We start from the raw sequence: 57,671 nt of genomic DNA, 5'->3' as shown, positions 1-57,671 counted from the left end.
AGGTAACCGGCTCGGCTTCCACCTCGACCTCGAAGGCCTGCGCCAGCGCGGTGTTACCGCGCGCAACGGGTCGCGTCACGCGCATCATGTGCTGCGCGGGCCGTGCCTTGCGCGGCCGCGGCGCTGCCGATGAAGGGCTCTTGGCGCGGCCGGACAGGCCGAGCCGGTGCACCTTGCCGATCACGGCATTGCGGGTCACATTGCCGAGCTCCGCCGCGATCTGGCTGGCCGAAAGTCCGGCCTCCCAGAGCTTCTTCAGCTGCTCGACGCGATCATCGGACCAGGTCAAAACCGTCATTGCACCCTTTCCCTCGCAGCGCGCCTGCCATCCTGGAGCCTTCGCCGCGATTGCCTAAAGCCTTGAAAAACCCGTGCCGCCAGAATCCCTTAAGGCTCGCCGGGCGCGCTCAAGACGCCCGAACGTTTACGCCGGTACATGAGGACTTTTGGGATCAGAACTGCTGCACGAGATGTCGTATCTGACAGTCCAAACGCTACAATATGGCGTGACTCCCGCGCAAGAGTCCGCCGACTCGCTTCCACATGTTCCGTGGCGAAAAACCCGCAAAATCGGCACCGCAAGACTACGGATTCAGCGTTTCGCGAGGCTTTCCGGGCGGCATTGACACCCGTCTTTCCAAGCATAAGATAGTGCCACGTGCCGCCCTTAAAAGGCGGCACGTTTCGTTTTCCGGGGCCGGTCAATGGTGCGTTGCGCAATGCGTGCCTCACACCGTCCGCAACATTCAAGTGACGTCATGACTAACAGCGCCGCGCCGCATTTGCTCCCCGTCTTCGCCAGGGCCGACCTCGGTTTCGAGCGCGGCGAAGGCTGCTGGCTGATCGCGACCAATGGTGATCGCTATCTCGATTTCACCTCGGGCGTGGCGGTGAATGCGCTCGGCCACGTTCATCCCGCGCTGGTCAAGGCGTTGCAGGAGCAGGCGACGAAGCTCTGGCACATGTCGAACCTGTTCCAGAGCCCCGATGGCGAGAAGCTCGCAAGCCGCCTCTGCAATGAGAGCTTCGCGGACTTCGTGTTCTTCTGCAATTCCGGCGCCGAGGCGCTGGAAGGTGTGGTCAAGCTCGTCCGCCATCATCACTTCTCCAAGGGCCATCCGGAGCGTTATCGCATCATCACCTTCGAGGGTGCCTTCCATGGCCGCACGCTGGCGACGCTGGCTGCGACGGGATCTGCGAAATATCTCGAGGGCTTCGGTCCGCCGATGGACGGCTTCGATCAGGTGCCGCACGGTGACCTCGACGCCGTGAAGAAGGCGATCGGCCCGCACACCGCCGGCATTCTGATCGAGCCGATCCAGGGCGAGGGTGGCGTTCGTGCTGCACCTCCCGCCTTCCTGAAGGCGCTGCGCGAGCTCTGCAACGAGCGCGGCCTGTTGCTCGCCTTCGACGAGGTGCAGACCGGCATGGGCCGCACCGGCGAGCTCTTTGCCTACAAGCGCACCGGCGTCACACCGGACGTGATGTCGCTCGCCAAGGCGCTCGGCGGCGGCTTCCCGATCGGCGCGGTGCTGGCGACCGCGGATGCGGCCGCCGGCATGGGGCCCGGCTCGCACGGCTCCACCTTCGGCGGCAATCCGCTCGCGATCTCGGCTGCCAACGCCGTGCTCGACGTCATGCTCAAGCCCGGCTTCTTCGACCACGTGCAGAAGATGTCGCTGCTGCTCAAGCAGAAGCTCGCCTCCGTGATCGATCGTCACCCCGATGTCGTCAGCGAGGTGCGCGGCGAGGGCCTCTTGATCGGCATCAAGGCCGTGGTGCCCTCGGGCGATCTCGTCACGGCGCTGCGCGCCGAAAAGCTGCTCACCGTCGGGGCCGGCGACAATGTCGTGCGCTTCCTGCCGCCCTTGATCGTCACCGAAGCGGAAATCGAGGACAGCGTCGGCCGGCTCGAACGCGCCTGCACGGCGATCTCCTCCAGTCAGACCAAGCGGGCGGCAAGCTGATGAGCACGACGCCCAACAAAGCTCCAAAGCACTTCCTGGACATCAACGAGCTGCCGCTGTCGGAGCTCAAGAGCATGCTCGCCGCCTCTTCCGCCATGAAGGCGAAGCAGAAGGCGCAGCAGCCGGTCAGGCCGCTCGAAGGCAAGACGCTGGCGATGATCTTCGAGCGTCCCTCCACCCGCACCCGCGTCTCGTTCGACGTCGGCATGCGCCAGCTCGGCGGCGAGGCGATCATGCTCACCGGCGCCGAGATGCAGCTCGGCCGCGGCGAGACCATCGCCGACACCGCGCGGGTGCTGTCGCGCTATGTCGACGCCATCATGATCCGCATCCTCAATCACGATGCGCTGCTGGAGCTTGCGGCCAACGCCACGGTGCCCGTCATCAACGGCCTGACCCGGCGTTCGCATCCCTGCCAGGTGATGGCCGACCTCATGACCTATGAGGAGCATCGCGGCCCGATCGAGGGCAAGACGGTGGCCTGGACCGGCGACGACAACAACGTGCTGGCGTCCTGGGCCCATGCCGCCGAGCGCTTCAAATTCCAGCTCAACGTCGCAACGCCGCCGGAGCTCGCACCGAAAAAGGTCATGCGGGACTGGATCAAGGCGACGGGCGCGCCGATCGTGCTCGGTACCGATCCCGAGGCCGCGGTGCGCGGCGCCGATTGCGTCGTCACCGACACCTGGGTGTCGATGGGCGACAAGGAGGGCGAGCACCGTCACAACGTGCTCAAGCCCTACCAGGTCAATGCCAAGCTGATGTCGCTGGCCAAGGCGGATGCATTGTTCATGCACTGCCTTCCGGCCCATCGCGGCGAGGAGGTCACGGATGAAGTGATCGACGGCCCGCAATCGGTCGTGTTCGACGAGGCCGAAAACCGCCTGCATGCGCAGAAGGGCATCTTGGCCTGGTGCTTCGACGCGGTGAAGTGACCTTTCTGAAGCCCGGATGGAGCGCAGCGAAATCCGGGGTTCTCAGCGTGCGGAACGATCTCCCCGGATTACGCTGCGCTCCATCCGGGCTGCGCGGCCCGTCGTTCTGAGGACGACGGAATGCGGCCGTTCCCCTTCCATTTCCGCCCACCGACCCCAGATAATGCGCCATGGTTTTCCAATCTCCTGACATGAATACCGGGCCTGAAGGCCCGGTTCGCGCGCCATCATCGGTTCCGGTCGATGACGCCGTGCTGCCTTACGAGGTCGACGCGCTCGACGTGCGCGGGCGCCTGGTGCGGCTTGGCCCTGCGCTCGACGACATCCTCACCAAGCACGATTATCCCGCGCCGGTCGGCAAGCTGCTCGGCGAGGCCATCGTGCTGGCCACGCTGCTCGGCTCGGCGCTCAAATTCGAGGGCCGCTTCATTCTTCAGGCCCAGACCGATGGCCCGGTGTCGTTCCTGGTGGTCGACTACAAGGCCCCGGACCGTCTGCGCGCCTATGCGCGGTTTGATGCCTCGCGCCTGGGCACGGCAAAAGATTCCGGCACGCTGCTCGGTCGCGGCCATCTCGCCATGACCATCGACCAGGGCCCCGACATGAGCCGCTACCAGGGCCTGGTTGCGCTCGATGGCGGCAGCCTGGAAGATGCTGCTCATGAATATTTCCTGCGCTCCGAGCAGATCCCGACGCGCGTGCGCCTCGCGGTCGGCGAGGAGTGGCGCTCGAGCGACGGCGGCAAGCATCGCTGGCGCGCCGGCGGCATGCTGATGCAGTTTCTGCCGAAGGCGCCGGAGCGCGCGCGGCAGGCGGACTTGCATCCCGGCGATGCTCCCGACGGCACCGAGGTGCACAGCGTCACCGAGGACGATGCCTGGGTCGAGGCGCGCTCGCTGATCGAAACCGTCGAAGACGTCGAGCTGATCGATCCCGAGCTCTCCGGCGAGCGGCTGCTCTACCGCCTCTTCCACGAGCGCGGCGTGCGCGTGTTCAATCCGCAGGTGCTCGAGGCGCGGTGCTCCTGCTCGCGCGATGCGGTCGCCGCGATGCTCAAGAGCTTCTCGCCCGACGACCGCGCCGCCATGGTCAAGGACGACAAGGTCGTCGTCACCTGCGAGTTCTGCTCATCGGTGTACCAGTTCACGCCGCACGAGGCAGGCGCGGAGGACGCGTAGCGTCGCCTTCGTCATTGCGAGCGCAGCGAAGCAATCCAGAGCCTTTCCGCGGTGGCAGTCCGGATTGCTTCGCTGCGCTCGCAATGACGAGGCTGGAGAGGCTATTCGCCAAGCGCTCGGACATCGTAGGGTGGGTTAGCGTAGCGTAACCCACCTCTTCTGGTTCTGCGGATACAAACAATGGTGGGTTACGCCTTCGGCTAACCCACCCTGTACCCTTGTGGGGTTCGTGGCGGCCTTCGGATGTAGACTGGCCGTCCGGGCCGATCCGCCGGGAGCAGCCTTGTCCACCTGTGCCTCGAGCACCGACGTAGGAACCGCGCCCCGGCGGAGCGACCGCGATCGAGATCCGGTAGGAGGTCGCGCCAAGAGCGCCGGTACAGGGACTGATCAGGATCGTGGTGGCCCGCCTTGCGAGCAAGGAGGTCTCAACAATGATCGAAGATGTACGCTGGTTCGTCGGGATCGACTGGGCAACGCGGAGCCATAGCGTTTGCCTGCTGGATGCCGCGGGAAGACAGGTTGCGCAGCACGAGTTCGACCATGGCGGCGCCGGGCTGACGGAGTTGCGTGACTGGCTGCTGGAGAAGACCAAGGCCGCACCGGGACAGATCGCCGTGGCGATCGAGATGCCGCACGGCCCGGTGGTGGAGATGCTGCTCGAGCACGGGTTTGCGGTGTTTGCCATCAATCCCAAGCAACTGGATCGCTTCCGCGATCGCTTCACGGTGGCCGGTGCCAAGGACGACCGCCGCGATGCTCATGTGCTCGGCGCCTCGCTGCGCACTGACCGTGCTGCTTTCCGTCGGCTTGTGGCAGACGATGCGGCGATGATTGAGCTACGGGAGTGGTCGCGCCTGGCGGACGAACTGCAGCAGGAACGCACGCGGCTTGCCAACCGCTTGCGTCAGCAGTTGTGGCGATATTATCCCCAGGCCACCAAGTTGACCGACGATGTCGCCGACGAATGGTTCCTGGCGCTTTGGCAGAAGGTGCCGACCCCCGCCAGTGCGGTCAAGGCCAGCGAGAAGGCCATCGCAGGTGTTCTCAGGGACTATCGTATCCGCCGTCTCAATGCGGCGACGGTGCTCGGGACTTTGCGCGAGGCACCGCTGTTCGTAGCCCCCGGCACGACGGAGGCAGCCTGCGCTCACATCCGCAGCCTGGCGGCACGTCTGCACCTGGTCAATCGGCAGATCAAAGAGGCTCATCAGAACCTGGACCGGCTATGTGCCGAGTTCGAAGGAGAGGAGAAGCCGTCGGGGCAGAGCTCGGAGCAGTGCGACGTGACGATCCTACGCTCCTGGCCAGGAATCGGCAGGATCAATCTCGCCACACTGCTCGCCGAGGCCGCAGAGCCCCTGCGCAGACGAGATTACCATGCTCTGCGCGCCTTGGCAGGGGCTGCGCCGGTGACGCGGCAAAGCGGCAAACAACGCTTCGTGATCCGCCGCCTCGCCTGCAACAGGCGGCTACAGAGCGCCGTCCATCACTGGTCGCGTGTCGCCATCCAACACGACGCTGCCAGCAGGCGACGGTATGATGCCTTGCGCAGAAAAGGACACGGTCACGCGCGGGCTCTGCGCAGCGTGGGAGATCGCTTGCTTTTTGCCCTGTGCACGACGCTCAAGCGACAGACCCCATACGATGCGGACCATAACGGCACAAAGAACTCCGCGAACGGGTGAGCCCCATTCCTTTGTTCGGCCGGGCGACCATTCCTTCGTCCCGACCTGCCGAGCGCCAGAGCGCCGCCCGCAGATGCTGTCCAGGATGCCGAAGGCACCGGCAAAGCCGGCGCGCAGCGTCCTGGACTGCATCGAGCACGGCGCTACCATATTGCCCTATAAGGACGTTCCCCTTGACCAAGGGTAGGAGGTCCTACGGCACCGAAGTCCGCCCCCTAGTTCAACACCCGCTTGTTGTCCGGGCTGTCGAGCGAAAACGTCGGCACGTCGATCTCGAAGCGCTCGCCGGTTTCGCTGACCATCTGGTAGCGGCCGGTCATGAAGCCGGAGGCGGTCGAGAGCGGCACGCCGGAGGTGTATTCGAAGCGCTCGCCGGGGGCCAGGATCGGCTGCTCGCCGACCACGCCCTCGCCCTTCACCTCCTGCTGGCGGCCGGAGGCATCGGTGATGATCCAGTGCCGCGTCTTGAGCTGCACGGTCTCCTCGCCCGAATTGGTGATGACGATGGTGTAGGACCAGAAGTAGCGCGAGCGGTCGGCCGACGATTGCTCCGGAACAAAGTTCGGCTCGACGGTCACTTCGATCTGGCGGGTCACGGCGCGGTACATGGCTGCCATCATAGCGAAATCCGCCCCGGGAACCAAACCCCTACGGGCGGCCTTGGCGACATCGTCCCGCCAGAATTGGAGGAAAAGCACACCACCGAGGGAGACACCCTTATGTGATCCGGGCGCTTTGCGAGACGACAGCCGGACCATTACACTGCTTCAACGTCGCGATTTGCGGAACGGTTTCCAGGCCCCGATGACCATTGCCGACCGAGTGACGGGATCGACCATCGCAGGAACCGCGGGCGCCAAGCCGCGCGCCGCTGCGCCGGCCATCACGCTGCCTGCCATCGGCGAGCGCGAGCTCCGGCTCGATCTGTTCCGCGGACTCGCGCTATGGCTGATCTTCATCGACCATCTGCCGCCCAGTCTGCTGACCTGGTTCACGATCCGCAATTACGGCCTCAGCGACGCCACCGAGATCTTCATCTTCATCTCCGGCTACACCGCTGCCTTCGTCTATGGCCGGGCCATGCTGGAGAGCGGCGTTCTCATCGCCACCGCGCGCATCCTGCGCCGGGTCTGGCAGATCTACGTCGCCCACGTCTTCCTGTTCACGATCTTTCTCGCCGAGATCTCCTATGTGGCGACCAGGTTCGAGAACCCGCTCTACACCGAAGAGATGGGCATCATGGACTTCCTCAAGCAGCCCGACGTCACCATCGTGCAGGCGCTGCTGCTACGCTTCCGTCCCGTCAACATGGACGTGCTGCCGCTCTACATCGTGCTGATGCTGGCGCTGCCTCTGATCCTGTGGTCGATGAAATGGCGGCCGGACGTCACGCTCGGGCTTTCGGTCCTGCTCTACGCGGTGACCTGGGAGTACGATCTCTATCTCTCGGCTTATCCGAACGGGTTCTGGGCCTTCAATCCCTTCGCCTGGCAATTGCTGTTCGTGTTCGGTGCATGGTGCGCGCTCGGAGGTGCGCGTCGCATGTCGCGCATCCTGGCCTCGCCCGTGACGATGTGGATCTCGATCGCCTATCTCGTCGCGGCGTTCTACGTGACGCTGACCTGGTACGTGCCGCAGCTGTCCCAGTTCATGCCGAAGCGGATCGAGCAGTGGATGTATCCGATCGACAAGACCGACCTCGACGTGCTGCGCTTCACGCATTTCCTGGCGCTGGCCGCGCTCACCGTGCGCTTCCTGCCCCGGGATTGGCCGGGCTTGAAATCGCGCTGGCTGCGACCATTGATTCTATGTGGCCAGCATTCGCTCGAGATCTTCTGCCTCGGCGTCTTCCTGGCCTTTGCCGGCCATTTCGTCCTCGCCGAAGTCTCCGGCGGGCCGGCCATGCATGCGTTGATTAGCCTCTCCGGAATCCTGATCATGTGGGGGGTTGCCTGGGTCATTTCGTGGTACAAGCGTGTGGCTGACAAGAGCGGTGCGAAAACCAAAAACGCCGTCGGCAACGCCGATCTGGCGGGAGGGGGCTGATGAAGGCGAAGGTTCTCCTGAGCCTGATCCTGCTATGCGGTAGCCTCGCCGCGCCCACGGCGCGCGCGGGCGATGCCGCGTCTGCCGCGTCCCCTGTGCCTGCGGCCTGCGAATTGCCGTCCTATCTGCTGACCAGCGAAAGCCAGCTGCCCAAGGTCGCCGAGGCGGTCAAGGCCGGCAAGCCGCTCGATATCCTGGTCATCGGCAGCCGCTCGACCACGATTCCCTCCTCGGAGGGCAGCTCCTATCCGGCGCGCATGGAGGCGATCCTCAAGGAGAAGCTGCCGCCGTCCGAGGTCGTGCACGTCTCCGTAGAAATACAGAGCAAGAAAACGGCAGAGGAGACCGCGTCCAGCTTCGTTAAGCTGATGGAAGCAAAAACGCCTACTTTGGTCATCTGGCAGACCGGGACCGTGGATGCTATCCGATCCATCGATCCCGACGAATTTCGTGGCGCGGTGACCGACGGGGTTGTTGCGCTGCAAAAGGCAGGGGCTGACGTCGTCTTGATGAATTTGCAATACAGCCCGCGCACCGAGACCATGATCTCGGCGCAGCCTTTTCTCGACAATATGCGCGTCGTTGCGCAGGAGCACGACATTCCGCTGTTCGATCGTTTCGCGATCATGCGGCAGTGGAATGAGCAGGGCCAGTTCGACCTGTTCAGCCCGTCCCGCGGGCCTGAGCTGGCGAAGCAGGTCCATGATTGCCTGGGCCGGGCGTTGGCACAGTTCGTGATTGACGCTGCTCACCTGGAGCCGGCCCAGCAGCAAAATTGAGGTCTAGCGTTAATGAGTTCTCTCCGCCCTTTTTGCCTGACGTCATGGCTGGCCGTGCCCGCAGCAGCGGCGCTGTTATGGCTGACGCCCGCCTCGCATGCGCAGACGCCCGCGCAACCTGCCCCCGCACCCGCCCAGTCACCTGATCCCGCGCCCGCTGCGCCGTCCCAGACCACCGTCGCGGCGAGGTCGTCCGAGCCGCGCGGCGTCACCTCGCGCGCCATCGACAAGGTGAAGGAGGTCGCGAAGTCCGCCGCCGACATCTTCAGCCGCGTGCCTTGCCTGCCGCCGAAGGGCGGCTCCAAGGCGATGGGCTCGCTGCCGCATGTCGCGAGCAAGCTCGTCGCCGGACAGCCCGTCGTCATCGTCGCGTTCGGTTCGTCGTCGACCGCGGGCTTCGGCGCGAGCTCGCCGGAGTTCAACTACCCCAATCGCCTCGCCGCGCAGCTGCGGCGTCACTATCCGAGCGCCGACATCACGGTCGTCAATGCCGGCGTCGGCGGCGAGGATGCGCCCGAGATGATGAAGCGCCTGCAGACGCAGGTGATCGACGTGCATCCGGATCTCGTGATCTGGCAGGTCGGCACCAACGCCGTGCTGCGCAACCTCGATCCCGCCGATACGGCCAAGCTGGTCGAGGACGGCATCAGCCGCATTCAGGCCGCCGGCGGCACCGACATCGTGCTGGTCGACCCGCAATATTCGCCGGCCGTCAACCAGCGCAAGGAGAGCGCCGGCAAGATGATCAAGCTGCTCGGCAACGTCGCCGAGCTGCGCAAGGTCGGCATCTTCCCGCGCTTCGAGGTGATGCGCGACTGGCACGAGAACCAGTCGATCCCGGTCGAGAGCTTCGTCATCGCCGATGGCCTGCACATGAACGATTGGGGCTATGCCTGCTTCGCCCAGCTGCTCGGCGACGACATCATCCGCTCCGTCGGCCAGATCAAGCTCGGGGTGAACGTGCCGGCGGATGTGAGAACATATCGGCCGATGTGAGAGGTTATCGCCGTAGGGTGGGCAAAGGCGCGCAGCGCCGTGCCCACCATCTCGTCATTGTAGTCGAGAATGGTGGGCACGCTTCGCTTTGCCCACCCTACGAAGCTTTCCTCACGCCTTCTCCAGCGCCGCGGTGAGATCCTCGATCAGGTCATCGGCGTGCTCGAGCCCCGCCGAGAAGCGAATGAAACCCTCGCTGATGCCGAGCGCGGCGCGGTCTTCCGGCTTCAGGCGCTGATGCGTCGTGGTCGCCGGATGCGTGACGAGGCTCTTGGCGTCGCCGAGATTGTTCGAGATCTTGGCAAGCTTCAATTCGTTGAGCACGCGGAACGCCGCCGCCTTGCCGCCCTTCACCTCGAAGCCGACCAGCGTCGAGCCGCCGCGCATCTGCTTCTTCACCAGCGCCGCCTGCGGATGATCGGCGCGGCCGGGATAGACCAGCCGCGAGATCTTGGGATGGCTCGCCAGCACCTCGGCGATGCGCGCGGCCGTGTCGGTCTGCGCGCGCACGCGCACGCCGAGCGTCTCCAGGCCCTTGAGCAGGACCCAGGCATTGAACGGCGAGATCGACGGGCCGGTCTGGCGCATGAAATTGTGGATGTGCTCGGCGATGAAGGCTTCCGAGGACAGGATGATGCCGCCGAGACAGCGGCCCTGGCCGTCGATGTGCTTGGTCGCGGAGTAGACGACGACGTCGGCGCCGAGCGCGAGCGGGCTCTGCCAGATCGGCGTCGCAAACACGTTGTCGACGACGAGCCGCGCGCCGCCCTTGTGCGCGATCTCGGCGATCGAGGGAATGTCGAGCACATCGAGCGTCGGGTTGGTCGGGCTCTCCAGGAAGAACGTCTTGGTGTTGCGCTTCACCGCGCGCTGCCATTCATCGAGATTGGCACCGTCGACCAGCGTGGTCTCGATGCCATAGCGCGGCAGCAGGTCCTGGACGACGTAGAGGCACGAGCCGAACAGCGCGCGGGAGGCGACGACGTGATCGCCGGCCTTGAGCGGTGCCAGGATCGCGGTCGTCACCGCCGCCATGCCGGTTGCCGCCGAGCGCGCGGCCTCGGCGCCTTCGAGCTCGATCATGCGGCGCTCGAACATCGCAATGGTCGGGTTGGAATAGCGCGAATAGATGAAGCCGGGATCCTCGCCCTTGAACCGCGCCTCGCACTCCTCCGCGCTGGCGTAGACATAGCCTTGCGTCAGGAACAGCGCCTCCGACGTCTCGCCATATTGCGAGCGAAGGGTGCCGGAATGGACCAGGCGGGTTTCGGGGCGGTAAGTGGCAGACGACTTCGACATAGGACCCTCTCCGACATGACCGTCGAGGCGAAAACGGTCACAAAAAAACCGGCCTGGATATCTCCACGGGCCGGGATCACAGAGGTCCCCGGCCTGTTTAGCGACTTATTTAACGTGGCTGCAAGCCGGCCGGCTCAAATCACCACGGGATAAGTGATGCTCATATTCCGCAATGCCCTTTCCGTCAAGGCGTCCATCGGATAGCCGTAAAAGACTTGTATTTCCGGCATGTCCGGATGCGTTTGACCCTTGATGAGGACCCCCGGTTGACGTTCACGGTCGCCGCCGACGCCAATGGTATCCTGCCCGACCGCATGATCGCGGCGATGGCGGAAGAAGGTCTCATCCTGCCCGCCTACGACTTCGTCGAGAGCCAGATCCAGCCGGCGAGCCTCGATCTGCGTCTTGGCGACATCGCCTATCGCGTCCGTGCCAGCTTCCTCCCCGGGCCCGGCGCCACGGTGGCCGAGCGCATCGACGAGTTGAAGCTGCACGAGTTCAGCCTCGCCGACGGCGCGGTGCTCGAGACCAATTGCGTCTACATCGTGCCGCTGCTCGAAAGCCTCGCGCTGCCGCCGGAGATCGTCGCTGCCGCCAATCCGAAGAGCTCGACCGGCCGGCTCGACGTCTTCACCCGCGTGATCGCCGACGGCACCCGCCGCTTCGACATGATCGGCGCCGGTTATCACGGCCCGCTCTATGCCGAGATCAGTCCGAAGACGTTTCCGGTCTTGGTGCGCGAGGGCTCGCGCCTCAGCCAGGTGCGCTTTCGCACCGGCGATGCCATCCTCAATCCCGACGAGCTCGATGCGCTGCATGCTAGCGAGCGCCTCGTCGACATCGACGATGCGGACCTGTCCGGCGGCGTTGCCGTCTCGGTCGATCTGTCGGGCGAGAAGGCGAGCGGCTTCGTCGGCTACCGCGCCAAGCGCCACACCGGCGTCGTCGACGTCGACCGCCGCGCCGGCTACGCGGTGGAGGATTTCTGGGAGCCGATCTCGGCGCGCCCCGACGGCAGCCTGATCCTCGACCCCGGCGAGTTCTACATCCTCGCCTCCAAGGAAGCGGTGCAGGTGCCGCCCGACTACGCCGCGGAGATGGTGCCGTTCGATCCCCTGGTCGGCGAATTCCGCGTGCACTATGCCGGCTTCTTCGATCCCGGCTTCGGCTATGCCGGCGCTGGCGGGCAGGGCGCCCGCGCGGTGCTCGAAGTGCGCTCGCGCGAGGTGCCGTTTATCCTCGAGCACGGCCAGATCGTCGGCCGCCTCGTCTACGAGAAGATGCTGGCCCGCCCCGACGCCATGTACGGCCAGCGCATCGGTTCCAACTACCAGGCGCAAGGCCTCAAACTATCGAAGCATTTTCGGGTGTAGCTGCACACTCTACTGTCATGCCCCGGCTTGCCGACTTCGCTGAAGCTTCGCCGGCCGAGCACCCTCTGGCCCGGCGTAGCCTAGCGGAGCCGGGACCGGGGCATCCAGTACGCCGCGGCCTATCGCTCTATGACGGACGCCTCTGGGATACTGGATCGCCCGATCAAGTCGGGCGATGACACCGAATGTGTGTCACGATGCGCAAGACCAGCTACATGCGAGGTGGCGACATGACCGATCAGTTCCAACTCGATGCAAGCATCATCAACGACGCCGCGGACGCGCTGATCTATTCCGATCGCTCCGGCACGATCACGCGCTGGAATCGCGCATCGACCGCGCTGTTCGGCTTCTCCGCCGACGAAGCGCTCGGCCAGAATCTCGATCTGATCATTCCCGAACATCTGCGCGCCGCGCACTGGAAAGCCTTCGACGCCGCGCTCGCCAGCGGCACCATGAAGCTTGCGGGCAGGCCGACGCTGACCCGCGCGCTGCACAAGAGCGGGCGCAAGCTCTACATCGAGATGACCTTCGCGCTGGTGCGGGACAGAGATGGTGCCGTGCAGGGATCGGTGGCGATGGCGCGCGACGTCACGGAGCGCGTCGAGCGCGAACGGGCGGCCAAGGCGGCGCAAAATTCGTGATGCGGAATTGACGGAACGCCGTGCAGGGAGGCCTGCACGCGGGTCATGTTGCCTGTCACCGGCCGCGGTGACACACTCGATCAAAACCATGATCGGGGAGCGAACATGACGGCCGCACCAGACCTCGCGCAGGAAGCGCAATGGAAGCGCTGGCGCGCAGTCGCAGATCTCTACCACGCCTATTTCACCGGCCTCATCCTCACCGTCGTCACGCGCCGCGGCACGGCGGATGCCGCCGAGTTCGTCTTCCGCGTGTTCCGCCGCCAGCAGCAGGAGCGCTTCCTGCCGGGGCTCAAAAAGCTCGGGATCGACCATCTGCCGCCGGCGGTCGCGGCCGCGCAATACCACTATCTCTCCAACTGGATCGGCGGCGTGCATGTCGAATACATGTATGAGAGCGACAGCAAGGCCTGGATCCGCTATCCGCCGCCGCGCTGGATCTGGAAGGGCACCGCGATCTGCGGCGTGCCGGGCGAAGTCTCCCGCGCAATGCTGCGCGGCTGGCACGCCAACAACGGCGTTGCGCTCGGCGATCTCAGGCTCGGCTTCGTCTGCACCAAGCAGAGCGTCGACGGCCAGGACGGGCTCGAAGGCTATTATCATCTCTACGACCATCCGCTCGAGCTCGACCAGCGCCTGGTGTTCGCGCGGCACCTGGAAGCGCCGCTGTTCGATGCGAAGACGGCGCCGGCATTGCCGATCGCGAGCTGGCCAAGACCGCGGTTGGAAAAGGCCTATCGCAATTACGCGATGGAATATGTCCGCACCGCCGCGCCCGTGATGGTGCAACTGTTCGGCCCCGAGGATGCCGGCTATCTGCTGCACCTCACCGGCAAGCTGATCGGCATGCAATATTTCGACGAGGTTGCCACGGAGCTGGCGATGACCCGCGGCGGCGCGCGAGAGTTCGCATCCTTCCTGGGTGCGCTGCTCGCCACGCAGGATGATGCAGCCGAGATGACACGATCGGAAGGCACCTTTGAGATCCGGCAGCAAAGCTGGAAGCTGATGGACGACGTCGCCGACACTCACCGCGCCTGCGCCAAGGTGCTGGAAGGATTGTTCGAGGGTCTCGCTGCAGGCTGCGGCCGGCATATCGGCGTGCAGATGCGCACCGCTGCAGGCGGCCGTCCGCCATTGGTCTGGACGATTGAGTGAGCGACAGTGTCGCCGCGCTTCGCCTCTCCCCGCGTGCGGGGAGAGGCCGGAATTTGCGACAGCAAATTCCGGGTGAGGGGGAGTCTCCGCGAGTCCGGCTGTCACCGTTGTTGCGGAAGCGGCCCCTCACCCCAACCCTCTCAGCGCGAGCGAAGCTCGTCGCGGCCCCGTAAGAACGGGGAGAGGGAGAAGAACGAATTCCACCGCTTGAAATGCGCTGCCGCAGGGCACGCCTGCATCAGGCGCAGGCGGAATCGGGGCTCGCCGTGCTAACAAGCCTCAGCCGCGCCTTTCGCGCGAACGAAGTCATTTGGCACACCAAGTAATTTGCCGCGCCGCAAACGGCGGCTGCGCCCGGGAGAGGACATGTCCGACATCGCCGAAATCCCGGTCGATGAGCAAGAGCGCCCGCTGCCGCCGCCTCCACCGCCGATCAGAAGCGCGCTGACCGACGGGCCGATCCTGCGCACGCTGCTCTCGCTCGCCTGGCCGAACGTGATCGGCCTGTCGGCCGGCATCTGTGTCGTTATCGCCGAGACCTCCTATGTCGGCCGGCTCGGCGTCGAGGCGCTGGCGGCGATGGCGCTGGTGTTTCCGACGATCATTCTGACCATGACGATGTCCGGCGGCGCCATGGGCGGCGCGGTGGCGTCGGCCATCGCGCGTGCGCTCGGTGCCGGCAACCGCGAGCGCGCCGGTATCCTCGCCGTGCACGCGATGCTGATCGGCATCGGCTTCGGCCTCGTCTTCATGCTGGGCATGCTGGTCTTCGGGCCAAAACTGCTCGAGATGCTCGGCGGCCGCGGCGATGTGCTGACGCATGCGATCGCCTACACGCAGGTGTTCTTCGGCGGCGCCGTGCTGCCCTGGCTGCTCAACACCATGGCGGGGATCCTGCGCGGCACCGGCAACATGAAGCTGCCGTCGTTCCTGATCCTCAACTCCGCGGCCTGGCAGATCGTGCTCGGCGGCACGCTCGGCCTCGGGCTCGGGCCGGTGCCGCAGTTCGGCATGCGCGGCGTCGCCGCCGGCGCGCTGATCGCCTACACCATGAATATCGGCATCATGAGCTGGTACCTGTTCTCCGGCCGCGCGCGGATCACGTTGAAGCTGCGCGGCCTGCGCATCCAATGGGCGATGTTCTTCGACATCCTGAAGGTCGGCGCCATCGCCTGCTTCTCGCCGCTGCAATCAGTGCTGACGATCTCGATCTTCACCCACATGCTGGCGCAGTTCGGCACCGCGATCCTCGCCGGCTACGGCGTCGGCGCGCGGCTCGAATTCCTGCTGACCTCGATCGCGTTCTCGTTCGGCATTGCCTGCGTGCCGATGGTCGGGATGGCAATCGGCGCAGGCCGCATCGCGCGGGCCCGGCGCATCGCCTGGACCGCCAGTGTTGCCGCTTTCGTGGCGGTCGGCGCGCCGGCGTGTCTCGTTGCGATCTTTCCCGATCTCTGGGTCAACATGTTCACCGACAGCGCGGCCGTGCGCGCGGCGAGCCACCAATATCTCTCGACGGTCGGGCCGTTCTACGCTTTCTTCGGCCTTGCAACGACGATGTATTTCTCCTCGCAAGGCGCGGCCAAGGTGATCGGGCCGGTGCTGGCGCAGACGGCGCGGCTGATCTACATCGCAGGAATCGGCTGGTGGCTGTCGACGCACGGCGCCAGCGCGCAGAGCTTCTTCTGGCTCGCCGCGAGCTCGATGGTCGTGCTCGGCCTGCTGTCATGCTCCAGCGTGGTGCTGACCCGCTGGGGACCGCGCGAGGCGAAGCCCGCGATCACGCCGGCGCTTTCGATTGGTGACTAGCGGCGTTTGTGGCGGCGATGGCCGCCGCCGCCGGTATTGGCGAGCCGCATCAATTGCGGGATCATCGCCATCATGTCGCCGCCGCCCATGCCGCCGATCCCGACCGGCATCGTGCCGCCGCCCATCGGCGTGTAGCCATAGTTCGGTGCACCGAATCCGCCGCCGAAACTGCCGCCGCCCATCATGCCGCCGAGCCCGCCGCCGCCGTTCTCCATCATGCGGCTCATCATCGGGCCCATGGTCTGCATCAGCATGGCGAAGCGGCGCTTGCCCATCTTCGCCTTCATCATCTCCAGCATCGGCGCCATCTGCGTCATCATGTCCTCGCCGCCGGCACCGCCGCCGCCGAGGAATTGAGCCTTTGCCGGCACGCTCGAGATCGAAAACAGCAGCAGCACCGCGGCCGCCTGACAGATCACCTTGTCCGCACCTCTCATGGCATGCTCCTCGCGTGCGTGGCGCCGCCGGGAGAGCAGAGCCGACCGGACGCACGCGGGCATGGTTACGGCTGGTGAGGACGGGCTTCTGTGAGAAAACTCACAGTGAATGATCAGGCCGCCGCCGGCGGAAACGCCTTGTGCATGGCGGTCACCGCCTCCTTGGTTTGCCCCTGTACGTAAGGCGCGAGCTCGTTCGGCAGCATGTCGATGATCCAGACGAGACGGCAGCTCGTCTCGCCCTCGGCAATGACCTGCACCGAGGCGCTGTAATGCTTCAGCCGCTCGTTGTTGATGGCATAGACGAGGCGCCGCCGCGCATCGTCGCAATCGACCAGCACCTCGCGCGCGACGGAGCCGTTGGCGAAGGTGACGATGCGCGCATCGCCGTCGAGCGTGCACGCGGTGACGAAGCCCGGCACCAGCCGCCGATGCAGCGCACCGAAATCGCGCACCGCGTCCCAGACGTCATGTGCGGGGACGGGGAGGGAGATGTCGTTGTGGATGGAGGCCATGGTCTCTCCTATCAGGTGGAATTCGTAGGGTGGGCAAAGGCGCGCTCTTCGCGCGCCGTGCCCACCATTCATCGGCGTTGTCGCGAGGAGTTGGTGGGCACGCTACGCTTTGCCCACCCTACGAGATCTCGTTTGTAGCTAACGCTCACACGCAAACCGCCTCGACATTGTTGCCATCGGGGTCGATCAGGAACGCGGCATAATAAGTCGGGCTGTAATCCCTGCGCGGCCCGGCGCCGCCATTGTCGCGGCCGCCGCTTCGCAGGCCTTCGCTGTGAAACGCCTTGACCGCATCATGATCCCCGGCGCGGAAGGCGATGTGGACGCCGTCGGCCTTGCGGCCCTCGTGCAGGTGCAGCCACAGCGCCGGCTCGCCCTTCGGCCCGAAGCCGGCGTAGCCGTCGCCGCTCGAGCACAGGACAAAGCCGAGTGGCGCCAGCACCGCGGTGTAAAAGCGCGTGGCGGCGTCGAGGTCGGCAACGCGCAATCCGATGTGGTCGTACATGTTCGTCTCCATTGCGAAAAAGCGTGCCGCGAATGGCACGCGCCGGAGACGACCCTAGTCAGTTGAGGGCAAGCTGCTCTTGGAGAATCTTGCGCTCCCCCTTCGACGCCTGGCGGAACTTGGTCGGTGACATTCCGGCGGCGCGATGGAAGGTGCGGACGAAATTGGAGAGATCGCCGAAGCCGACGTCATAGGCGATGTCGGTGACGGCGATGTCCTCGTCGGCGAGTCTGCGCGCGGCGTGCCGCAGCCGCGAGCGCACCAGATATTGATGCGGCGTGACGCCGAGCACGGCCGAGAACAGCCGCAGGAAATGAAACGGGCTGAGGCCCGTCTGCCTGGCTGCCTGCTCGAGGTCGAGCTCGGCATGCGAGTTGTCGTCGATCCACAGCGCGGCCTCCACGGCGCGGCGGCGATCACGTGCGGTCGGGGTGGCCGGCTTGCGCGCCTTGCCCGAGACGGCGTCGACGAAACGGCCGGCCAGGATCTGGCCGATCTCATCGAGGCCGAGATCGCTGTTGCCATCTGCTGCCGTCTGGGCCAGCTCGCCCAGCACCATCAGCTCGGGCAGCGGCGGCGTTGCGCCGATCTGCCAGATCTCGCGCCGCCCCCCGAGGGCGTCGACCAGATCCGCGCTGAAGAAGAAGCCGAGGCAGACGTCGCCGGACACGTGCTCATGCGTGCAGGTGTATTCCTCGCCGGGGGCGCCGATCAGCATCGAGCCCGCCACCAGCTCGAAGAAGCCGGCGCGGCAATGACAGCCGAAGCTGCCGGAGCGGACATAGGCGATGGAATGGCCGGTGCGGCATTCCGCAAACGGCGTATCATCCGGTCCCGCATCGCAGCGAAACTCGGAAACACTTATCGAGGGCGTCGTCAGCAGCGTATTGGCGTGCATGCCGCCTTATCTAGGTGGAGGGTCTCGGCGGGGCAACGGGCAGCAGCACTTCGAACAATGTCTTGCTGGCGATGGGATGAGCGCCCTCCAGCGCCAGCAACCGCCGCTTGGAGATCACGCCGCCATAGGGCGAGAGCCGGTCGGTGTAATTGCCGGCCTCCAGCACCCGGTGGCAGGGCACGATCAGCATGAAGGGATTCTTCGCGATCGCCTGCGCCACCGAATAGGCTGCGCCGGAGGCGCCGAGCGCCCGGGCCACCTCGTGATAGGTGCGCGTCTCCCCCCGCGGGATGCTGCAGGCGTACTCGTAGACGCGCCGGTCGAAGCCGGGCACGTCGCCGGCATCCAGGCTGACCTCGGAAAAATCGGGATCGTGACCTTGCAGCAGGCCCTTGATGCCCTCGATCGCAAGCTCGGCGTTCTCGGATGGGCGCTGCTCCCGCGCCTCGGGATGGACCTGGAAAATCCGGCGGCGGGTGTCGATCTCCCGCGCCTCCGGCAATTGCACGGCGATCACGCCGGTGCCGCTCCAGATGATGCCGCAACGGCCGATGGCCGTGTCGAATATCGCGTAAGCCCGCCCCACCATGCACACGCCCCACTCAGTGCACGTTTCTCCCCGGAGCAGCGATCATAACACCGCCACAATCCGGCGCACCTGGAATCTTATCAGGACGTTAACAAGCGTCCGGCCGGTCGCGCCAAACCGCTTGGCGGCAGGCGCCGTCTCGGCTAATCAGGAGGGGCGCGGAGCGCACTCTCGCGGGCGTAGTTCAATGGTAGAACGGCAGCTTCCCAAGCTGCATACGAGGGTTCGATTCCCTTCGCCCGCTCCAATTCAATTAAGCTCGCGAAATTAGGCACTTCTGTGCGTTTCTAACGCCGCTTATCCTGCTGCGCCCAGCTGCCCTGTACAACGTCTGTACAAATCTGGACTGCAGCGGAAGATTAGGATGCGGGCGGGTACGGGCGCGGTCGCGTTAGCGGCAGGTGGCTGAAGATCTGATTGGGGAGCGCCCACAAAACACACGTGAGAATTCCTCCCTCTGCGCCACCTGACCGCGACGTGCGAAATCCCGAGTAAAACAAGGGGCGCCTAGGCCCCCGGATTCGATGGGGAGAACCGCGGTGGAGAACCGCCGATCGTTCAATCTGGCTCAATCTGCCACTATTGCGCACCTGGCGGAAGCCTAATCCTCTAAGCGGCGGGAAGTGCATCGCAATCCGCAACCAGCCTTCAATGGAGATTGGACTCGGCGTCCCCAACGACTCAGCTTAAAAATTGCACCCGGGACTTGTGCACTTATTGGGGGGTGGGTCTTGCCGTCACCTGTCTTTGGTCTAGCGGGAATGAAGCTTGAGGGTGGTTGGACTGTAGACAGTCCTTTTGGCTGGTCATTCGACGAAGCAGGGCTCCCGAGGAGACCTCCGGATGACAAAGGGTCAGGGGGAAACTTTTCAGTCGGTTATGTCGTCAAGCGCGGGGATCAGACCGCGTTCCTAAAAGCCATCGACTTGAGCGTTGCCCTTCGGGCCGCCTCAGGAGATATCCTGAATCGCCTGAAGCGGATCATCGACACAGCAACATTTGAACAGTCGCTTTGCGCTATGTGCGGCGAACGCCGGATGGATCGGGTGGTGCTGGCTCTGGCGGCCGGCGAACTCGTCGTCGGCCCAAACCTGCAGGACCGCGTTCCGTACATTATTTTTGAGCTGGCCGACGGCGACGTCCGTCGACAGATCCGGCTGGTGAACGAGCACGTTCGCGCTGAATGGATATTCAAAGCGCTACAGAACGCTGCGGTCGGGTTGAGGCAGTTGCATGGCGCCAAGGTTGCGCACCAGGACATGAAGCCATCCAACTTGTTGCATTTTTCTAAGCAGAGCGCATTTAAGGTCGGTGACGTCGGCCGTGCAATTCAAGAGGGCGTTGCGGTGCCTCATGCCGAATACGGAATAGCTGGCGATCCCGCCTACGCTCCTCCTGAGCTGCTCTACGGGCATTATCTTGCCGACTGGAATACTCGCCGCCTTGGTTGCGATCTCTACATGTTTGGCAGCCTTATCGCGTTCTTCTTTTTGGGGCAGGGCATCACTGCCATGCTGATGAATCGCATTGATCAGCCCCATCTTCCTCCCCGCCGTGGTGGGGGGTGGACCGGAACGTATGTTGAGGTTCTACCCATTGTTCAGCGAGCATTCTCGTCAGTTCTCGAGGAACTCCAGCTGGTGGTTCCAGCCAAGTTCAAAGATGAGGTCGTTGCAAGCGTCCGAGAGCTTTGCGAACCAGACCCAACGCTGCGCGGTCACCCGAAGAGTCGCAAACAAAACCAATTCGACTTGTCCCGCTACGCGACGAAGTTCGATCTCCTTTCGAAGCACGCTGCAATCGCGAGCAGAAGCGCTTGATACCGTCAGATGACGACATCAAGCGGCAGGTTATTCCGCGCTGGCGAACGATCCGCGCCACGACCGAGGCTGGAGAGCTCGGGTCTTCGGAACGGCAAACGCCGTCCGAAGCGCTAACTGCACTGTCGTCGCGTCTGGTGCAGGAGCTTCATCTTCGGGTCAGGGAGTGGCGCGAAGAGAAGGACCTTGCCGCGGCCGAGGAATTGCTCGCTGCAGCAATCGTTGCGGGCGATGACGAATTCAAGGCAGAAATTGCGGCTGCCTCCCAATTGGTTCTCGCAGATCCGGCATCTCTCCCTGGATCTATCGAGTTGGCGCGGTCTTTCGCTCAAGACGCTGCCGTTGCCGAAGAACCCCTCCCGACAGAAACCAAGAAAATGTACTCGGAGATCGCACGCCGTAAGCGGCTCCTGCGCGTATATCCAAGGGATCCGCTACTCTTCACCGAAACAGCTCTGCTATATACAAATTTGGGTCTGAATAATTCTGCAAAACAACTCCTCAGAGCGGCGGCCGCACTCGCGCCTAACAACCGATACGTCCTGCGATCGCTAACGAGGTTCTGGGTTCATCAAGCTGAGCCAGATCGCGCGCTCCACTTCTTATCGAGGTCCGCAGCAACAAAATATGATCCTTGGCTACTTGCAGCCCAAGTCGCGACCGAAGACGTAGCGCAGAAGAAGTCTATCAATTGGCGTGAAGCTAAGCGCGTGCTTGATGATGACAGATTTTCGGATTTCGAACTGACCGAACTCGCTGCGGCCCTCGCGACTCTCCAACTCCAGGCAGGCAGCCATAAGCTTGCGCGTAAGATGTTTCGGAAGAGCTTGGCTAAGCCGACCGAAAACTCAGTGGCGCAGGTTCAATGGGCGAGCCGACGGGACCCGACGATCAGCGTCTCTCATGATTTGACAGCAAATGCCTCAGAAGCGCTTGCTTGGGAGCAGCTGTCCGCCCATCAGTGGAACGAAGTGATCGGAGCAACAACGCGCTGGCAGGAGATAGAACCGTTCAGTGTCCGCCCCGCCGTGATGGGCTCATTCGTCGGTGTAGGACATCTCGGTGACGGACGCGTCGGCGAACAGTTTGCAAGGCGCGGCCTGGTAGCCAACAAGGGTTCGCAGGTTTTGCATAACAACCTCGCCGTTTCTCTCGCACTGCAGGGTCGCGTGCCCGAGGCGCGGGCAGAGCTCGAAAACGTAAAGCCAGCTCCAGGAACAAGCGAGGAGATCGTCAATCTCGCAACCCGTGGCTTGATCGAGATGCGTGCGGGAGATGTTGCAGGCGGCGCAGATCTCTATAGACGCTCGATTGAACTTGCTGTGACTTTGCGGAGTGCGGCGCTTTGGTGCAGAGCCTACGCCCATTTCGCTGTCGAAGTCGCGCGCTTCGACAAGAGTGCTCTTCCGGAGGTGACCACGGCAATTATGAAGGTGTACGATAAGCTGCCGGACCAGGCGAAGCTCATCCTAAACGATGTTCCTGCCATGCTGGAGCGCGCCGCGCGATTGCAAACGGTGGCCGATGTGCTGGCCTCTCTGGAGAATTTCAGAGAGCGTTTCATCCCCACATATCCATCTGATGGTGAGGCGCAGTAATGATCGACCGTACGTTTATCGGCATTAGCCTGCGTCAAAGATGCTGCGCGGAAATTCGGATTGAAGATCAGGTGGAGTAAGACACGCGCTCATTGGACCAAAGAGGGAGACCCTTTTGCTTGCGAGCCGGTTGTCCGCGAGGCAATATGCAAGCGAAATCAAGGGGGCATAGCTTGTTTTGAGGGGCCGGGCGTCGGCAGATTCAGGAAGAACGAGACGGCATGCCTGGCGACTCAGTTCAGGGGGCAGTTCCGGCTCATGACGACGTTCGGTCAAACTAATGGCGACAACTCTTCTCGCTCGACCAGTTCCAGTGATAGTATCTCCGGCATCGCCGAGTTGGTGCGAGAAGGCGTCCGCAAAGCCCGAGATAAGCTGATCGACCTCAGCATGCGCAATGCCATGCTGAACTTTCGTCATGCGGAGACATCGGCAAAGCACGTCCGCATCGTCGATGAGGATTTGGCGCTTCTGATCGGAGCCTTGGCCTCGGGCAAATCTCTCGATGTCATTCCGATTCCGCCGGTCGAGCAGGCCCCTCGGGACGAGGAGACGGACGAATTCCGAGCCGCCCTGAAGACGGCTAAGGAAACTGATCCAGACTGGCTGGCCGCTGAAGATGCGCGTCGTGCTGCGGGTAACCGCCGTCGCACGAAGGATAAGGTCGCTGAAAGGGCGCTACGCGATCGCGTGAGGGCTAAGCTCGGGATGCCGGAATGGCGGGTCGCTACCGATGTTCGAGCGAGAGCCCGGGAACTCGGGATAGATCCATCGTACGATCTGCCGCCGTCCAAACGCTCCACGCAAAGGCACCATGCAGACAACACTCTACAGACACTCTTTTTCCCGGATCGCCTGGAGCCGAAACTGGCCAGCATCCACAGTGCCGCGCGAGCACTCCAGGAGGATGCCGGCCTCAGCGCACTATACTTCGCGGTCGGGTTCCTCGAATGGTACGAGCAGGACGATTTGACCGATCCGGCGTACGCGCCCCTCGTTCTGTTGCCCGTCAACATGGAGAAGCGCATCGCGAGCGGCGAGTACGTCTACGCCATCGCGGGGCGGGACGACGACGAAGCGAGCAACGTCGCGCTTCGAGAGAAGCTGAAGCGCTTCGCCATAGATCTGCCCGAATACGATCCAGAGGCCGGGATTGAAGCCTATCTTTCCGGAGTAGCCGCCTGCCTCACCAACAAACCTCGATGGAAGGTTCGGCGCTTCGCGACCGTCGGCCTCTTTTCGTTCGCCAGGCAGGCGATGTGGAGCGATCTGGACTCAGCTCGATGGCCGGCCGACTCCCGTCCAGAGGCTCACGAATTGCTGGGGCAAGTCTACGGCGATGTCACTGGCGAGCACGGCGACAACGTCGCTGCGGTCTATGACGTCGACCATCCAGAGCTCGAGTCACAAGCCCCCGCATTGGTCATCGAGGCCGACGCCTCGCAGCTCAGCGCCGTGATCGACGCCACAAGCGGGAAGAATCTCGTCATCCAGGGCCCGCCGGGCACGGGCAAGTCGCAGGCGATCACCAACATCATCGCCAACGCTCTTTGGCACGGCAAGACGGTCCTGTTCGTCTCCGAAAAGATGGCCGCGCTGAAGGTGGTCAAGGATCGGCTCGATCATATGGGCCTCGGCCTCTATTGCCTTGAGGTGCACTCGGCAAAGGCTTCGAAGGCGTCGGTCCTGAAATCGATACGCGAGCGTATGGAAACGCCGCGTAGCGCCGCGAACGTCCAGGAGGTCGAGAGCGCCCGGGAAGCTCTTCGCCAGGCGCGACAGCGTCTGACAGAATATGCGAGTCTGATCAACAGCCCGGCCGGCACTACCGGCCTCAGCGTTCATCAGGTCCTTTGGGGTGACTTCACCAGGGCCGGTCAAGAGCCAGCCCCTCCAAGATCGACGACAGAGTTCCGCCTCCCCGAGCCATTAGGCATCGACCGTTTCAAGCTCGCCGAACTGATTGGACTCGGCAAAGCCTTGGACGATTGGGCGATGGCGATGGGGGCAGCCGCCGAACCGCAGCATCAGCCTTGGCGCGGCGTCGGCAACCTCAACCTGAACCGCTTCGACCGCGATAGGGCCGTTGAAGTCGTGGCGGGTTGGGGCGCCGCTCTGGGGCAGCTTCTGCGGCACGTCGAGATACTCGCCGGCGCGACGTCGTGGGACGGACTAGAGTCGCCGGCGGACGCCTCCGCGGCAGCGACGGTCGTTTCCGATCTACCCGTACCGGCAGTCGACGTCGAGGAGAAGTTGCTCACCCTTGCGTCCGGCGAATCGGCCCGAAAGTCGCTCGACGATTGGGTCGATCGCTGCGTCCGAGCCCACGATCTTGAGCTGCAGGTTGACGGAATCTGCTCCAAGCAGGCGCTCGAAACCAACGGAGAAGCCGTCGGGCCGCTGCTCGAGAGGGCGACGGCTCTCGAGGTAGCCAATCTGTCGGTCGATGCGATATCGACGAATCTCGAAGCGGCGAGACAGTCCGCAGCCAGACTTGGTTCCTTAGTCCGACTGATGGCGGACCTGCTCAGTGCGGCGAGCCGTGATCCGAATGCGCCATCCGACGTCAAGTCAGAGGCGATGGCCGCGGGCTACCTTCTCGTCATTCCTAAGATCCGGCAGGACAATCTTCGCTATCGCTCGCAGGCACTCACGGCGGAAGCGGCGATCGACGATCTGGGTGCCGCCCACGAGCTTGCTGGCGAGGTCAAATCCGCGGCGGCCGAAGCAAGCTTTTCGGAGCAGGCTACGACGAGGCTTGCTGACTCGATTCCATCCGTGGCCGAACTGCGTCGAGCCGCAGGAACGTTTCGTTCTACCGGATTCCTCGGCAAAATCTTCGGACGAGAATGGCGGGTTGCGCGCGCCGTCTGCCGCCAAACCTTTCCGGAGGAGCCCAAGCTTTCTCCGCTCGACGCCGCAAAACGGCTAATTGCCGCGGCTCAGTGGAAGGATCGGCTGCAGCGGTTGGAGGAATGCGCCGAAGCAAAAGCCGCTGCCGGTCGACACTGGAAAGGGGCGGAAACCGCGTTCGATCGCCTCATTGAAGTGTCGGAATGGATGCGGTCGATCCAAAAAGTGACGCCTTCCGGCGAGTCAGGTGCAACAGAATTGCGGCGACTGGCGTTCGAAGGCGGGCCCGACGAATTCGCGATGCTGGTCCGCTTCGCGGAAGCCGCCGCCAGCTTGAATCTCGTCGATGCATTCCAGATAGCGTTCGCTGCGCGATCCACGATCCATGCGGAAGCTGATCGCCACGGAGCTCGCGCGTCAGCCCTCGCTTTAATCGTTACGACCAGTCAGCAGTTTGGTATTCAGCCTAGCCAACCGGTGGCCTCTCTTTCGAAGGCCTTGCAGATACAAACGGAGGCCAAAGCCCTTCGGCAGCAAATGGCCGCAGATGTAATGGCGACGAACGCTTGCGCCTTGGTAGCTGCTGGATCTGAACTGGAGCGGGCTGGGCGTATTCGAGCGACGACTCGCTTCGCCGAACGTGTGCAGTCGATGCAACTCCCGCCTTCCGTCGCACGCTATCTCCTACAAGAAGGCTTCGGCGACCGATCGTCCAGCCTGAGGGGCACCGCAGAGGATCTAAAGGCCGCGGTCGCCGACGTCGACCGAGCTGCCGGGGAGGCGGATCAACTCCTCAAGCTTCGACCCGAGGAATGGTGCGGCGGCCCCTGGAGAACCGCGCCGATCCGGACGCTATTGCAGAAGTGCGAACGAGCGTCTCAGGCTCCCGATGCTCTCGAAAAGCAGATCGCATTGCTGTCGACGGAGCTGGAAGCCGCAAGCCTTGGTTTGAGTGATCTTATCCGTTGCTGGCCGACGGAAGGGCTACGCTACTCTGGCGTCGCCCTCGCCATCGAAGCTGCATTCTATCGCTCGGCTGCGGAGAAGCTCATGAGGGAGCATCCTGTCTTGACGCGGCATGCCGGGAACACCCACGAACAGGTGCGCAAGCGGTTCCAGGACTTAGATCGCGAGATACTTCAACTGAATCGCAAGATGGTCGCGGCCCAGCTTCGCGCTCGGTCGATTCCTCCCGGTCGCCGCGCGGGCTCGACGCGCGACTACACCGACAATGAGATGTTGACGCACCAAACCGGTCTTCAGCAGCCGCGGATCGCACTGCGGCGACTGTTCTCAAATGCAGGAAACGCTATTCGTGCGTACACGCCCTGCGTGATGATGAGTCCCATGTCTGTAGCGCAGTACCTCGAACCTGGCCGACACAGCTTCGATCTACTCGTGATTGACGAGGCTTCACAGATGCGCCCCGAGGACGCGCTGGGCGCGATGCTGCGTTGCCGGCAGGCCGTCATCGTGGGGGATCCCGAACAATTGCCGCCGACGGACTTCTTCAGCGCGTCGGATGACCCGGGCGACGAAGAGGTCGAAGATGCTCCCGAAGAATCGATCCTAGAGCTCGGTCGTCGCTGCTGGCACCCGATGCGGATGCTGGAAGTTCACTACCGCTCGCGGCACCAAAGCCTGATCGCATATTCGAACCGCGAGTTTTATGGTGAGCGACTTCTGGTCTACCCCAGCCCGGTGCTCGATGATCCGGACTACGGAGTGTCGTGCCGAAAGATAGACGGCGACTACGAGATCGGCCAGGGAAGAAATCCCAAGGAAGCCCAAGCGATCGTGGAGGAAGCGGCGGAGCTGATGCGAACACGGGCCGATCGTTCGATCGGCATCGTCGCGATGAACCAAGCGCAGCGGGATCTCATCGAGACCTTGATGGACGAGCGGGCTACTTCGGATCCCGACGTCCAGGCATACCGAGAGAAGTGGGCCGACAGCCTGGAAGACTTTTTCGTCAAGAACCTAGAGAACGTGCAAGGCGACGAACGCGACGTCATATTGATTTCGACGGTCTACGGACCCACGGCCGAGGGCGTTTTTCGGCAGAACTTCGGCCCTTTGAACCGTGCGTATGGTCATCGGAGACTCAACGTGCTGTTCACTCGAGCGAAGCGCAAACTCACGGTATTCACTTCGCTGGACCCCGGTCGCATCGTGGCCGACGGAAATCGCCGCGGAGTTCGAGTTCTGAAGGAGTTCCTCGAATATGCGGATCGCGGCACTTTTACGCCGGGGCGCGGCACCGGAGAGGAGCCCGGAAGTGATTTCGAGCGATGGTTCCTGTCGCGCCTGAAGTCCGCGAGCTATGAAGCTCATCCTCAGGTCGGCGTCGCGGGGTATAGGATCGACATCGGCGTCGTGCACCCCGATAAACCGGGTAGCTACATCATGGGTGTCGAGTGCGATGGAGCAACCTACCATTCCTCGAAGTCGGCGCGGGACCGCGACCGCTTACGACAGGATGTTCTAGAAGGCCTCAACTGGCGGATTTATCGGGTCTGGTCGACCGATTGGTATCGCGATCCCGAAAGAGAATTCGACAGGCTGGTACAACAAATTGAGCGGGTCCGAGCTTCGGACTCGGGCCGACCCCTCAGTTCTTCTATAGGATCTTGAATCCTTGTACTGAACCCGGTCGGAAATCCATCTTCCCTCGTTTTCTAATCCAGGATTCCACGTCGCCTTTCGGGATTTACTGCCGGCGATTGCCTGTCGGTACCACACCAATCAGGTACGCCTGTAGAAATCCATAGTTCCTACGCTCTCCACTCACCTACGATCCTGGAGCCGAGATCCAATCGACGTAACCTGACGTCATGTAGACAATGGCACCTCGTTGTGCGCCGAGCACGTGCAGGTACTGACCTAACTGCCCCCTATACGCCGCCCTGTCAGCGTCGCTCGGCGCGACGTCGCTCTTCCAATCGAACACGATCCTGCCCCCGTCGTCGTCCTGCGCGACCGCGTCGGCCCGCCCACCGATCAACCGTTCTGCACTCGCCGGAGCCGATCCGAAAATCGGCACTTCCGCGGTGAGCGTTCGCCGGAACGGCTTGATTTCCGAAAGGCGGATCGTCCGCAGGGCCGTGTCCGCGAGTTCCTCCGTGTCGACTGGATTGCTGAGAGAGGCTTGCGCGACCAACTGCTCCACGAGTTGCTTGGCCCTCAACGCGATCAAATTGCGGGTCTCATCCAGTTCGCCGGTCACAAGCTCTTCCATCAGCTTGTGGAGCAGGACGCCACGCATCCGGCCTCCCTCGATCGAAGTCGAAGGTTGAAGCGGCTCGTCTTCGACGGAGGCGTTCAATATCTGGATCGGGATTACATCCGGATCGCCATCGCTCGGCCTAATCCATCGAATGGTCGTGGAAGCCTGTTCCAGCCTCGATTGCTCGGCGGCAAAGACCTCGGCTGTCTGCTTGTTTTCCGTCGAACTCGGGGGGACAATCTTCGCCAGCGGTAGGTGACCGAGTTTCAGTTCGGGTACATCGCCCAACTTCAAATCCAGCAGCTTGGCCCAGGACGCATCATTGCTCCAGCTGAACTCCGGAACGATGAGCATCTCCATTGCGCGGGTGCAGGCTACGTACAGCAACCGCAGGTTCTCGTTCTGCTTTTCGACGTTCTCGGCCCGGAGGGCGTCTTCCAGTGTCGGTGGGACCACTTGGCCGAGCGCCCAGTGCAGACTTTCGTCCTTGCGCCGATAGACGAAGGTTTCGGCGCGGCGCGGCATGGAAGCCCGGTTGATCGGGATGACGACCGGCCATTCGAGACCCTTCGACGAATGCACGGTGACGATTTCGATCGAGTGGCCATCAGCCTCTACCATGCCTTCCGGATGGCCCGACCCATTGGACCATTCGTCATCGATGTCCGCGGCGAATTGTGCCAAACCGCGCACGCCGTAGCTGCGCGCGCGCTCGAGGAGTCCATCGATGTTCGCGAGGGAGCGCACGGCTTGATCGACGCTGCGTGCGGCCACGATCGCGCGCGCACGAAGGCGTTCGACGGCTTCCATAAGAAGGAGTGCAGGTGCCGTCCTGTACACGCGGCGTCGCAGGTCCTGCAAGATCGTCAGCACCTCGCGTGCCAGCTCGTTCTGTACGAGAGCGGGATCGGTACGCAACGAAAGCCTCGGAGGGTGATCCTCGCGATCCTGCGACGGCAGACTGTGGGTGATGTCCAACAACTCATGCTCAGTAAGGCCGACCAGAGGCCCGCGAAGCAGCGCGCCCAGAGCCAAGGTATCGCGCGGATCGGCCAACGAGCGCACCAGAGCGACGAAATCCTGGGCTTCCTGTCTTCTGAACAGGTTCTTGCCCGCTTGGGACGCGAACGGCAGGCCCGCTTCTTCGAGCGCCCTCTCGTAGCGCCACAGATCCGTCGAAACCGGCGCCAGCAGCGCTATGTCCCCCGGCGCCAGCCTGCGGCTCTCCCCGTTGTTCAGCTTCAGCTCGACATTCCCGATCAGACGCGCGCAGACCTCGGCGACAACCGAGGCTTCTTCGTCTCTCGAACTGTCGACTCGCGTCTCGGGCGGAAGCTGGATGGATACCTTCGCAACGCACGGAAAACCATGCTGGGCCTCGCCACGCGTGCTTCGCAGGGCCACATAGCCTGCTTCCTGCGCGGAAAGTCTCTCCTCGAAACAGCGGTTGACGTGCTGCAGGATCTGACCGCGGGACCGGAAGTTCGATGTGACCTGCAATATGCTGTCCGAAAATTGCTCCTCGATGGCCCGGCGAACGGTAAGATAGGTCGCAAGATCGGCGCCCCGGAAACGGTATATGCCTTGTTTGGGGTCGCCGACGAGGAAAAGCTGGCCCGGATTCAGTCGCCGCGTGTACCAAGGATCGGTACCCTCTCCGGAACCACATAGCAGAAACAAAATCTCTGCTTGCAGCGGGTCCGTGTCCTGAAATTCGTCCACCAGTATGCGGGCAAACTGTTCACCGGCGGCCTTGCGGACCCGCGGGTTGGCGCGAAGGACGTCGCGGCAAGTAAACAGAAGATCGTCGAAATCGAGCACGGCCGCCCGCTTCTTGAACGCCTCATAGTCCGCGAGGATGCCGTCCAGTTCAGCCGAGAAAGTGCAAATGAGGGCTGTCGCAATCCGCCCCATCAACGCGCCATAGGCAGCGCGACAGCGGGCATAGTGCTCTTCGGCCTGATCCGCGAGGCGATCGCCCGCCTCCCTGCCCATGGCTTTTCGCCACATCGAGCGACGCCGATAGTCGCGCAGCTCGAACGAGTCCTTGCGCATGATCGGCAGCGGAGCCGGGTGCGCCAGGGCCCACAGCTCCTCGAAGCCTGGTAGCGGGTCGAAGCGCCGCTCAAAGTGCGAAGCCAGCGCCTCGAGCGCCGCCACCTCCGGATCGGCCTCGCGGGGCGCGCCGACGTGGTCGCACCACCGCCTGAACTCGCGAACGCTCTCGCTGAAGTCGATGTCGGCGTTCCCGTCGAGATCCGGCCGCAGGGGGCGTGCCGCGCGATAGCGTCTACGGAAGTTCGCGAAATTCCGCAGAAGCGCCTCGGCGCCCCTCGGATCCCTGCGCGCCACGGAGGCGATCGGATCATCGTTCTGGCAAGGCCCATCGAGCCGGTTGCGCCACCATTGATCGAAGATGGCGTCAAAGGCGAAGTCGGCCTGGTCGCCATCAAGGATTTCCGCGCCCGGGTCGATTCCTGCGTCGATCGAATACGTCGCCAGAAGGTCGTGACAGAATCCGTGGATGGTCGAGCAAACCAGCTCATCGAAATTTGCCGCCGCCACGCGCAGAGCCGTCCTTTGCGCCGCGCTTGGTCCGTTCGGCAGGCAAACCCTAAGCTCCTCCGGGACTCGCCCGTCGATCAAGGACTCCAGATATTGCGCAATGCGCTGGCATAGTTCTCCGGCTGCAAGCTCTGTAAACGTGATCGCCGCGATCGACCGCGGCTCGACACCGCAGGCCAGAAGCATGACGACGCGCCCTGCCAGCAGAGACGTCTTGCCCGTACCGGCGGCGGCCTCGACGATCTGCGTCGAATCGATCTCCGTCAGCGCCCTGAATCGCTCGCGACTGTCGGCGATCTGCGTCATGACGCGCTCCAAAACCGGGATATTCCGGCGCCGACCTTGCCGAAAGCGATGCGTTTGCGTCGCTCGTATCCGGGCGAGGCCGGTAGCGCCAAGCGGAGGTCGTTCGAACGATCGAACGCGAGGCGTCCGGGGACGGCAGTGCCTTGCCTGAGCAGGGTAATAGCTTCGTTCATGAACGCCCCGATCAGATCGATCGCGCCGTCGAGATCATGGAGCTTCAGGGCAAGCGGTTCGCCCCCCAGGTAGAGCAGCCGCGCGACGATCTGCGGTTCGCCTTCCAGCAATTGGCGGCAGGCGAGGCCGTAGAGCGCTCGCTGCAATTCGGATCCTCCGCCGATGACGATCCGCCCCGCGTTCTTGGGCGGCGAACCAGTCTTGTAGTCCGTAACCCGTGCCGCGGCGAGATCGCGCCGCAGGTCCAAGCGATCGATCGTGCCCCGCAACTTTATGGACGTGTTCGGGACGATGACGGATCTCGTCGGATCCCAAGGCAATTGACGCGTTGCGACGAATCCGTCGGGCTGTCCAAACGGCACCTCGGTCCAGCTACGCGTCGCTGCTTCGTTAATATCCTTGCGCAACAGAGCTACCAGCGCCAAGGAAGCGGCAAGATCGACGGTGTTGGCCCAGAGCATTGTTGGAGGGACAGGCCTTTGGAGTGGCCAGGTCTCGCGGACAAACCGGACGGCAGCCGCGAGCGCCTCTTCGGTCTCGCCTTCGGATGCCTTCGCATAGCCCGGGTCCGGTTCAAGCGTGTCCACGGCTCGCCGCAACAGCTCGTGAACCAGCTTGCCAAAATCCAGAGCGGAGATCGAAAGCGGCTGCTCCCGAACTTCGGGGGCGTCCCAGCCTAGTCCGTACCGCCAGACAAAGCCCAACGGGTCCTGCAGCAGCCGGCGAAGCGAAGTCGCCGATTGAACGCGTTCGATGGCCGCCACGACGAGAGGATGATCCGTGCCGAATTGCCCGTCGTGGGGTGTCAGAGGTTCGACGTGCCAGTTGCGCCAGCACGACTCCGCTGCGCGGATCCTGTCCACCCCCGCCGCATCGGCTGGCCGCGCCATCAATCGGTCCGCCTCGCTGAACGCGTGTTCCGGGATGCGGGCGTGCGACAGGGAGGTCTCCGGCCGACCTTGCAGAAGTGGGCTTCGGCCCACTCGGCTGCCTTGGCTGCTGCGACGGCTGCGAGACAATACAGCGCTGCCCGTCGCGGCTCGGAGTATCACATTGAAAGCCCTGCGGTCCGCCCGACCGACGGGATCGGCATCGAACTCGTCCGTCGGAAGAACGTGTCCGGGCAGGACCGGATCCTCGCCGGTGTTTCTCGGCCAGCTTCTGTTGGTGAGACCTAACAGCCGTACATGCGCTCTGGGTGCGGCCGCCAGGTCACGCGCGGGACACCAGACGATCGAATCGGCAGCATCGGTGTCCGACGTAAGCCGGATGTTGCGAAGCGAAAGTTCGAGCGCATCCGGTGGCGCCGAGCGGGTCGCAGCTTCCCAGATCTGAAGGGATCGCCCGCGCAGAAACATCTCGGCCGCAGGGCCGGAAGCCGCCGGGCCTCCCGCCAGCGTCTCGAGAACGGGCAGGACCTCTCGTGCCGAATCGAGCGAACTGTCCTTTAGGATCGCGTCGGCAACTGCGCGCTGCCAATCCTGCACGGTGGACAGGGCCGCGCCTCGCGGAAGTGCCGCGAGCCACCCCTCAGGCAGTCGATCCAGTCCTAGCCCTTGGCCTCGCGTCAGCGACACGAGCCGACGGACGCGCTTCTGGCTCAAGCCGCGCATCAGCAGATCGGCGAGCGCGGCGCAGCGCTGGCCGTCGGCGGTGGCAAGCGCCGGAACGCCGTGCGCAAAGTGCACCCGCAGACCCGCCTCGGCCGCCAGCGCAATGAAGTGATCGTCCCAAGGAGCGGTACTGGTCGACGCAATCGCGATTTCGGAGGGTTTCGCGGCTCCCGATGTGATCAGACGCCGTGCCCAGCGCAGGCTTTCGACCACCTCATGGCGAGGATCTGCGCAGGAGACCACGATCGGCTCCGCCGAGCGCGTGGGCGCCGCGATGGGGATGACGTTTCCGGAAAACCAGTCGGTTTCGGCATCACGAGGAGCGAACCAATCGATCTCGACGACCATCGCGAGGGCTTCGATCAGGGGGCGCCAGAGCGGTTGAACGAAGGAAAGCCCCTGCAGATGGACGGCTCCGACGAGCTTCGGCGCGTACTGGATCCGTTGGAGCGCAGCGTCGCGCAGGTCGCGGGTGGTCAGCACCGCGTTCGGCATCAGCCGTCTGACCCGTTCCTCGACCAGCATCAGTTCGCGGAGCCGGGTACTATCGGCTCTGCGACGAAGGTCGAGATCGGCTTCCCAGAGCTTGCGTAACGCGCGGGCGACCGCCCTAGCCGTTCCGGGGAGCCGCCGAACGGGCTCGAGTTCGACGAAGCCGCCTTCGTCGAGCGCGTGCCGGACGGCCGGGTCCAACACCTCCTTCGTCGCGGGAATGGTGAAACCGCCGGCGAGTCTCGCCGCAAGCTGGGGCAGGCTCAGAATCTGGAGCCCGCATTCGTTCGCGCGCGCGGCATCGGCGCGGCGCATCTGGGGCGCGATCGAGCCCTCCACCACGACGGTTCGCAACTCGATTCCGCTCGTTCCGGTCACGGCGCCATCCTCCACCAGCAACGAGATTCAAGGATTCGAGGCCAAAGGCAAGCTTTCGAGGCATTGAGAGGCGCGGATCCGCCGGGCGACCAGACCGCTCCCGAGGGGTCGAACTCCTCCGCCGCTACCCGGAGCAGATTTGCGCCCGGGCCGCCGCCACGCGTCGATCCCGGGCTCATCCCTTTCGTCGAGGCCAATCGAATCCTTGATTTCGACACCGCCCGGTAGCCGGCACCGTCGAGACGTGGCAGATAGACCACCGCGGGCCTTCCAGCACCCGGCCGTTCGGGGTGTGAGGGATTCGCGGGGGGCTCGTGGCAAGATTCGAATCCTTTGAAAGAGTACAGGCGCGCGTCAGGACCACGCTTGGCCGCAACGTCCGAGAGCTGCGGCTCGCTCTGGGACTGTCCCAGGGCGAACTCGCCGATCGAGCCGGCACCCGTCGGGCGTTCATCAGCGACATCGAGCGCGGCGAGACCAACGCGACGCTCGATTCGATCGTGCGGATCGCCCTGGCGCTGCGGGTCGAGACCCACGAACTGCTGAAGCGTCCGAACACCAAGCTTGCCGAATAGACCCGGCCTTCCGCCAGAGATCGCTAGACGTACATCGAAAGATACCTACCGATGACGTTGACTCGAGTTCAGTACGCTATAGCGTACACAACATCTCGATGCAGGCGGCACCAATTCGATCACGGCGCCAACGAGAAAAGGAGGCTGCCGAGAGGAAACGAAAGTCCAAAGGCCCCAATTCGAACCATCAGCAGGAGGGGAGCATGCGCACCCACAGATTCCGTCACCAGGCCGCTCGTACGTTCTTCATCAATCCCAAATGCGACATGGCTATAGCGGTGAATCATCCGCTTCTGCTCCATGCCTTGCAGCAGGCCGCACTCGATCGATCCGTGCGGGCGATCCATCAGCAAGCCGGTCCCGAGATCGATTGTCCACAAGTCTCGCTGGCCGGCGTGGTGCTGGACCGCGTGGACGGGAGTTTCCTTCTCGGGGTGCACGAGATCCGACCCGAGCGCAGCGTCGAGGAGGCGGCCACGCTCGAATTCGTCCTCAAGCGCCACGGGCTTCGCCTGCTCGAACGCGACGCCACGGACGTCCGGCAGGAACCCCTGTTCTCGAACGCGCGCCTCGCATGGTCGTTCGCGCGCTATCATGTGCCGATCACCGACAGGTTGAGGATAGCTCTGGCCTTGGAAGACGGCGGTCCTCAGTCGGTCCTCGAGCTGGAGGAGCGCGCTCGGCCGACGTGCGACACTTTGGCCGCGGTCTGTGCCCTAGCGTGCCAAGATCTGGTCGGGATCAACATCAGCCGCGATCCGCTGGGACCCAGAACGATCGTATTTGCTCGGTAGCGGGCTTCGCGGAATCAAAAGCAACGCTCGGGCCTGGAGAGAGATATGCACAGCGGCGCCCTCAATTGCGTAGTGTCCAATGGAGGCACGAAGCGCAGCGATGTGTCCCGTAGCGAGAGACATGGATCGGCAACTCGGGCAATAGGAGCTGTCGCATGCTCTTGGTGACGATCGAAGTGGTACCCGGGGGTTTTGAACCTATGAGCCGGAAGATCGCATCTATGCGGATCTCAAACCTGTCGAACCTCCACCAAATTTCGGATTATCAAGTCGAGGCGACGGAGAACGCGAATCCCTTGGCGGGCACGCCGCTTCGGACGACGGAATGCATGGTGAGAGACCACAACCGCCGTCAAAGCGTCTGGGCTCTGCTGAAGCGTGCTTGCGAGGAGATTTTGAAGGAAGACGACTAGTTCGTCGTCGGATCGCAGTGGTTTCGGGCGGCGGCCAGAGGATCACGGTCCGCATACGGAACGATAACAGACGGCGATACGCATCTTTCGCTGGGCGGTAAGATGTCCGTATCCATGTCGTTCGAAAGTGGAGTGAAAGAAGAATCGTTCGTAGAATGCCAACAGGGCATTTACCGGTTCCGTGCGATCGGTCCCACCCGCTCTAGTTGAGTTTCGCCCTTTCGTGCACTTTATCCATTTACACCAAGGAAACCATGCCGCACGGCATTCTTCCCGAATTCCGGGCCAAGACCGTCCGATTCGAAAGCGGCGAGCGATTTCCCGTGGTCGTCGACCGGTCAGGCATGCCTCTGTGGGACTCCGTCGCCTATCTATGGAGGCGGCGCATGAGGGGGCGTGCGGTGAACACGCTGGACGGCAACGCACGTACGCTCGCGCTGGTGCACAATTTCCTTCGTACGCGCGACATCGATTTCCGTGTCCGGGTGCGGAAGGGGCGCGTTCTCGACGGGGCGGAGGCCCTTGAACTCTCCGAATATCTGAGGACCATCGGACCGCGCACCGCGGCCATAATCGAGCGAGCAAAGGAGAAGAATCCGAATATTTCGGCGCCCGATACGGTCGAAGGGCAGGAATGGTACCGTCGGTGCCGATGCGCCGCCAGTTACATCAAGCAGCTCGCAGGCGAGGCCAGAGACCAAGCCGATCTTACCGCTATCGAACGCACGAGCGTGACGGAAGAGATCGAGAACGCAACGCTGCTGATAGTGGATGGCGTCGTGGCACGGAAAAGCGGTCCTCAACCTGCCCTCACGCGGGAGCAGAGGTTAGTTCTACTAGAAGCGATGCTGCCAGGTTCGGCGACCAATCCCTTTCAAGCGGCGTATCAGTTCCGCAACTTCGCATTGATCAGCACCTACTGGGAAAACGGGCTCCGCAGGTCGGAGCCGCTCGGATTGATGGGGAAGCATCTTTCGCCCGGGGGTGGGCCACCGATCTTGACGCTGGAGCGTCGACCCCACGAGCGCCAAGACATCCGCGCGCGGGCGCCGTCCGTCAAAACGATGCCGCGTCTCCTGCCGATCACCACGCTGCTGCACAATGTGCTGTGGGAATACATCACCGACCATCGTCGAAAGCTGGTCGCCGAACAGGGCGGCGCGGCCGCACTGCGACGGTTGAAGTCGCACGAGTACATCTTCGTCAGCTCGCAAGGTGGACCGCTTTCGCTTTCGGCGGTCTACAAGATCTTCGATGCGCTTCGGATGCGTACCGAGGGGTTGCCTCTGGGCCTGACGCCGCATGCGTTGCGCAGAACCTGGAACGACATGTTCACCGAACTGGGACAGGAGAGGCTCGGGCCCAGGGAAACGGAAATTCGGGAGTACCTGATGGGGTGGGCTCGCGGCAGCCGACAGCCCGCGCACTACGCGCGGCTTTCCGCCGAACGCGAGGCGGCGCGGGTCATCGTTGAGATGCAACGGGAGTGGATGGCGCGACGAAGGGAGATGGAGCAATGCAAAAAGACATAGTCCGAGACATCGCCAATCGTCCGGTCGACTGCTCGATCGACGAATGGAAACTGAACACTCCGGGCCACGCGCTCACGCTCGACTGGACGAAATTGGAGCGCCTGCCGCCTCCGATACTGAAGGCGGCGCGAGAATATGCGCGAAGCCGGATCCGGGTCTGGGCCCCTCCCACCGTCCGCGGGCTGTTCTACATGTACGAGCTCCTCGCCAAGTGCCCCGGTTTCGAACAATTCGACGGCACGATGAGGTTCAGCGCCTTCGAGGAGCTGCGGCAAGACAGGCGGGCAGGGAGCGCCGAACTGACGCGCTTTCGGAACTGGTACCGATGGTCGGCGGCCTCCAAATACCCCGGCTTCGATAACGTAGAGGCGGGGCTTCTCAAGAGGATCAAGATCCGCGCCAATCCGCATGGACGGACCGCGCGCAAGAAGGACCCCAACCAGGGACCACTCACCGATCGGGAGCGCCAGGATCTTTTCGACAAGGCCCTCGGAGCGTCGGACGAAGATCTCGATCTCGACGAGCGCGTCGCGATCCTGCTCGGAATGTCGCTCGGTACGAACTCGGGTCCGCTGTCGCTGCTCCAGGTTCAGGACTATTGCATGGAGACCGCGGGCGCGACGACGTACCACATCCTCATGGTGCCGCGACACAAGAAGCGCCTTCCGAAGGAGCGGATGGAGTTTCGTCCTCGCCAGATCGACGGCGACTGGGCGCCGTATCTCCAGCGACTGATCGACCGCAATCGAGCCATGGCCGACGGTCAGTATCGCGCGTGGTACGGCCGTGACCGCCCGGCGGAGGTGGCCATTCCGATCTTCATGCGGGACGAGAAACGGGAGGACCTGACGCCCTCGATGTCGGAGTACGCGCTGCATCTTACGCCCCTCGAATTCTCCCAACTGCTGCAACGCGCGTCCGATCGCCTCGACGCGCACTCGCGCGACGGCAACCCGCTTCGTCTCAATCAGCGCCGGTTCCGCAGCACTTTCGTAACGAACCTGATCGCCAGCGGCAAATCGGCACGAGCTGTGGCCGACGCGCTCGATCACCTGTCCACCGGTGCGATCAAGCACTACGAATACGCCAACCATCGCATCGTCGAGAAGCTCGATGTCGCGGTCGGCGATGCCATGAAGCTCGTCGCGGGAACTTTTCTGGGCAATTTGGTCGAGAAATCCAGCGAAGCCGATCGGCACCGGCCGGCATCCAGCCGCATACCCTATTTCGACCGCGAGAACGATCGCGGCGAGGACCTCGGCAATTGCGGCAGCAGCGGCGGGTGCGGCCGTGCCATGCCCTACGCCTGCTACGTCTGTCCGCAGTTCGAACCATGGATCGGCGCGCCTCACGAACGGTTGCTTGCGCAGCTCGAAGCCGACCGCGACCGCCGAAAGCATAGCAAGATGGACCCGCGCATGGTCGCCATTCAGGACGCCACGATGGATGGCGTGCGCGCGGTCATCGCCGACATCAAAAAACTCAATTCAGGAGCCGAATGAATGGCCAGAGATGTCGTCATCGCGCTGGACCCCGGGTCGACCCGCGGCGATCCGAAAGTCAACCTTGCGCGGCTCGAGGAAGCGGCGCGCCTGAGCGGAGCGTTCGGAGCGGATCTGCAATTCGACAAGAAGCGCTGGGAAATCAAGGCCGCTTCCGCGGGGCGGAGGCGGGTCAACCTGTGGTTCACGGTCCACAGGAACGGCGAGGCTGCGAAGATGGCCGCCTCGCGTCGCAAGCTGCAGGAGCCTTTCGCAACGCTATTGAAGTCCATCATTCGTCTGTCCGAAGCGGCGGATCCGAACGGCGGTCCCGAGAGACACCTGGCCTTGCTGCGGGCAGGCCGCTACTTGCACGACCAGCTCGAGGATCTGGCCTACGATCCCGTCCGGTTGACTACCGACCACTTCGTTCAGGCCGAGCTGGCCGCCGTACGCCGCGAGGACAAGGAGTGGTCGCATGTGGCGATCGCGGAGAACCTCTTGAAACTCGCATCGCTCGCCCGCGAGTACCGGTTCACGCTGGCGGACATCGACTACGTTCCCGAGACGCGCCCACCCGATCAGGAGCATGAGGGTCCCCGCAATCCAAGGGATCCGGATGCTCTGCCCAGCGCCGCTGCTCTGGAGGCTTTGCCCAAGATCGCGCAGATGGTGAAGGATCCGGCGGACGTCTGCATGATGCGCACCATCGAGCTGCTGCACTGCGCACCCTGGCGGATCGGCGAGGTTCTGTCGCTCCCGGCCGACTGCGAAGTGGTGATGTCACCAGAGGGGCGGCTGCTCACGACCGATGACCTGGATTCGGGCGAGACGGTCCGATACGGCCTACGCTACAAGCCCGAAAAGAATCCCGATCACTCGTCGGACATCAAATGGATTCCCTCGGCCGCCGTGCCCTTGGCGCGGCGGGCCCTACTGGACATCAGGAAGCACTCGGCCTCGTCCCGGGAGATCGCGGCCTACATGGAAAACAATCCCAAGAGGGCCTGGCTACCCGCAAAATTCCGGGTTCGGAAGCGGCTGTCGATCGATGACGTCGCCGCGATTCTCGAAAGATCGCGGAACGCCGCCTACGAATGGCTGCACGCGAACGGGATATCGATCCGCGGGGCGAACGTGAGTCCGGACGAACTCGCGCGGCGGATGTCCAAATCGCCGAGCCACAAGGCGAAGGAAAGGGCCTTGAACCAGCGCGTCCGCACGCTGTTGGGAGAGCATCCCGTCGACGAACCGATGGAAGTTTCCAATCTGAAGAAGGTGGTCGGACGCGAAGTCCATCGCTGGCTCAGAAACAAGCATGTCACGGTGTACGAGGAAAGCGTTTGCCGCGAAGACGTCGAAAAGCGGATCCGGGAGATGAATTGCCTGACCACCGATTTCGAGTGGAAGCTGTCGGAATGCCTCTTCCTGTTTCCGAAGCTGTTCTTCTGGAGGGAGCGGCCCTTCCGGTCCACTGTCGCGCTTATGAACAACGACCAGCTCCGCTTCTTCATGACGGGCGAGAAAGAGAAGGATGCGAAGGGCGGGCGCAAATACGGCATCTTCAAACGGATGGGGTTCACCGAACCGGACGGAAAGGACATCCACCTCACGAGCCACATGTTCCGCCGCTGGCTCGCGACGCTCGCGCTCAGCCGCGAAATGTCGGCCGAGCAGGTGCAGAACTGGCTCGGACACGTCACCGGCCGGCCGCTGCGGGCGTACGACCACCGGACGCCCGACGCCCTCGCGGAGAACGCGAGAAAGGAGCTGGGCCAAGGCAGGGGGATCGGGGCGATGGCCGACATCGCCCGCTCCAAGACGCCGCGCGACCGGGACACGTTCCTCGAGGCGGTCCTGGCGACCGCGCACATCACGCCGTACGGCATGTGCGCGCGAGATTGGATATCGAGTCCGTGCCCCCGTCACGGCGCCTGCGCGGCCTGCGACAAGCACACCATCCTGAAGGGCGACCCGGAGCACCGCGAGGAGATCGTCCGCAGCCTGCGCGAAAACCGTATCCTGCTGGCGCGGGCCAAGGCCGAGCAGGAGGACGGCCAGGCCGGCGCCGGCAACTACGTCCGGCATCTCGAAAGGGAGATCGCCGCCCTCGAAGCCGCCCTGGCAAAGCACGACGATGCCTCCATCCCGGAGGGGACCCTCGTGCAGCTCGATCTGCCGGCGATCCTGGCCGGCGAGGAGGCCACTCGATGAGGTCCGCCCGCGAGGCTTCCGTCGGCGGCTCCGGACACCGGCTGAAGGGCAAGATCCCGCGGATCGTGACCCTGTTGGAGAACTGGAGGAGGCCGAAGATCACCTGGCGCGCCGTGGTGGAGCACGTCGAGACGGAGCTCGGATTCCGGTTCAGCCGCCAAGCGCTGGAGGCTCAGGAGGACATCCTGGACGCCTATCACGCGGCGAAAGACCGGCTGCGCAAGGGGGGGCCGCCGCCGGCCAGGCGGAGGAGCGAGGCGGAGCGGATCGCGGCGTTGGAAGCCCAGAACCGCAGCCTCCGCGAGGAGAACGACCAGTTGATCGAGAAGTTCGTCAGGTGGGAGAGGAACGCCAGCAAGCATGGGTTGCGCGAGGATCAGCTCGAAAAACCCCTGCCCGTCGGCCGCTTGTCGAGCGACTACCGGGCGGAGCGCCGCAAGCAGAAGGAGGCCGAGAAGGCGAAGCAACTGGTGAAGAGGCAGGCGCTCGTGCGGGCCGTCTAGCGAGCGACTTGGGGACGCAGAAATGCCCCGGAGCCGGCCGGCTCCGGGGCATTTCTGCGTCCTGAGAACGCGACGCGGTGCTTTACAAATCCGCGTAAACCACCACGGTGAGCACTACATGCGTAGTGCTCACCAATTTTGTCAAGAAAGGCAGCGCAGTCCGATTTTCCCGGTATTGTAAAACTGCTCCGCGAAAATCTGTAAGCTTTCATTTTGTAAGTTTGCAGTCGGTGACGAGTGCGGGCGGACGGCTTTGCTTCTATACGTCTCGCCTCGCGACGATTTCAGGCAGGCACCGGCTGGGTCAGACAACGGATGCCGCCGCCTCCGCGTAGGATAGTTCCGATTTCGAGCATCCTGATCTCGCGGCTGAGGAAGCGTGCGGCGAGGTCCGGGCGTGCGGCGTAGTCGCCGGCGGGATCCACAAAGCCGGCGGTGATCACCCCGCCACGTGACGAAGAAGGTGAGATAGGTGGCGGCGCCGCCGTCGGGTTCGTCGGCAAGACGGCTGCGTCCGGCGCGACGACCCGCCGGACGGCAAAAAGATGGCCATCGGTGGGCGACGAGATCGCGTTCGCGTTTCCGGCTTCCGCGACCGCGTCCGATTGCCTCGGCCAAAAGGGTGCCGTCGGGGCGAAGGAGAGATACCCGTCCGTCCCGAGGTGATCGGCTCGCCCTGGTCGCCTTCGAGCCAGATCGTCGTATGCATGCCGAGGGCGCGGACGGTCGCCGAGATGCCGGCCTCGGAAAGATGGGGGTTGCGCGCGAGCAGGCAGGTGCGGGTCGCGACCGCGAGCCCGCGCCCTTCGAAGGCGCCGCCCTCGCCGACGAAGGGCACGCCGATCACTGGCATGCCGAAGTCGAAGGTCCGTTCCAAGCGGTCGCCGGGAACGGGAGAGGCGGCGGTGCGAGTTATGCCAGCCCTTGAAGAGGTCGATCGCGATGGTCTGTCGCCCGCGCTTGGCGAACACCGGGGCGATGTCGCATCCAGACATCCTCGACCGGCGTCGGCAGGATCTCTACCTCGGCGCCCTCGAAGCGGACCCGGGGGCGCCGAGGAGGGCCGGCGGCGCGAGCAGCGTCACCGGCTCGTCCTCGGCGATGGTCCTGATCACGGTCTCGAGCTCGCTCGACGCCATCGCGGTCGCCTGCCCATTCGCGGTGGACCGCCCGAGCCATCACCGTGCGCGCGTGCGGCTCGAAATCGGCCAGAATGCGGACCCGGTCAGTCATTTTCCTTGCTTGAACTTGTCCTTCAGCCAGACTTGGTGGTCGGCGTGGCCCCAGCGTCCGGCGCGACTCGGCCAGAGTGCAGGGCGAGTAGCAGAGCAGCTTCTCGTAGCCCGGTTTGCGTTCCTTGATCTTGGCTTCGGCGCCATCCGGCGCGTCCCGGGCGACGCGCAAGTCCACGCCGGAAAGGAAGCAGGCCGCGCATACGCAAACTTCTCTGGGGACAATTCCCGATTGGCGCATCTTGAGAGCTTAGCTTCCCACTGCGGTTTGCCCGCCGCTTTTCATCCAGCCATGCTGATGATCAGCCGCTGATCAGATAAAGCCGGCGGTCCTAAAGCTGGAGTGCTCGCGAGCAAAGTGCTCCGCGAACGAAGGAGCGACGTCATGATCGGCCGCAAGTACATGATCCTGGATACGCGTGCGAAGGCGCTCGCGCTGGATGAGCACAGGGACCCGCTAAGGTTCGTCTCGCTCGATGAGGCGCTGACGAAAGCCATCGAACTGCGCGGCCGCAAGTCGGCCGAGGCCTTCGCCGTCGTCGACGACCTTGGCACCAAGTGGATGTGGTCGGCGAAGAAGGTGCTTCGGGTCGCGTTGTCGTACGATACGAAGCACGTAATCGACGAAGCGATCGACGTCGACTGGAAGAAGATCAGCAGCATCCGGCAGATCCGGTGCAGGCCGGACGGCATGGTGGAGACGTCCCACAACATCCGACTGCCTGACGGGCCGCCGATTCCCGTCATGCTTCACGGGCGCTCCATGGGAACGACCACGACGCAGCGCTGGACGGACAAGCCCCAGTGGATCGAGCGGGGCGCCCTGAGCTCTTATGTCGATGCCCTGCCGACCCGGGTTCACAAGCTGGAGCAGCGCGCCATCAACGAGAAGGCACGAGCCGAGCGCGTCGAGCAGAAGGCCCGGCTGCAGCTTGCCGCGTATGAAGCCGGCGAGGAGATGACGTGCCAGCTCTGCGGTCGCCGCATCTGCGCCAAGTTCGGCGCGATCGCGCACCACGGCTACACCCGCCCGGGCGATGGCTACCAGACCGCATCGTGCGCCGGCACGCACCACAGCCCCCTCGAGGTCACGAACGATGTGCTGCTGAAATACATCCGCAAGTACGAAGCGCGTTGCGAGGAAACGAAGCGCCTGATCGCCGACGTCAGTGCCAATCGTGCCGAGGTCGTAGCCACGATCTCGCCGCACTGGGGCGAGCGTCGGAACTATCCGCACATGTTCCGCTTCACCGCGGACAGCTATGGGCAGGTGGCGGCGGCGAGTGAGGGCAAGCTGTCGGAGCACGTGTCTTTCTCCGATCGCAAGAAATACTATGTGGCCGAGCTCGAGGGCCGCCTGCGCGACCAGAAGGCCGTTTTGGCTGAACTCCGCGAGCGCAACGCCAATTGGAAACAAGACGCGCGTCTTCGTCGACGGCGAATTCAGGCCATACGCCTGCGAAAAGGTGGCTTGAGAAAGTCCGGTCCCTCATCGCCGAGAACAGAGAAGCCACGCAAAGCCCAATTGCGGGAACGATCACTCGAGGAGTTCGACAGCATGAAAGCAATCTTGATCGATCCCAATATGAAATCGGTCGCCAGAATCGACATCAGCAAGGATGCGCGGCTGAGCGACTATTTCGGAGAGAAGCCGCGGGTGGCCATGAAATTTCCGAAGGGCGACGTCTTGTTTGCCGGAGTCGAAGAGCGCGCACAGGCGTTCATCATCGGAGGATCTCGGCCGATCGCTGGACCTGGTCTGATCGTGGGCCGCTCCATCGGACCGGGGGAGCGGAGTTCAGCGCACGTGCGCTTGGACGACGTGGTCACGATGGTTCGTTGGACTGCCATCGAGGTGCGTCCCAGGGCCCCCGCCGCGGTGCGGGCGATCATGATTGATCCGGAGCAGGGTCTCGTCGAGGAGGTCATGATTCCAGCGCATAAGTAGAGCTTCGGAAAAATCTGGAACTTACCAACGAACAGGCGAAGTCGAAACTGATCGAAGGAATGGCGAGCCGAGGTCACAAGACCGACGCCGCATCGCTCTCCGCCAGCGTAAGTTTCATCATCGCAAACAAGGGCGCCGAGAACGGGTACGTCATGAGTCCTTCCCAGCCCAGTGAGGTGGTACACTGGTGGTCGCGAACCTACCGCCGGCCTTTGCGGGAATGCTCTATTTTGCGGGGTTTTTGGAGAATCCGCGGTCATCGGTCGAGAATCCCTCCCTCTCCGCCACACTTTTGGCGAGCGTAGAAGTTGCGGCAGAGGTCGCGCAACGGCTGATCGTTCAGCTTGCCAAAGCTTCCAACGCGTCGAGATCTTCCGAGGCCATGTCGTTCGGCCAGGTCGGATCGGTGCGCTGAGATGCATCGAACGACATGAAGTCCTCCCGAATCCGATTCATTTCCCAGTGATCGATACTGGTGAGCCGCGGGACGAACGCCCTGAGCAGTTCGAGGCGTCGGTGCGAAAGGCTGTAGTCCCGACGCTGTCGTCGCCGCCCTATCCGGAATACATCGCCGCCATTCGCGAAGGCGGCATCAAGGCGGTCGAGACTGCGGGCCGCAGCCCGGAAGCCTACATGCCGGCGCTGAACGCGGCCGGCATCAAGGTGATCCACAAATGCACTTCGGTACGGCATTCGCTCAAGGCCGAGAAGATCGGCTGCGACGCTGTCAGTGTCGACGGTTTCGAATGCGGCGGTCATCCCGGCGAGGACGACATCCCGAACATGATCCTGCTGCCGCGGGCGGCGGACGAACTGAAGATCCCGTTCGTGGCCTCCGGCGGCATGGCGGATGGACGCAGTCTTGTCGGCGCGCTCGCGATGGGTGCGGCCGGCATGAACATGGGCACGCGCTTCGTCGCGACCAAGGAAGCGCCGGTCCATGACAACGTGAAGCAGGCGCTGGTCAAGGCGACCGAGCTCGACACGGTCCTGGTGATGCGCGCGCTCCGCAACACCGAGCGCGTGCTGAAGAACAAGGGCGTCAGCGAATTGCTCGAGATCGAGCGCGAAAAGGGCGCAAGCCTGAAGATCGACGACATCCTCGACCAGGTGGCCGGCGTCTATCCGAAAGTGATGGTCGATGGAGAGATGGATGCCGGGGCCTGGAGCTGCGGCATGGTGGTCGGGCTGATCCACGATATCCCAACGGTCAAGGAACTGATCGATCGCATCATGGCGGAGGCGGAATCGATCATCCGCCAGCGGTTGACCGGCTTCCTCGACGGCAAGGTCGAGACGCAGCGGGCGCGCGCGGTCGCCTGACGAAGGGTGAGTTGGGAGCACAAGCCGGACGGCGTCGTGACCTGACGCCGCAGCGGTGCGGAGAAAAGTACACAAGGGAGAAAGAGCATGCCTGTCGTCGGTAGCCATCAATATCCCAGCATGGAATCCGTGATCTACGGCAAGCCTGCGCCGGAGGCGCTGCGGGAGGAGGCCGAGCGCCTGGGCGCCAAGCGCGCCTATCTGATCGCAAGCCGCACCCTCAACACCACGACCGACGAGATCGAGAAGATTCGGTCGGCGCTCGGCGCACGCCATGCCGCGACCTTTGATGGGGTGCCGCAGCACACGACGCGGGACGTGGTCACGCAGATTGCCCGGCAGGCCAAGGACGCCCAGGCCGATCTCGTCGTCGCGATCGGCGGCGGTTCGGTGGTCGACGCGGCAAAAATCGTGCTGATGTGCATGGAGCACGAGATCTTTGAGCCAATGGGGCTCGATGGCTTCGAGACCACGCCGGACCGCCGCTTCGGGCCGTTCCGAACCCCGAAGGTGCGGATGATCGCGATTCCGAGCACGCTCTCGGGCGGCGAATACAATTCGGGTGCGCTGGTCACCGATACCAGCCGCAAGCTTAAGCAGATATTCAATCATCCGATGATGATGCCGCGAAGCATCATCCTCGATCCGGCGATCACGAAATACACTCCCGAGAAACTGTGGTTGGGATCCGGCACGCGTGCGATGGATCACGGCATCGAGGCGATCTGCTCCAGCCGTCCCAATGTGCTCGTCGACGCCGTGTGCCAGCAGGGCTTGCGCTATCTGCACGACGGGCTCCGGCGCACCAGGGACAATCCGAACGACGAGGCGGCGCGGCTGAGCTGCCAGTTGGGGTCCTGGATGTCAGCCTTTGGATTGCAGTCGCGCGTTCCGATGGGTGCCAGTCATGCCATCGGCCATGTCCTCGGTGGGACCTGCGACGTGCCGCATTATTTCTGCACGGCCGTGATGATGCCGAGCGTGCTGCGCTACAATCTGCCGGCCACGCAGGTGGCTCAGCGATCCGTCGCCGCCGCGCTCGGCGCGCCCGGCCGTGATGCCGGCGAGGCCTTCGCAGCCTTCATCGCGGAGCTCGGCCTGCCGCGGCGGCTCGCCGACGTCGGCGTGGCTGAGGACCGCTTCGAGCTGATCGGCAAGAACGCCATGCTATCGATCTTCACGCGGGCCAATCCGCAACCGATCCGTGAGCCCGGCGACGTCGTCAAGATTCTCAAATTGGCCGCCTGAAGTAGCGCCAAGTTTTCATGGCCGACCGGACGGAAGGCCGCGCTCAAAAAGCAACCTTGGAGGAATACGCGATGTTTAGAGGCATCCGACTCGTTTGTGCACTCCTGATTGCGACATCCGCGCCCTGCTGGGCAGCCGATCCGGTCGGTGTCACCGCGACAAGCATCAAGATCGGCGGCATCTTTCCGCTCAGCGGGCCTGCTTCTTCGATCGGCCAGGTCGGGCATGGCGTGCTGGCGTATATGCGGTCGGTCAACGATCGCGGCGGCATCAATGGACGCAAGATCGACTATCTGATGCTGGATGACGCCTACAGCCCACCGAAGTCGGTGGAGCATGCACGGAAACTCGTCGAAGGCGACGATGTCGCGTTCATGTTCAGCCAGCTCGGTACCGCAGGCAACACTGCCGTGGCAAAATATCTTGCTGCCAAGCGCGTGCCGACGATCGCAATCGTCACAGGCGCAAGCAAGTTCACCAGCGTCAAGGACTATCCGCTGACCACCACCGGCCTCGTCAGCTATGACACCGAAGGAAAGATCTACGCCAAATATCTGACGCGCGCGTTGCCCTCGGCGAAATACGCCATTCTCTACCAGAATGACGATCTCGGCCGCGACTATGTCAACGCGTTCAAGGCCGTTCTCGGCCCCGAGTTCGACAAGCGCGTAGTCACCGCCAGCTACGAAGTCACCGAGCCGACGATCGACTCGCAGGTCGTGGCGCTGAAGAGCTCGGGTGCGCAGGCGCTGTTCATCGCAGGCACGCCCAAGTTCGCCGCGCAGGCGATCCGCCGCGCGGCCGAGACGGCGTGGAAGCCCACGATCCTGATCAATTTCCCGTCGTCGTCGATCGCCGGAACGATCAAACCGGCAGGGCTCGAGAATTCCGTGGGCGTCATCGTCGGCACCTTCAACAAGGATCCCAACGACGAGAGCTGGAAGGACGACGAGGCAATCAAGGCCTATCGCGCCTTCTTCGATCGGTATCTGGCAGGCTCCGATATCACCAATACGAGTTATCTGACCGGCTATCAGCAGGGCATGCTGCTGGAGCAGATCCTCAAGCAATGCGGCGACGACCTCTCGCGCGAGAACGTCATCAAGCAGGCGAAGTCGCTGAAGAACTTCACGTTGTCGACGGCACTGCCGGGCATTCGGATCAACACCAGCGAAGCCAACAACATGGTCTGGACGCAGCTGCAACTTCAGCGATGGACCGGAAGCCGGTGGGAGCCGTTCGGCGGGATTCTTGACGCAAGCTCGGAGTAACCCATTCCCCGCGTGACTTCTCGGCCTCGAGGCGAGGACCGGCGAGGGCGGAGACGATCAGGAGGACGCCATCATGGCCGACTTGCGGATATTCTCCTACTTGCCGAACCCCCGGGTCTGGAAGGCAACCATCGCAGCGCGGTTCTGCGGTGTGGAGGTCGAGGTCAGGGGAGCTCCGCCCAAGGAGCTCCGGGACTGGTTGTGGGACTATGACGCCCATCCTTTGGCGGAGCATGAACGCGCCTCGCTATCTTCGCTGGCGCGAACCGGTCGCGTTGGGCTGACCGGTTCGCAACTCTTCAAGACCCATGCGTTCATGGCAGCGCAGCCGTTCGGCAACGTGCCCGCCGCTTTCGGGCCTGACGGGACAACAGGGATATTCGAATCGAACAGCATCATGCGGGCGGTGGCACGGCTCGGCGCGGCGAAGTTCGCGCTCTACGGGCGTGACGCCTATGAGGCGTCGAGGATCGACAGCTTTCTCGATGTCAGCCTGGTCTTCGCCAGGGATTCGCAGATTTACCTCCTGGCACTATCGAGCGGCACGGTCGATGCCGCCGTCCATGCGCGAGCCCAGGAGGCGTTTGCGATCTATGCTTCGGGCATCGAGCAGGCGCTATCGCAGCAGCGCGAGGCGCTGGTGGGCACGGGGTTATCGCTGGCCGACATCTGCTTCGCCGCGGAGCTTGCGCTTTTCATGAACGAGCATGCGCGGGCCAATCAGTTGCGCAAGCTTGGGCTGGAGAGGATCCTCTATCCGGCGGTCCAAGATGACTATCCGCTGACTTTTGCTCATTTCTCCCGTCTCGTCGAGCACGTGCATTTCCGGCCTGATCTAAAGCCATACGTCGAAAAGCTGTTGTCGAAGGCCGCTGCCTGAGCAGCCGGCCGAGCGAGGAGGACTGATCGCATGACCGCGCCTGTCTGCCTGATATCCGGTGTCGGCCCCGGCACAGGTTCCGCTCTCGCAAGGCGATTTGCCGAGAGCGGCTATCGCGTCGCCTTGCTCGCCAGGAACGAGGAACGTCTCGCCACCCTGGAGAAGGAACTGCCGGGCGCCAAAGGATTCCGCTGCGATGTTTCCGATCCCGACCAAGTCGAAGCGATCGGAGCCGCCGTGGAGCGTGATCTCGGCCATCCCACGGTCGTCATCCACAACGCCGTCGGCGGTGCGTTCGGCACCTTTCGGGAGATCGATCCGGCCATCCTCAACCGCAATTTTCAGGTCAACACGATGGGGCTGTTGTATCTGGCTCGGCGATTGACCCCGGCGATGATCGCGGCCGGTGCGGGCGCCATCATTGCCACCGGCAATACCTCGGCGTTGCGTGGCAAGGCTGGCTTTGCCGGTTTCGCGCCGACCAAAGCGGCGCAGCGGATCCTGGCGGAGTCCATGGCCCGCGATCTGGGGCCGCAAGGAATCCACGTCGCCTATGTCGTGATCGATGCCGTGATCGACCTCGAATGGACGCGAAAGCGGTGGCCGGAGCGGCCGGATGATTTCTTCATCAAGCCGCAGGCGATCGCGAGCGAGATTTGGCATGTCGCCCACCAGGACCACAGCGCTTGGTCGTTCAATGTTGAACTCCGACCGTTCGGAGAAAGTTGGTAGTCGAGGAGTGTCGCCGCCTGACTGCAGGTTGTGAGGTGCCTCGTGAGCTCGAATGTCCTGCGCAACATATCTGCAACACGGAGCGGCTAAGTCATTGGCGTTCCAGTCTGCTAATCGGTTTCCTAAACCGTAGGTCGCATGTTCGAGTCATGCCGGGATCGCCAGCTTTTCCTACGCTAGAAGCCCAATAGAATAAGCCATTTCCTCATTGTACGCGCTTCGTTCTGTCGCTGATTCCAGCGCCAAGAGGCGATTCCGTATGCTCCGTCCGGTTCGTGGAATTACAAGGGGTTACGCGGCAGGACATCGGCTCCGTGCAACACGGATGCAACACGAGACTGGCGGCATGTTCGTCCTTCGTCCTGTTACTGCTGCGCGCCATAGAGCCGGATTTCTCGCGCGAGCAGCAAAGCGTCGTCGAGGGAGTCCGCACCTTGAGGGCGAGCTGCAGATTCCATGTCCCATTGCTTGACGTGTCACCGGGGCCAACAAGGCAGTCGCGCCGCGGTTTCCCGAACTCTCCGTTCTGCTGTTGCCGACGCGATTAGACTGCTGGGATCGCTCAACAGCCATGCCTAAACGCGCTTTCGACGCGTTCATCGTCAACGGCGAAGGCGACAAGGCCCAGTGGACAAAGGTTGGCGCCGCTTGGGGCCATGAAGACCGACAGGGATTCAACTTGGTAGTGACACCTGGACTTTCGGTGTCGGGAAAAGTGGTGCTGCAAACGCCGGGCCCTACCGCCCGTCCAGCGGGCAATTAGTCCGTTCGGACGAGGTTTCCGGTGCAGACCCCGGCCGAGCACTTGAAACGAGCTTTAATGCGTTCCTAGACGCTCTCTCCGCAGCCGGTCTGCCTGCATGGCAGGTGGAGAGGATCGCCAATGGACTAGATTGCCTGATCTGCGCGGCGGGCAGCGACCTGAAGGCGCTCCAGGCTGCTTTGGTGGACCCTGGCCGCCGGCAAGGGGTCCAAGCCGCTCTTCTTTTGCTTTCACGAATTTAGAGGTCCCCCGGTTCGGGGGCCTCTTCATTCGGCGCGTGCAATCGAAGGGCGATCCCGCCTTGACGATACAACCGCCCGTCTTTAGGCTTTTAAGTCTCGCGGGGGTGAGGGCATGAAGTGGATGGGGTGTCTGGGCCTTATAGGCTTGGCGGGCTGCACAGCATTTCCGAGTTCGCCTGAGGAGGGCAAGGTGGAGATCCGCAAGATTGTGGATTCCATCGAGTGCGAGCTGGCTGCGGTAGCAACTAGCGACGACCCCGACATCCGCGAGCGCGACATCATGAACTGGGTCGCGGCGACGGACCTTGATCTCACGTTGGTCCGCTCGGTCGGAGCGGACGGAAACGTCAAGGTGAGTGCGCCCGCGGGCCTCGCAGTCCTCTCAGCCACCCCCAAGGTCGGCATCAGCGATACGGACACCAGAATCAACCACATCAAATTCGCCAACTCCTTTCATAAGGCAAAGCGCCGCTATCCTGAGAACTGCAAGGGAGATGATCCGTCCGGCACGCATATGGGCCTGGCGTATTGGCTAATCGGGAGCATCAAGGCCATCGACAAGGAAGACCTGGTCGGCGTGAGCTTCACCAAGCAATTTGAAATCGTGGCGAGTGCCAGCTCGCGATTTGGATACACGCTCGAGCCCGTAACCAATCCCGTTACGGCGGACGCCGGGTTCGGGGGATCACACGATTTGACCAACCGCTTCACGATCGCACTGACGCCGCCGCCGCCGCCGCCGGTGCCGACGAAGCCCGTGCGAGTGGTGGTGACCAATTGGCCAAAGCAACCGGCGCCGCCGCCTCCGGTTCAACCTAAGAACCCGCCGGATGAAAAGAAGACCGGGGAAGGGGAATTCAAGACTCTGCGCGTCCCCGGGGAGACCGACACTAAAGATGGCGCAAAACCTCCGAGGCCTCCGGCACGCAGACCGCAAGCTGTTCAGCCCCAGCAACTCTCGCCTCGACAGCGTGTTTTGCAGGACCCGGAGCTTAACCAAATGCTGCAACGCAAATCGCCTGTCATTCTATCCCCTGAATCCCTCCGGTAGTCCGGCAACACTGGACGACATCACTCGGCGGCCGACGGACTTTCGTGGCCACCAGCGCTCAGCAGACCCGGCCTATCCTTGATCCGCAATTTAGACGCGTGCAAAAGTCTGCCTCTACTAACCAATCTTTTTAAAGACAACAGCTTGGGAAGAAACAAAATGCCAGACCAGATTGAAGAACAGTCGTGGGAGTCATTGTCGGCCGAGTATCTGAAGTCGATCGAGAGTTACGTCGAGAGCGAAGATGGTCTGAAAATCTATGTCGACCCTGTCACCACAGGTATTCTCTTGCTGAATGCGGTTGGAGGCCTGGTCTCGATCATCCGCACCTTTTCCAAAGTGAAGCTTTCCGATGACGTTCTGGAAAACCTCTCTTCAATCATCCGCAGCGTCGACACCATTTTGAAGGAAATCGAGGCGCTGCGCGCCTATATTCCGGTCGCACTCGACGATGCCTTTCGAAAGCGACTCACAATCGACGTGCAGACACAGATCGACCGCTTTTCTATCGAAATAGCGGATCTTTCAGATTCCGACATCAACAAGCTCAGCAAGGCATCCCCTCATTTTCACAAGATCGAGCAGATTGCCGAAGATCAACTCCAGAACGCACTCAACTTGAGAGGTTATGGATATCCGGGATATTTTGCAGTCGCCACGGCCGCAATATCCTACCTGTCCATTGCGGCCGCTCTGAAGATATCCGCGGCCAAAGCGAAAGCATTCAACACCCAGATCGGGACCTGGTTCGCACAGTGCATCGATCCCAATCTCGCCGGCTCGGCCGCAGACGTTCGAAACCGACTCACGAACGATGCCAACAACTGCAAGAATATGGTTGATGGCCAGCCCAGGTCGGTTTGGCTGGGCTACTATACCCGATCCGAATTAGTGATCGCCCGTGGCGGCGAACTCGGCCCGCCGGACAGACCAGATCGACCGGAGCGCCGCACACGCTTTGTGAATTGGTACGCCACCCAGTCGGGCAGTTTCGACGCAGGACTGAAGTGGGATCCTCAGCAGGAAGTCAGCGATCGTCCCAATCCACGCGGCTGGCCCCTCATCCCGACCGAAAGCAGCACAGATCTCCACAACGGCGATAACTCAGCTTACGCGCGCTGCGTCAACAACATTGAGGGCATCAACGGCGTAGGCGGCTTTCGTCGCTATGTTGACCAAGGCAAGGATCTTTTTGAGAAGGCCAAACAGACGGAGGCAACGATCGCGACCATTAAGGAGCTTGCCATGCGCGTCGACAAGGCGACCTCTTCTTTCAAGTGAAGCGAAACACCCAACTACGGGCCTCCGCGAGTTCATGCTTGCGGAGTCCCAGCTGGTTGGCGGCGGCTGCCGATGTTGGAGTTTAGAGATTGTGAGGCGCCATTTAACATAACGAAGATTATGCGAGGCAACTTATTGATCTAAAACGATTGTGACTATTCTATACGGCGAGGTGCGAGTATCGCACATTGTTGGCTGGTGAAAAATGACTGTGATTTTAGCCTCTGAGCTGAGACCCGGTGACGGATGTCTTCCGATCGACGCCGACTGGCAAGAATTACAGCCGTTACGCTGCGCCGACTATTCTAGCGACGAGGTGAGACTCCACTCAACTCGAACCCTGCAGGAGTTTATTCTACCGCGCAACACGCGTGTGTACAGAACGCCGTTTAGTCTAGCATCATTGGAGACCGCCAACAGCGAAGAACGTGAGCTGGCGTCAAAGACGCGTCACATAAGCCGCAATTTCATTGCTAAGCACGGCAAGTCAGTTTCCCTCGACGACATGCTCGCGGAGTTACAAAAACACTTCTCGCAGGAGCAGATGGAAGAGGTCGTGGGATGCATAAAGTGGAGTGTTGCTATCGGCAGCTACGAGGTGGCCGCCAAAGGAAAACGCGATAAGCTAATCATCAAAATGTCCGAGGAAAATTACGCTCGAGAACGCGAGGCGCAATATTCCTCCGGTTTTGCCGATGAGTTGGAAACCAGTGCTGCTCGTGTAGAAGGGCTAGTTCGGCATTGGCCCACTGTGGGATCATTTAGAGAGGAACTGCTTAGGACCCTGCTGCAGAACGCGGTACCTGATCGTTATCACGTCGCAACCGGTTTTTTATATGGGTGCGACAGTCAGTTTGATATCATCATCTACGATAGAATTGAATACGCTCCAAGATTTCGTGCGGGGGATCTAGTGGTGATCGACCGTCAGGCAGTCAAAGCCATCTTCGAAGTAAAAAGCACGCTAACTGCAGCCGTATTGCGTGAAGCCCTCGATCACCTGGATGCTGCGGACCCGTCGATGGATATCGATGCGCCACCAATTTTCAGAGGGGTGTTTGCCTATAAGAGCACGATTCGTACAAAGAAGATCCTGAGTGTCATGAAAGAGGTTTATGGTCCGGAAGGCTTCAACGGGGTAATGCTATCGACACTCCGGCAGATAGTGACCACTGTATGTGTACAGAAAGCAACGCTTGTACTGTCAGGAGTCATGCATAGCAACAATAAGCGGCTTGTCCCGTCACTGAGGGTTGTCGAAAGCAGTCTCGGCAGAACGCCTCAGGTTGCATTGATGTTCGACGTGCTTCGCAGCTACCTGCGCGGACCTGGACCAGCGATTACAGACACTCTTCCACTTAGCTGGCCGCTATTCCCCGAGCTGACCTATTCGGTAGAACCCGTGTTTGACGGTGTGTGGGGGCCGTACTTCCTTGAGGACGACCAGCCCGAAGGCATTGCAGACCTCTATGCCGAAGCGGATGCGCTGCGTCGATGGAGCGATGGCGAAGCCTGGCGACTAGGGGAGTTGAGAGATCTCCATCGGTCTAAACGCAGGGCTATCTGAGCCTTGCGAGCATTTGCGTGTCGAGCATCAATCTGACTACAAGAACAGAGCGGTTCAGGTCCTGCGCTTTTAGGCAAAAGGGGCTGTCGAGCACGATGAACGACCCGGCCGCGGCGTCTGAGCAGATAACCAGTATTATCGCGTTGAAGTCTGGCGAACCGTCTTCGAATCCATATGTGAACGCTCAAGCTGGTAGCCCTTGACGATGTCCTCGTTGGGCACCTCATGACCCGTGTCGGCATCGACCTTTAGGTACTTGATGCGGTGGCCGGTCTGCCGGTTGAGCTGGTTGAACGAGATTTTCTCGCTCTTTGCCGAGAGCGTGAGGCGCTGCGGAAAAGCGCTTCAAGTGCAGGCACGCAAAGTTGAGCTGGCTCAAAGCGAACCCGATCGACAGGCGTAGAGTTGAAAGCGTACCGAGCGGCATGAGCGCGCGCTCCGGTGCCGTTACGGTTGCGGAGACCCGGACTCCTAGGCACTCCGGGCTCCGTCCCATTTGTTGCGACGGCAGAGACGACTCGGCTCGGAGAGCGACGCGCGGCAGGCTCGATGGAACCAAGCCCGGGACTGCGGGTTGAACGGCGAAAGCGTCGGATCAGTTTGAACACGATCGGCCTCGGCAGCAATACGGTTGCCGGGGCCGATTTGCGTTCCATCCTATTCTTCGCTCGGCGTGGCGGCGACGTCTCCTGGCGCGAGCAGGCTGAGCGCGGTCTCGAGCTGAGCGAGTAGCCGTTCGATTTCCTCGCGTTCGTTGGGTCCGGGATCACTTTCCAGCTGCTCCATGAGCGCCTGCTTGCGCGCAAGCAGTTTTGCGACGGTCGACATCGCACCTCCCCCGCGTTTGGGAACTGCAAAGAAATTGGTGCGCCGCCGACGAACTTGCCACCCTAGCGCAATCGGGCAGAGCCCTGAGCACAGCCGTCGGATTTCCGCTGCCGGCCGCAGCCCGCTACGTCCGGGCTCCTGCTGCAATACAGCCGAGAAAAATTCTCACCCATCTCCTCGCCTCTTGACCTCTTCGCCGTCCGACATTGAAATCCCACTCTCGGTGATGTTGCGGGGTGGCGTCGTGAAGAGTTCTACAGAGGCTTCGCGCAGCGGGCGCGCGATCTGGCGGACAAGGCGGATCCGTTCACCAGGCGGCGGCTGCTCGATTTGGCCCAGCGGTACGATCTGAAGAGCAGCGGATCGACCTCCGGCCGGACGCCGGCGCCCAGGCGATGCCGCCGACGATGCTCTCCTCGGGATCATCAGAGGCTTGATTTAGTCCTCCCCGTCCTTCGTGTCCGGCGAGGCATCGCCGCTGCGCTCGTACTCTTCCGCGAGAGCCGTGAGCCGCTCGACGACCTCCGGGTCGGTGATGGCGGCAGCCAGGCGCCGGCACCTCCGGGCTTCATCGAGCAATCGGGTCTTCTCGTCTTCCATGGCCTTTCCAGCCCGCTTCTTCCGCGCGGGTTGCGCCTTCCTCCGCTGCCGCGTGCGTCAGCCGTCCTTCAGAGCGTCCTTCACTTCTCTTGCCGGCCAGCTCTCGCCGGCGGGCCTGACGCGCACCTTCCCGCTGCCCCCGACCAGCTCGTGCGTGGCCACCTCGTCCTCGGCTTCCACCACCATCAGTTCGGTCTCTGGCTTCCAGTCGAGCGTCAGGTCGAGATCGCCCGGAAAGATCTGCCAGCGCGAGCCGTCCTCGAGCTCGACGATGTGGCTCTCGGAGTGCGAGCGGATCTTCATTCGAGGCGTCCCTGAGGCCAAGGCCCGCGGCCGCTATTTCCGCCCGGCGGGCACCTGGGCATTCGAGTCGTTCGGGTTCTTCTGCTGCTTGTTGGCTTCATGATGCCCGATCACGCAGCCCGCGGCGGCACCAAGCTTGCCGTGCCCGGCCATATGGCCCGCAACGCCGCCGACGATAGCGCCCTTGATGCAGCCCATTGCGTTCGCCGGTGAAATCGATGCCAGTGCAACCAGGCACGCAGCGGCAAGGATGGGTTTCATGAACGTCTCCACTCCCGGGTTGACCTTTGATCCATCAAGTCGGCCGAGCGAGGCGCGTTCCGAGGGCCGCCACTGTGCGCCGGTCCAGTCAGGCAGCGTCTCGCCTGCGACCGGCGAGATACGGCCCCGCAACATGGCGGAGCCGTCCGGCTTCCTCGCTGCCGCAGCGCGAGCAGCGGAAGGATACCTCAGGCTGAGCAACCATGCTTCTCTGCGCGCTCACGGCCATCGGCCACGCACCGCATCGGGGACACTTCACCAGCAGATCGTTCGTTTCCAACATCGCGACGGCTCCTCAGTACGCCCCACAGCTCCGCCAACGACCAGAAGAATCCCCCGTTCCCTGCGCCTCGCGCAGGACTGAATAGCCGTTAGCTTCGAGCCGACCGAGCCCCCTTTTGTACCAAATGATACAAACGCCTGCCGTGGCCGTGCTATCGCGGCCGAAAGGGGCTCGGTCGCGTGGTAGATCGTCTGAAGGACTCACTCGCCGGCTTTGAGCCGCCCGCCTGCGTGAACTGCAGGGTCGAGATGATATGGATAATGTCGACGCTGGTTCGCCAATCCTCCGCAAGCACGATATTGCATCGCTTCGTCTGTCCACGTTGCGATGGCGTGGACGACGTAGAAACCGAGTTCAAGCCGATACGCGTTCTCCCCGACAAGCCGATGAAACGGCGCCGCGCGGCCAACGCGGCTTGAGACGCGTAGGCAGTGGGGAGCGCACGTTGTCGATCGGAACATCGAGGCCCGAGGGCACGTTGCTCCGATATGGAAGCCTTTCTGCA

General features: G+C 62.8%; 45 protein-coding genes, 2 tRNA genes, 2 pseudogenes and 1 riboswitch (1 of these 50 running past the window's edge). Of the genes and pseudogenes, 33 read left to right on the top strand and 16 right to left on the bottom strand.

What is annotated here, in order from left to right; translation table 11 throughout:
• Positions 1-298, bottom strand: the 5' portion of a protein-coding gene (locus AB7M16_RS16870; protein WP_025033426.1) for a GcrA family cell cycle regulator. The gene continues 215 nt to the left of window position 1, outside the view; 298 of the gene's 513 nt are visible here — the first part of the coding sequence; it begins with the start codon at positions 296-298; its stop codon lies off the left edge, out of view.
• A 460-nt stretch (positions 299-758) separates the two neighbouring features.
• Here AB7M16_RS16870 and AB7M16_RS16865 point away from each other — a divergent pair, with 460 nt between their 5' ends.
• From AB7M16_RS16865 to AB7M16_RS16850, 4 genes are all read left to right on the top strand, one after another.
• The gene (locus AB7M16_RS16865) at positions 759-1,967 is read left to right on the top strand and encodes an acetylornithine transaminase (RefSeq protein WP_453944571.1); all 1,209 of its coding nucleotides are present in this window, start codon (positions 759-761) and stop codon (positions 1,965-1,967) included.
• Positions 1,967-2,902, top strand: a complete 936-nt coding sequence (argF, locus tag AB7M16_RS16860) for an ornithine carbamoyltransferase (protein ID WP_172786118.1) — start codon at positions 1,967-1,969, stop codon at positions 2,900-2,902. Before AB7M16_RS16865 ends, argF begins: the two co-directional genes overlap by 1 nt.
• A gap of 170 nt (positions 2,903-3,072) precedes the next feature.
• Complete coding sequence (locus AB7M16_RS16855; protein ID WP_453944570.1) at positions 3,073-4,080, top strand: Hsp33 family molecular chaperone; 1,008 nt, start codon at positions 3,073-3,075, stop codon at positions 4,078-4,080.
• A 434-nt stretch (positions 4,081-4,514) separates the two neighbouring features.
• The gene (locus tag AB7M16_RS16850) at positions 4,515-5,768 is read left to right on the top strand and encodes an IS110 family RNA-guided transposase (protein ID WP_172789764.1); all 1,254 of its coding nucleotides are present in this window, start codon (positions 4,515-4,517) and stop codon (positions 5,766-5,768) included.
• Positions 5,769-5,983: 215 nt separating this feature from the next.
• Here the strand turns inward: AB7M16_RS16850 and apaG are convergent, their stop codons facing one another.
• Positions 5,984-6,376: a Co2+/Mg2+ efflux protein ApaG gene (gene apaG, locus AB7M16_RS16845; protein ID WP_024337101.1), complete on the bottom strand. Its 393-nt coding sequence runs from the start codon at positions 6,374-6,376 to the stop codon at positions 5,984-5,986.
• A 196-nt stretch (positions 6,377-6,572) separates the two neighbouring features.
• On the opposite strand from apaG, the gene AB7M16_RS16840 reads away from it, so the two are divergent.
• The 3 genes from AB7M16_RS16840 to AB7M16_RS16830 are packed head-to-tail and all read left to right on the top strand — an operon-like array spanning position 6,573 to position 9,589.
• The gene (locus AB7M16_RS16840) at positions 6,573-7,814 is read left to right on the top strand and encodes an OpgC domain-containing protein (protein WP_212256068.1); all 1,242 of its coding nucleotides are present in this window, start codon (positions 6,573-6,575) and stop codon (positions 7,812-7,814) included.
• The gene (locus tag AB7M16_RS16835) at positions 7,814-8,593 is read left to right on the top strand and encodes an SGNH/GDSL hydrolase family protein (RefSeq protein WP_172786115.1); all 780 of its coding nucleotides are present in this window, start codon (positions 7,814-7,816) and stop codon (positions 8,591-8,593) included. The genes AB7M16_RS16840 and AB7M16_RS16835 overlap by 1 nt, the downstream gene beginning before the upstream one ends.
• Before the next feature lie 12 nt (positions 8,594-8,605).
• On the top strand, positions 8,606-9,589 hold the full coding sequence (locus tag AB7M16_RS16830) for an SGNH/GDSL hydrolase family protein (RefSeq protein WP_172786114.1): 984 nt from the start codon (positions 8,606-8,608) through the stop codon (positions 9,587-9,589).
• A gap of 111 nt (positions 9,590-9,700) precedes the next feature.
• On the opposite strand, the gene AB7M16_RS16825 is transcribed toward AB7M16_RS16830, so the two are convergent.
• Positions 9,701-10,888, bottom strand: a complete 1,188-nt coding sequence (locus tag AB7M16_RS16825) for an O-succinylhomoserine sulfhydrylase (protein ID WP_212256070.1) — start codon at positions 10,886-10,888, stop codon at positions 9,701-9,703.
• Between the two features lie 76 nt (positions 10,889-10,964).
• A riboswitch (SAM riboswitch) is annotated at positions 10,965-11,044 on the bottom strand.
• Positions 11,045-11,124: 80 nt separating this feature from the next.
• Between AB7M16_RS16825 and AB7M16_RS16820 the strand changes: the two genes are divergently transcribed.
• From AB7M16_RS16820 to AB7M16_RS16805, 4 genes are all read left to right on the top strand, one after another.
• On the top strand, positions 11,125-12,261 hold the full coding sequence (locus AB7M16_RS16820; protein WP_453944569.1) for a 2'-deoxycytidine 5'-triphosphate deaminase: 1,137 nt from the start codon (positions 11,125-11,127) through the stop codon (positions 12,259-12,261).
• 230 nt (positions 12,262-12,491) lie between these two features.
• Positions 12,492-12,905: a PAS domain-containing protein gene (locus tag AB7M16_RS16815; RefSeq protein ID WP_212256071.1), complete on the top strand. Its 414-nt coding sequence runs from the start codon at positions 12,492-12,494 to the stop codon at positions 12,903-12,905.
• A gap of 105 nt (positions 12,906-13,010) precedes the next feature.
• On the top strand, positions 13,011-14,063 hold the full coding sequence (locus AB7M16_RS16810; RefSeq protein WP_453944568.1) for a hypothetical protein: 1,053 nt from the start codon (positions 13,011-13,013) through the stop codon (positions 14,061-14,063).
• 366 nt (positions 14,064-14,429) lie between these two features.
• Complete coding sequence (locus tag AB7M16_RS16805; RefSeq protein WP_453944567.1) at positions 14,430-15,872, top strand: MATE family efflux transporter; 1,443 nt, start codon at positions 14,430-14,432, stop codon at positions 15,870-15,872.
• On the opposite strand, the gene AB7M16_RS16800 is transcribed toward AB7M16_RS16805, so the two are convergent.
• From AB7M16_RS16800 to AB7M16_RS16780, 5 genes are all read right to left on the bottom strand, one after another.
• On the bottom strand, positions 15,869-16,309 hold the full coding sequence (locus AB7M16_RS16800; RefSeq protein ID WP_453944566.1) for a hypothetical protein: 441 nt from the start codon (positions 16,307-16,309) through the stop codon (positions 15,869-15,871). The two genes, AB7M16_RS16805 and AB7M16_RS16800, sit on opposite strands and share 4 nt — an antisense overlap.
• A 113-nt stretch (positions 16,310-16,422) precedes the next feature.
• Complete coding sequence (locus tag AB7M16_RS16795) at positions 16,423-16,824, bottom strand: SRPBCC family protein (RefSeq protein WP_453944565.1); 402 nt, start codon at positions 16,822-16,824, stop codon at positions 16,423-16,425.
• A gap of 145 nt (positions 16,825-16,969) precedes the next feature.
• On the bottom strand, positions 16,970-17,329 hold the full coding sequence (locus tag AB7M16_RS16790) for a VOC family protein (RefSeq protein ID WP_453944564.1): 360 nt from the start codon (positions 17,327-17,329) through the stop codon (positions 16,970-16,972).
• 58 nt (positions 17,330-17,387) lie between these two features.
• Positions 17,388-18,227, bottom strand: coding sequence for a helix-turn-helix domain-containing protein (locus AB7M16_RS16785; protein WP_453944563.1), 840 nt, complete (start codon positions 18,225-18,227; stop codon positions 17,388-17,390).
• 10 nt (positions 18,228-18,237) lie between these two features.
• A complete protein-coding gene (locus AB7M16_RS16780; RefSeq protein ID WP_453944562.1) occupies positions 18,238-18,816 on the bottom strand; it encodes a methylated-DNA--[protein]-cysteine S-methyltransferase in 579 nt (192 codons plus the stop codon).
• A 173-nt stretch (positions 18,817-18,989) separates the two neighbouring features.
• Here AB7M16_RS16780 and AB7M16_RS16775 point away from each other — a divergent pair.
• The 4 genes from AB7M16_RS16775 (at position 18,990) to AB7M16_RS16760 (ending at position 27,721) form a co-directional block, all read left to right on the top strand.
• Positions 18,990-19,063, top strand: a tRNA-Gly gene (locus tag AB7M16_RS16775).
• Positions 19,064-19,577: 514 nt separating this feature from the next.
• Complete coding sequence (locus AB7M16_RS16770; protein ID WP_453944561.1) at positions 19,578-20,636, top strand: protein kinase domain-containing protein; 1,059 nt, start codon at positions 19,578-19,580, stop codon at positions 20,634-20,636.
• Positions 20,633-22,234, top strand: coding sequence for a hypothetical protein (locus AB7M16_RS16765; RefSeq protein ID WP_453944560.1), 1,602 nt, complete (start codon positions 20,633-20,635; stop codon positions 22,232-22,234). The genes AB7M16_RS16770 and AB7M16_RS16765 overlap by 4 nt, the downstream gene beginning before the upstream one ends.
• Before the next feature lie 258 nt (positions 22,235-22,492).
• Positions 22,493-27,721, top strand: coding sequence for a DUF4011 domain-containing protein (locus AB7M16_RS16760; protein ID WP_453944559.1), 5,229 nt, complete (start codon positions 22,493-22,495; stop codon positions 27,719-27,721).
• A 157-nt stretch (positions 27,722-27,878) separates the two neighbouring features.
• Here the strand turns inward: AB7M16_RS16760 and AB7M16_RS16755 are convergent, their stop codons facing one another.
• The gene (locus AB7M16_RS16755) at positions 27,879-31,184 is read right to left on the bottom strand and encodes a UvrD-helicase domain-containing protein (protein ID WP_453944558.1); all 3,306 of its coding nucleotides are present in this window, start codon (positions 31,182-31,184) and stop codon (positions 27,879-27,881) included.
• On the bottom strand, positions 31,181-33,841 hold the full coding sequence (locus AB7M16_RS16750) for a PD-(D/E)XK nuclease family protein (RefSeq protein WP_453944557.1): 2,661 nt from the start codon (positions 33,839-33,841) through the stop codon (positions 31,181-31,183). The genes AB7M16_RS16755 and AB7M16_RS16750 overlap by 4 nt, the downstream gene beginning before the upstream one ends.
• Before the next feature lie 314 nt (positions 33,842-34,155).
• Between AB7M16_RS16750 and AB7M16_RS16745 the strand changes: the two genes are divergently transcribed.
• The 7 genes from AB7M16_RS16745 to AB7M16_RS16715 all read left to right on the top strand — a co-directional run bounded on the left by AB7M16_RS16745 (position 34,156) and on the right by AB7M16_RS16715 (position 41,353).
• Entirely contained in the window at positions 34,156-34,416 is a 261-nt protein-coding gene (locus AB7M16_RS16745) for a helix-turn-helix domain-containing protein (protein ID WP_354268590.1), read from the top strand.
• A gap of 203 nt (positions 34,417-34,619) precedes the next feature.
• Complete coding sequence (locus AB7M16_RS16740; RefSeq protein ID WP_453944556.1) at positions 34,620-35,210, top strand: hypothetical protein; 591 nt, start codon at positions 34,620-34,622, stop codon at positions 35,208-35,210.
• A gap of 155 nt (positions 35,211-35,365) precedes the next feature.
• The gene (locus tag AB7M16_RS16735) at positions 35,366-35,623 is read left to right on the top strand and encodes a hypothetical protein (RefSeq protein WP_453944555.1); all 258 of its coding nucleotides are present in this window, start codon (positions 35,366-35,368) and stop codon (positions 35,621-35,623) included.
• A gap of 254 nt (positions 35,624-35,877) precedes the next feature.
• Entirely contained in the window at positions 35,878-37,155 is a 1,278-nt protein-coding gene (locus tag AB7M16_RS16730; protein WP_453944554.1) for a hypothetical protein, read from the top strand.
• Entirely contained in the window at positions 37,110-38,657 is a 1,548-nt protein-coding gene (locus AB7M16_RS16725; protein ID WP_453944553.1) for a hypothetical protein, read from the top strand. The genes AB7M16_RS16730 and AB7M16_RS16725 overlap by 46 nt, the downstream gene beginning before the upstream one ends.
• Entirely contained in the window at positions 38,658-40,850 is a 2,193-nt protein-coding gene (locus AB7M16_RS16720) for a hypothetical protein (protein WP_453944552.1), read from the top strand.
• On the top strand, positions 40,847-41,353 hold the full coding sequence (locus AB7M16_RS16715) for a hypothetical protein (RefSeq protein WP_453944551.1): 507 nt from the start codon (positions 40,847-40,849) through the stop codon (positions 41,351-41,353). The genes AB7M16_RS16720 and AB7M16_RS16715 overlap by 4 nt, the downstream gene beginning before the upstream one ends.
• Positions 41,354-41,792: 439 nt before the next feature.
• On the opposite strand, the gene AB7M16_RS16710 is transcribed toward AB7M16_RS16715, so the two are convergent.
• Positions 41,793-42,206 (bottom strand): agmatine deiminase family protein, encoded by a 414-nt coding sequence (locus AB7M16_RS16710; protein WP_453947206.1) that lies wholly within the window; start codon positions 42,204-42,206, stop codon positions 41,793-41,795.
• A 71-nt stretch (positions 42,207-42,277) separates the two neighbouring features.
• Between AB7M16_RS16710 and AB7M16_RS16705 the strand changes: the two genes are divergently transcribed.
• From AB7M16_RS16705 to AB7M16_RS16655, 11 genes and pseudogenes are all read left to right on the top strand, one after another.
• Positions 42,278-42,898, top strand: coding sequence for a hypothetical protein (locus AB7M16_RS16705; protein WP_453944550.1), 621 nt, complete (start codon positions 42,278-42,280; stop codon positions 42,896-42,898).
• Positions 42,899-42,970: 72 nt separating this feature from the next.
• On the top strand, positions 42,971-44,533 hold the full coding sequence (locus AB7M16_RS16700) for a hypothetical protein (RefSeq protein WP_453944549.1): 1,563 nt from the start codon (positions 42,971-42,973) through the stop codon (positions 44,531-44,533).
• Positions 44,534-45,067: 534 nt separating this feature from the next.
• A pseudogene (locus AB7M16_RS16695) lies at positions 45,068-45,856 on the top strand (NAD(P)H-dependent flavin oxidoreductase); the annotation flags it as partial.
• A gap of 87 nt (positions 45,857-45,943) precedes the next feature.
• A complete protein-coding gene (locus tag AB7M16_RS16690; protein ID WP_453944548.1) occupies positions 45,944-47,104 on the top strand; it encodes an iron-containing alcohol dehydrogenase in 1,161 nt (386 codons plus the stop codon).
• A gap of 71 nt (positions 47,105-47,175) precedes the next feature.
• Positions 47,176-48,375, top strand: a complete 1,200-nt coding sequence (locus tag AB7M16_RS16685; protein WP_453944547.1) for an ABC transporter substrate-binding protein — start codon at positions 47,176-47,178, stop codon at positions 48,373-48,375.
• Between the two features lie 199 nt (positions 48,376-48,574).
• A complete protein-coding gene (locus tag AB7M16_RS16680; protein ID WP_453944546.1) occupies positions 48,575-49,255 on the top strand; it encodes a glutathione S-transferase in 681 nt (226 codons plus the stop codon).
• A gap of 30 nt (positions 49,256-49,285) precedes the next feature.
• The gene (locus AB7M16_RS16675; RefSeq protein WP_453944545.1) at positions 49,286-49,987 is read left to right on the top strand and encodes an SDR family NAD(P)-dependent oxidoreductase; all 702 of its coding nucleotides are present in this window, start codon (positions 49,286-49,288) and stop codon (positions 49,985-49,987) included.
• 96 nt (positions 49,988-50,083) lie between these two features.
• Positions 50,084-50,151 (top strand) — tRNA-Ser (locus AB7M16_RS16670).
• A gap of 1,031 nt (positions 50,152-51,182) precedes the next feature.
• Complete coding sequence (locus AB7M16_RS16665) at positions 51,183-52,043, top strand: hypothetical protein (protein WP_453944544.1); 861 nt, start codon at positions 51,183-51,185, stop codon at positions 52,041-52,043.
• 159 nt (positions 52,044-52,202) lie between these two features.
• On the top strand, positions 52,203-53,324 hold the full coding sequence (locus tag AB7M16_RS16660) for a hypothetical protein (protein ID WP_453944543.1): 1,122 nt from the start codon (positions 52,203-52,205) through the stop codon (positions 53,322-53,324).
• 403 nt (positions 53,325-53,727) lie between these two features.
• Positions 53,728-54,891 (top strand): DUF6602 domain-containing protein, encoded by a 1,164-nt coding sequence (locus tag AB7M16_RS16655; protein ID WP_453944542.1) that lies wholly within the window; start codon positions 53,728-53,730, stop codon positions 54,889-54,891.
• A gap of 180 nt (positions 54,892-55,071) precedes the next feature.
• On the opposite strand, the pseudogene AB7M16_RS16650 reads toward AB7M16_RS16655, so the two are convergent.
• The 5 genes and pseudogenes from AB7M16_RS16650 to AB7M16_RS16630 all read right to left on the bottom strand — a co-directional run.
• A pseudogene (locus tag AB7M16_RS16650) lies at positions 55,072-55,209 on the bottom strand (Ku protein); the annotation flags it as partial.
• Between the two features lie 339 nt (positions 55,210-55,548).
• On the bottom strand, positions 55,549-55,719 hold the full coding sequence (locus AB7M16_RS16645) for a hypothetical protein (protein ID WP_453944541.1): 171 nt from the start codon (positions 55,717-55,719) through the stop codon (positions 55,549-55,551).
• Between the two features lie 438 nt (positions 55,720-56,157).
• Complete coding sequence (locus AB7M16_RS16640) at positions 56,158-56,319, bottom strand: hypothetical protein (RefSeq protein ID WP_453944540.1); 162 nt, start codon at positions 56,317-56,319, stop codon at positions 56,158-56,160.
• Between the two features lie 57 nt (positions 56,320-56,376).
• Positions 56,377-56,622: a hypothetical protein gene (locus AB7M16_RS16635; RefSeq protein WP_453944539.1), complete on the bottom strand. Its 246-nt coding sequence runs from the start codon at positions 56,620-56,622 to the stop codon at positions 56,377-56,379.
• 33 nt (positions 56,623-56,655) lie between these two features.
• Entirely contained in the window at positions 56,656-56,883 is a 228-nt protein-coding gene (locus AB7M16_RS16630; RefSeq protein ID WP_453944538.1) for a hypothetical protein, read from the bottom strand.
• Between the last annotated feature and the right edge of the window lie 788 nt (positions 56,884-57,671).

It is taken from the genome of Bradyrhizobium sp. USDA 372, from assembly GCF_053629095.1.
Note: the sequence above shows the minus strand (reverse complement) of the source record. Positions and strands in the feature narration are given on the sequence as shown.

Bases quoted from the DNA above. Each gene is read 5' to 3' on its own strand.
- AB7M16_RS16865 (WP_453944571.1), top strand. From the start codon at position 759: ATGACTAACAGCGCCGCGCCGCATTTGCTCCCCGTCTTCGCCAGGGCC.
- argF (WP_172786118.1), top strand. From the start codon at position 1,967: ATGAGCACGACGCCCAACAAAGCTCCAAAGCACTTCCTGGACATCAAC.
- AB7M16_RS16855 (WP_453944570.1), top strand. From the start codon at position 3,073: ATGGTTTTCCAATCTCCTGACATGAATACCGGGCCTGAAGGCCCGGTT.
- AB7M16_RS16850 (WP_172789764.1), top strand. From the start codon at position 4,515: ATGATCGAAGATGTACGCTGGTTCGTCGGGATCGACTGGGCAACGCGG.
- apaG (WP_024337101.1), bottom strand. From the start codon at position 6,376: ATGTACCGCGCCGTGACCCGCCAGATCGAAGTGACCGTCGAGCCGAAC.
- AB7M16_RS16840 (WP_212256068.1), top strand. From the start codon at position 6,573: ATGACCATTGCCGACCGAGTGACGGGATCGACCATCGCAGGAACCGCG.
- AB7M16_RS16835 (WP_172786115.1), top strand. From the start codon at position 7,814: ATGAAGGCGAAGGTTCTCCTGAGCCTGATCCTGCTATGCGGTAGCCTC.
- AB7M16_RS16830 (WP_172786114.1), top strand. From the start codon at position 8,606: ATGAGTTCTCTCCGCCCTTTTTGCCTGACGTCATGGCTGGCCGTGCCC.
- AB7M16_RS16825 (WP_212256070.1), bottom strand. From the start codon at position 10,888: ATGTCGAAGTCGTCTGCCACTTACCGCCCCGAAACCCGCCTGGTCCAT.
- AB7M16_RS16820 (WP_453944569.1), top strand. From the start codon at position 11,125: ATGCGTTTGACCCTTGATGAGGACCCCCGGTTGACGTTCACGGTCGCC.
- AB7M16_RS16815 (WP_212256071.1), top strand. From the start codon at position 12,492: ATGACCGATCAGTTCCAACTCGATGCAAGCATCATCAACGACGCCGCG.
- AB7M16_RS16810 (WP_453944568.1), top strand. From the start codon at position 13,011: ATGACGGCCGCACCAGACCTCGCGCAGGAAGCGCAATGGAAGCGCTGG.
- AB7M16_RS16805 (WP_453944567.1), top strand. From the start codon at position 14,430: ATGTCCGACATCGCCGAAATCCCGGTCGATGAGCAAGAGCGCCCGCTG.
- AB7M16_RS16800 (WP_453944566.1), bottom strand. From the start codon at position 16,309: ATGAGAGGTGCGGACAAGGTGATCTGTCAGGCGGCCGCGGTGCTGCTG.
- AB7M16_RS16795 (WP_453944565.1), bottom strand. From the start codon at position 16,824: ATGGCCTCCATCCACAACGACATCTCCCTCCCCGTCCCCGCACATGAC.
- AB7M16_RS16790 (WP_453944564.1), bottom strand. From the start codon at position 17,329: ATGTACGACCACATCGGATTGCGCGTTGCCGACCTCGACGCCGCCACG.
- AB7M16_RS16785 (WP_453944563.1), bottom strand. From the start codon at position 18,227: ATGCACGCCAATACGCTGCTGACGACGCCCTCGATAAGTGTTTCCGAG.
- AB7M16_RS16780 (WP_453944562.1), bottom strand. From the start codon at position 18,816: ATGGTGGGGCGGGCTTACGCGATATTCGACACGGCCATCGGCCGTTGC.
- AB7M16_RS16770 (WP_453944561.1), top strand. From the start codon at position 19,578: ATGAAGCTTGAGGGTGGTTGGACTGTAGACAGTCCTTTTGGCTGGTCA.
- AB7M16_RS16760 (WP_453944559.1), top strand. From the start codon at position 22,493: ATGACGACGTTCGGTCAAACTAATGGCGACAACTCTTCTCGCTCGACC.
- AB7M16_RS16755 (WP_453944558.1), bottom strand. From the start codon at position 31,184: ATGACGCAGATCGCCGACAGTCGCGAGCGATTCAGGGCGCTGACGGAG.
- AB7M16_RS16740 (WP_453944556.1), top strand. From the start codon at position 34,620: ATGCGCACCCACAGATTCCGTCACCAGGCCGCTCGTACGTTCTTCATC.
- AB7M16_RS16735 (WP_453944555.1), top strand. From the start codon at position 35,366: ATGCTCTTGGTGACGATCGAAGTGGTACCCGGGGGTTTTGAACCTATG.
- AB7M16_RS16730 (WP_453944554.1), top strand. From the start codon at position 35,878: ATGCCGCACGGCATTCTTCCCGAATTCCGGGCCAAGACCGTCCGATTC.
- AB7M16_RS16720 (WP_453944552.1), top strand. From the start codon at position 38,658: ATGGCCAGAGATGTCGTCATCGCGCTGGACCCCGGGTCGACCCGCGGC.
- AB7M16_RS16715 (WP_453944551.1), top strand. From the start codon at position 40,847: ATGAGGTCCGCCCGCGAGGCTTCCGTCGGCGGCTCCGGACACCGGCTG.
- AB7M16_RS16710 (WP_453947206.1), bottom strand. From the start codon at position 42,206: ATGCCAGTGATCGGCGTGCCCTTCGTCGGCGAGGGCGGCGCCTTCGAA.
- AB7M16_RS16700 (WP_453944549.1), top strand. From the start codon at position 42,971: ATGATCGGCCGCAAGTACATGATCCTGGATACGCGTGCGAAGGCGCTC.
- AB7M16_RS16690 (WP_453944548.1), top strand. From the start codon at position 45,944: ATGCCTGTCGTCGGTAGCCATCAATATCCCAGCATGGAATCCGTGATC.
- AB7M16_RS16685 (WP_453944547.1), top strand. From the start codon at position 47,176: ATGTTTAGAGGCATCCGACTCGTTTGTGCACTCCTGATTGCGACATCC.
- AB7M16_RS16675 (WP_453944545.1), top strand. From the start codon at position 49,286: ATGACCGCGCCTGTCTGCCTGATATCCGGTGTCGGCCCCGGCACAGGT.
- AB7M16_RS16660 (WP_453944543.1), top strand. From the start codon at position 52,203: ATGCCAGACCAGATTGAAGAACAGTCGTGGGAGTCATTGTCGGCCGAG.
- AB7M16_RS16645 (WP_453944541.1), bottom strand. From the start codon at position 55,719: ATGTCGACCGTCGCAAAACTGCTTGCGCGCAAGCAGGCGCTCATGGAG.
- AB7M16_RS16640 (WP_453944540.1), bottom strand. From the start codon at position 56,319: ATGGAAGACGAGAAGACCCGATTGCTCGATGAAGCCCGGAGGTGCCGG.
- AB7M16_RS16635 (WP_453944539.1), bottom strand. From the start codon at position 56,622: ATGAAGATCCGCTCGCACTCCGAGAGCCACATCGTCGAGCTCGAGGAC.
- AB7M16_RS16630 (WP_453944538.1), bottom strand. From the start codon at position 56,883: ATGAAACCCATCCTTGCCGCTGCGTGCCTGGTTGCACTGGCATCGATT.